43 protein-coding genes and 2 pseudogenes (1 of these 45 running past the window's edge) are annotated in these 54,901 nt (G+C 72.6%); 16 read left to right on the top strand and 29 right to left on the bottom strand.

Annotation, left to right across the window (positions count from 1 at the left end; genetic code table 11):
- Positions 1-209: 209 nt before the first annotated feature.
- Positions 210-614, bottom strand: a complete 405-nt coding sequence (locus M2302_RS22690) for a DUF2267 domain-containing protein (protein ID WP_280839864.1) — start codon at positions 612-614, stop codon at positions 210-212.
- A gap of 280 nt (positions 615-894) precedes the next feature.
- Between M2302_RS22690 and M2302_RS22685 the strand changes: the two genes are divergently transcribed.
- The 4 genes from M2302_RS22685 (at position 895) to M2302_RS22670 (ending at position 4,764) form a co-directional block, all read left to right on the top strand.
- Entirely contained in the window at positions 895-2,754 is a 1,860-nt protein-coding gene (locus tag M2302_RS22685) for a transketolase (protein WP_280839868.1), read from the top strand.
- Between the two features lie 101 nt (positions 2,755-2,855).
- On the top strand, positions 2,856-3,263 hold the full coding sequence (locus M2302_RS22680) for a DUF2267 domain-containing protein (RefSeq protein WP_280839863.1): 408 nt from the start codon (positions 2,856-2,858) through the stop codon (positions 3,261-3,263).
- A gap of 93 nt (positions 3,264-3,356) precedes the next feature.
- A complete protein-coding gene (locus tag M2302_RS22675; RefSeq protein ID WP_280839862.1) occupies positions 3,357-4,025 on the top strand; it encodes a response regulator transcription factor in 669 nt (222 codons plus the stop codon).
- Positions 4,026-4,137: 112 nt separating this feature from the next.
- Entirely contained in the window at positions 4,138-4,764 is a 627-nt protein-coding gene (locus M2302_RS22670; RefSeq protein WP_280839861.1) for a response regulator transcription factor, read from the top strand.
- On the opposite strand, the gene M2302_RS22665 is transcribed toward M2302_RS22670, so the two are convergent.
- The 7 genes from M2302_RS22665 to M2302_RS22635 form a co-directional block, all read right to left on the bottom strand.
- Positions 4,694-6,466, bottom strand: coding sequence for an ABC transporter ATP-binding protein (locus M2302_RS22665; RefSeq protein WP_280839860.1), 1,773 nt, complete (start codon positions 6,464-6,466; stop codon positions 4,694-4,696). The genes M2302_RS22670 and M2302_RS22665 overlap by 71 nt on opposite strands.
- A complete protein-coding gene (locus M2302_RS22660) occupies positions 6,463-8,130 on the bottom strand; it encodes an ABC transporter ATP-binding protein (protein ID WP_280839859.1) in 1,668 nt (555 codons plus the stop codon). Before M2302_RS22660 ends, M2302_RS22665 begins: the two co-directional genes overlap by 4 nt.
- A gap of 65 nt (positions 8,131-8,195) precedes the next feature.
- On the bottom strand, positions 8,196-8,315 hold the full coding sequence (locus M2302_RS22655; RefSeq protein WP_091302793.1) for a SapB/AmfS family lanthipeptide: 120 nt from the start codon (positions 8,313-8,315) through the stop codon (positions 8,196-8,198).
- A gap of 70 nt (positions 8,316-8,385) precedes the next feature.
- The gene (locus M2302_RS22650; RefSeq protein ID WP_088647629.1) at positions 8,386-8,505 is read right to left on the bottom strand and encodes a SapB/AmfS family lanthipeptide; all 120 of its coding nucleotides are present in this window, start codon (positions 8,503-8,505) and stop codon (positions 8,386-8,388) included.
- 71 nt (positions 8,506-8,576) lie between these two features.
- On the bottom strand, positions 8,577-11,270 hold the full coding sequence (gene lanKC / locus M2302_RS22645) for a class III lanthionine synthetase LanKC (protein ID WP_280839858.1): 2,694 nt from the start codon (positions 11,268-11,270) through the stop codon (positions 8,577-8,579).
- Positions 11,271-11,517: 247 nt separating this feature from the next.
- On the bottom strand, positions 11,518-13,101 hold the full coding sequence (locus M2302_RS22640; RefSeq protein ID WP_280839857.1) for an MDR family MFS transporter: 1,584 nt from the start codon (positions 13,099-13,101) through the stop codon (positions 11,518-11,520).
- Between the two features lie 72 nt (positions 13,102-13,173).
- A complete protein-coding gene (locus M2302_RS22635; RefSeq protein WP_280839856.1) occupies positions 13,174-13,794 on the bottom strand; it encodes a TetR family transcriptional regulator in 621 nt (206 codons plus the stop codon).
- 138 nt (positions 13,795-13,932) lie between these two features.
- On the opposite strand from M2302_RS22635, the gene M2302_RS22630 reads away from it, so the two are divergent.
- Complete coding sequence (locus tag M2302_RS22630) at positions 13,933-15,525, top strand: FAD-dependent monooxygenase (RefSeq protein ID WP_280839855.1); 1,593 nt, start codon at positions 13,933-13,935, stop codon at positions 15,523-15,525.
- Between the two features lie 57 nt (positions 15,526-15,582).
- On the opposite strand, the gene M2302_RS22625 is transcribed toward M2302_RS22630, so the two are convergent.
- Positions 15,583-16,212 (bottom strand): HAD-IA family hydrolase, encoded by a 630-nt coding sequence (locus M2302_RS22625; protein ID WP_280839867.1) that lies wholly within the window; start codon positions 16,210-16,212, stop codon positions 15,583-15,585.
- A gap of 54 nt (positions 16,213-16,266) precedes the next feature.
- Between M2302_RS22625 and M2302_RS22620 the strand changes: the two genes are divergently transcribed.
- From M2302_RS22620 to M2302_RS22605, 4 genes are all read left to right on the top strand, one after another.
- Positions 16,267-17,502, top strand: coding sequence for an ROK family transcriptional regulator (locus tag M2302_RS22620; protein WP_280839854.1), 1,236 nt, complete (start codon positions 16,267-16,269; stop codon positions 17,500-17,502).
- A 257-nt stretch (positions 17,503-17,759) separates the two neighbouring features.
- Positions 17,760-18,770, top strand: a complete 1,011-nt coding sequence (locus M2302_RS22615; protein WP_280839853.1) for an ATP-binding cassette domain-containing protein — start codon at positions 17,760-17,762, stop codon at positions 18,768-18,770.
- Complete coding sequence (locus tag M2302_RS22610) at positions 18,767-19,624, top strand: ABC transporter permease (RefSeq protein WP_280839852.1); 858 nt, start codon at positions 18,767-18,769, stop codon at positions 19,622-19,624. Before M2302_RS22615 ends, M2302_RS22610 begins: the two co-directional genes overlap by 4 nt.
- 143 nt (positions 19,625-19,767) lie before the next feature.
- Entirely contained in the window at positions 19,768-21,801 is a 2,034-nt protein-coding gene (locus M2302_RS22605; protein ID WP_280839851.1) for an N-acetylmuramoyl-L-alanine amidase, read from the top strand.
- A 78-nt stretch (positions 21,802-21,879) separates the two neighbouring features.
- Here M2302_RS22605 and M2302_RS22600 read toward each other — a convergent pair whose 3' ends face one another.
- The 8 genes from M2302_RS22600 to M2302_RS22565 form a co-directional block, all read right to left on the bottom strand.
- The gene (locus M2302_RS22600) at positions 21,880-22,452 is read right to left on the bottom strand and encodes a gluconokinase (protein WP_280839850.1); all 573 of its coding nucleotides are present in this window, start codon (positions 22,450-22,452) and stop codon (positions 21,880-21,882) included.
- On the bottom strand, positions 22,442-23,671 hold the full coding sequence (gene manD, locus M2302_RS22595; protein WP_280839849.1) for a D-mannonate dehydratase ManD: 1,230 nt from the start codon (positions 23,669-23,671) through the stop codon (positions 22,442-22,444). The genes M2302_RS22600 and manD overlap by 11 nt, the downstream gene beginning before the upstream one ends.
- Positions 23,672-23,694: 23 nt before the next feature.
- Positions 23,695-24,648, bottom strand: a complete 954-nt coding sequence (locus M2302_RS22590) for a sugar kinase (RefSeq protein ID WP_280839848.1) — start codon at positions 24,646-24,648, stop codon at positions 23,695-23,697.
- Complete coding sequence (locus M2302_RS22585) at positions 24,645-25,283, bottom strand: bifunctional 4-hydroxy-2-oxoglutarate aldolase/2-dehydro-3-deoxy-phosphogluconate aldolase (protein WP_280839847.1); 639 nt, start codon at positions 25,281-25,283, stop codon at positions 24,645-24,647. The genes M2302_RS22590 and M2302_RS22585 overlap by 4 nt, the downstream gene beginning before the upstream one ends.
- Before the next feature lie 2 nt (positions 25,284-25,285).
- The gene (gene dgoD, locus M2302_RS22580) at positions 25,286-26,434 is read right to left on the bottom strand and encodes a galactonate dehydratase (protein ID WP_280839846.1); all 1,149 of its coding nucleotides are present in this window, start codon (positions 26,432-26,434) and stop codon (positions 25,286-25,288) included.
- Positions 26,435-26,441: 7 nt separating this feature from the next.
- Positions 26,442-27,257, bottom strand: coding sequence for a carbohydrate ABC transporter permease (locus M2302_RS22575; RefSeq protein WP_210774651.1), 816 nt, complete (start codon positions 27,255-27,257; stop codon positions 26,442-26,444).
- Entirely contained in the window at positions 27,254-28,198 is a 945-nt protein-coding gene (locus tag M2302_RS22570) for a sugar ABC transporter permease (RefSeq protein WP_280839845.1), read from the bottom strand. Before M2302_RS22570 ends, M2302_RS22575 begins: the two co-directional genes overlap by 4 nt.
- A 77-nt stretch (positions 28,199-28,275) precedes the next feature.
- A complete protein-coding gene (locus M2302_RS22565) occupies positions 28,276-29,514 on the bottom strand; it encodes a sugar ABC transporter substrate-binding protein (RefSeq protein WP_280839844.1) in 1,239 nt (412 codons plus the stop codon).
- Positions 29,515-29,701: 187 nt separating this feature from the next.
- Between M2302_RS22565 and M2302_RS22560 the strand changes: the two genes are divergently transcribed.
- Together M2302_RS22560 and M2302_RS22555 are read left to right on the top strand one after the other, a co-directional pair.
- Positions 29,702-30,463 (top strand): FCD domain-containing protein, encoded by a 762-nt coding sequence (locus M2302_RS22560; RefSeq protein ID WP_280839843.1) that lies wholly within the window; start codon positions 29,702-29,704, stop codon positions 30,461-30,463.
- 130 nt (positions 30,464-30,593) lie between these two features.
- On the top strand, positions 30,594-31,388 hold the full coding sequence (locus M2302_RS22555; RefSeq protein WP_280839842.1) for a serine protease: 795 nt from the start codon (positions 30,594-30,596) through the stop codon (positions 31,386-31,388).
- A gap of 122 nt (positions 31,389-31,510) precedes the next feature.
- Here the strand turns inward: M2302_RS22555 and M2302_RS22550 are convergent.
- The 5 genes and pseudogenes from M2302_RS22550 to M2302_RS22530 form a co-directional block, all read right to left on the bottom strand.
- Positions 31,511-31,928: pseudogene (locus tag M2302_RS22550) on the bottom strand (YccF domain-containing protein).
- Between the two features lie 64 nt (positions 31,929-31,992).
- Positions 31,993-33,252: a TIGR02679 family protein gene (locus M2302_RS22545; protein WP_280839841.1), complete on the bottom strand. Its 1,260-nt coding sequence runs from the start codon at positions 33,250-33,252 to the stop codon at positions 31,993-31,995.
- On the bottom strand, positions 33,249-37,334 hold the full coding sequence (locus tag M2302_RS22540) for a TIGR02680 family protein (protein WP_280839840.1): 4,086 nt from the start codon (positions 37,332-37,334) through the stop codon (positions 33,249-33,251). The genes M2302_RS22545 and M2302_RS22540 overlap by 4 nt, the downstream gene beginning before the upstream one ends.
- A 3-nt stretch (positions 37,335-37,337) precedes the next feature.
- Entirely contained in the window at positions 37,338-38,576 is a 1,239-nt protein-coding gene (locus M2302_RS22535) for a TIGR02678 family protein (RefSeq protein WP_280839839.1), read from the bottom strand.
- Positions 38,569-40,080: a TIGR02677 family protein gene (locus M2302_RS22530; protein ID WP_280839838.1), complete on the bottom strand. Its 1,512-nt coding sequence runs from the start codon at positions 40,078-40,080 to the stop codon at positions 38,569-38,571. Before M2302_RS22530 ends, M2302_RS22535 begins: the two co-directional genes overlap by 8 nt.
- Before the next feature lie 375 nt (positions 40,081-40,455).
- On the opposite strand from M2302_RS22530, the pseudogene M2302_RS22525 reads away from it, so the two are divergent.
- From M2302_RS22525 to M2302_RS22505, 5 genes and pseudogenes are all read left to right on the top strand, one after another.
- Positions 40,456-41,142, top strand: a pseudogene (locus M2302_RS22525) (bacterial transcriptional activator domain-containing protein); the annotation flags it as partial.
- A gap of 563 nt (positions 41,143-41,705) precedes the next feature.
- Complete coding sequence (locus M2302_RS22520; RefSeq protein WP_280839837.1) at positions 41,706-43,982, top strand: FAD-dependent oxidoreductase; 2,277 nt, start codon at positions 41,706-41,708, stop codon at positions 43,980-43,982.
- Complete coding sequence (locus M2302_RS22515; RefSeq protein ID WP_088961915.1) at positions 43,979-44,299, top strand: antibiotic biosynthesis monooxygenase; 321 nt, start codon at positions 43,979-43,981, stop codon at positions 44,297-44,299. Before M2302_RS22520 ends, M2302_RS22515 begins: the two co-directional genes overlap by 4 nt.
- Entirely contained in the window at positions 44,296-45,633 is a 1,338-nt protein-coding gene (locus M2302_RS22510) for a cytochrome P450 (protein ID WP_280839836.1), read from the top strand. The genes M2302_RS22515 and M2302_RS22510 overlap by 4 nt, the downstream gene beginning before the upstream one ends.
- A complete protein-coding gene (locus tag M2302_RS22505; RefSeq protein WP_280839835.1) occupies positions 45,633-46,307 on the top strand; it encodes a TcmI family type II polyketide cyclase in 675 nt (224 codons plus the stop codon). Before M2302_RS22510 ends, M2302_RS22505 begins: the two co-directional genes overlap by 1 nt.
- Positions 46,308-46,461: 154 nt before the next feature.
- Here the strand turns inward: M2302_RS22505 and M2302_RS22500 are convergent, their stop codons facing one another.
- The 7 genes in view from M2302_RS22500 to M2302_RS22470 are tightly spaced (at most 58 nt apart) and all read right to left on the bottom strand, a layout consistent with a single transcriptional unit that may run on beyond the window.
- Positions 46,462-48,075, bottom strand: a complete 1,614-nt coding sequence (locus M2302_RS22500) for a glycoside hydrolase family 13 protein (RefSeq protein ID WP_280839834.1) — start codon at positions 48,073-48,075, stop codon at positions 46,462-46,464.
- Positions 48,072-50,099 carry a hypothetical protein gene (locus M2302_RS22495; protein WP_280839833.1) on the bottom strand — a complete coding sequence of 676 codons (2,028 nt, stop codon included), beginning with the start codon at positions 50,097-50,099 and terminating at the stop codon, positions 48,072-48,074. Before M2302_RS22495 ends, M2302_RS22500 begins: the two co-directional genes overlap by 4 nt.
- Positions 50,100-50,113: 14 nt before the next feature.
- Positions 50,114-51,370, bottom strand: a complete 1,257-nt coding sequence (locus M2302_RS22490; protein WP_280839832.1) for a Gfo/Idh/MocA family oxidoreductase — start codon at positions 51,368-51,370, stop codon at positions 50,114-50,116.
- Positions 51,371-51,428: 58 nt separating this feature from the next.
- Positions 51,429-52,499, bottom strand: coding sequence for a hypothetical protein (locus M2302_RS22485; protein ID WP_280839831.1), 1,071 nt, complete (start codon positions 52,497-52,499; stop codon positions 51,429-51,431).
- A 4-nt stretch (positions 52,500-52,503) separates the two neighbouring features.
- Positions 52,504-53,403 (bottom strand): carbohydrate ABC transporter permease, encoded by a 900-nt coding sequence (locus tag M2302_RS22480; protein ID WP_280839830.1) that lies wholly within the window; start codon positions 53,401-53,403, stop codon positions 52,504-52,506.
- Position 53,404: 1 nt separating this feature from the next.
- Positions 53,405-54,331, bottom strand: coding sequence for a sugar ABC transporter permease (locus tag M2302_RS22475; RefSeq protein WP_280839829.1), 927 nt, complete (start codon positions 54,329-54,331; stop codon positions 53,405-53,407).
- On the bottom strand, positions 54,328-54,901 hold the final stretch of the coding sequence (locus M2302_RS22470; protein ID WP_280839828.1) for an extracellular solute-binding protein. 710 nt of this gene lie beyond the right edge of the window; only the last 574 of its 1,284 coding nucleotides appear in the window; the start codon falls outside the window, past its right edge; the stop codon is at positions 54,328-54,330. Before M2302_RS22470 ends, M2302_RS22475 begins: the two co-directional genes overlap by 4 nt.

Below are 54,901 nucleotides of genomic sequence, written 5' to 3'. Positions count from 1 at the left end.
CACACACGCCCACACGTCACCGGCGGAGCGCAGCAGTCCGAAACACCGGCGCCGCTGGCCGGGCGTGACCCGCACAGCGACACGCGCGGTGCGGTGCACGACCCGCTCGGCGGCGGGATCCCGACGGCGAGGCATAAACCGAAGCCAACACCACCCCTACGACATTCTCCCAACCCGACCCAACCCGGCCAACGTTTGTGGACACGGCACTAGCCGCGGGCGCGCCGCCCGTCGAAGGGCGCCACCGGGTCGGCGACCTGGCCGAGTTCCGCCGGGAGCTGGGATACGACGTCGTCGTAGTCGCCGGGTGGGATGGTCTCGCGGAGGGTGTCGAACACCGCCCGCATGCCGATCTCGGCCAGCGCCGGCTCCACCTCGGCGCGTCCACTGACCCGTTGCACGAAGACGTCGAGCCCGAACCGCTCGCCGGTCTCGCTGGAGGCGAACGCGTACGCCTTCAGGTCCTCGGGAAGCTGGGTGGCGAGGTCACGAGCCTCGCCCCCGTCTATCCGTTCCGCCAAGGTCCGCAGCGTGGCCTGGGTGAGAGCGGTCGCTCGCGCCGACGACGTGTTCGCGCGCTTCGCCACCATGCCGATGAAGTCGTTGCTGTCCACGGTCGGAGCCCTCCTCTTGGCCAATGGCGGCATCTACCCGCGCACCACCACGGCAAACGGCGGTGCGCGCCTGGACACCCCCGGCGGGCCCGCGCCGCCCGGTCGCGAGGTGAGCTTCCGGACTCAGGCCGGCATATCGGTGGTTACCGGATGGCGACCCGGTTTCCTGGCTACCGTAGGTGCGGAGCCGGTCAGCGGCGAGCGGCCCGGTCGATCGGCCGGACGGCCCGGCACCGAGGGCTGGCCGAAGGGCCGATCGCTGGAGGCGATACCGGTGACGATGGAAGCAGAGCGGACTCTCGACGAGGAGCAGCTCACCCAACTGGGTGAGCTCGCCGCCCAGCTGCGGGTGGACTCGATCCGGTGCAGCACCAGGGCCGCGTCCGGGCATCCGACGTCGAGCCTCTCCGCCGCCGACCTGCTGGCGGTGCTGATCTCCCGGCATGTGCGCTACGACTGGGCGGAGCCGGGCAACCGCGCCAACGACCACCTGATCTTCTCCAAGGGCCATGCCTCGCCGCTGCTGTACGCGGTCTTCAAGGCGGTGGGTGCGATCAGCGACCAGGAGCTGGTCGACACCTACCGCCGGTTCGGGTCCCGTCTGCAGGGGCATCCCACCCCGGCGTTGCCGTGGGTCGACGTCGCCACCGGTTCGCTCGGTCAGGGACTGCCGGTCGGCGTCGGTATCGCGCTGGCCGGCCGGTACCTCGATCAGCTGCCGTACCACGTGTGGGTGCTCTGCGGCGACAGCGAGACGGCCGAGGGCTCCGTCTGGGAGGCGCTGGACAAGGCCGGCCACTACGGGCTGCGCAACCTCACCGTGCTGGTCGACGTGAACCGGTTGGGGCAGCGGGGGCCGACCGAGCTGGAGTGGGATCTGGACACCTACCGGCGGCGGGTCGAGGCGTTCGGCTGCCAGGCGATCGTCGTCGACGGCCACGACCTGGCCGCGATCGACGACGCGTTCGGCCGGGCCCGGCAGGCGACCGGTCCCACCGTCGTGCTCGCCCGCACGGTCAAGGGCAAGGGCGTACCCGAGATCGAGAACAAGCCGGACTGGCACGGCAAGCCGCTGAAACCCGATCTCGCCGAGCGGGCCGTCGACGCTCTCGGCGGGGTACGCCAGATCCGGGTCACCGGGCCGCAGCCCGAGCCCGCCCCGGCCACCGGCGCCCCCGCAGCTCAGCCGCTCCAGCTGCCGCGGTACGACCGGGGCGCGAAGGTCGCCACCCGCAACGCGTACGGTGATGCGCTGCGCGCGGTGGGCGTCCGGCCGGAGGTGGTCGTCCTCGACGGTGAGGTCAGCGACTCCACCCGCGCCGACCGGTTCACCGACGCCTATCCCGACCGCTACTTTGAGATGTTCATCTCCGAGCAGCAGATGGTTGCCGCGGCGGTCGGGCTGCAGGTGCGCGGGTACCGCCCCTTCGCCTCGACGTTCGCGGCGTTCTTCTCCCGCGCCTACGACTTCGTCCGGATGGCCGGCGTCTCCCGGGCCGACATCGCCCTGTCCGGGTCCCACGCGGGCGTGGAGATCGGGGCGGACGGTCCCTCCCAGATGGGGCTGGAGGACCTGGCCGCCATGCGCGCCGTCCAGGGGTCAACGGTGCTCTATCCCAGCGACGCCGTCTCCTGCGCCGCTCTCGTCGCCCAGATGGTCGACCGCAAGGGCGTCAACTACCTGCGCACCACCCGCGGCGGGCACCCTGTGCTCTACGACAACGACGAACCCTTCCCAGTGGGCGGCAGCAAGCTGCTGCGCGGCGGCGACGACGACCGGGTCGCGCTGATCGGGGCCGGGGTGACCGTGCACAACTGCCTGGCCGCCGCCGACGAGCTGGCCTCCGCCGGGATCAACGCCCGGGTCATCGACCTCTACTCGGTCAAGCCGCTGGACCGGGAGCGGTTGCTCGCCGCCGTCCGGGACACCGGCGGCCGGCTGGTGGTCGTCGAGGACCACTACCCCGAGGGTGGCCTGGGGTCGGCCGTCCTCGAATCGCTGGCCGACCTCGCCGAGCCGTTCCGGCTGACCCACCTGGCGGTACGCGGGCTACCCACCTCCGGGACGCCCACCGAGCTGATGGACCAGGCGGGGATCGGGGTCAGCGCCATCGTCGCGGCGGCGCGCGCCTCGATCTGAGGGGATTCCGGGCCCGCGATGCCGGCCCCGCGCCGGGACCGACCCCGTTTCGGCCATCCGCTCGCGGGTACCCGCACGGTCCGGTGCGAGAGGGGGTCCGAGTGAACCACGCGGAGTTCATCCAGGCGGTGGCATCACGACCTGGGGTGTTGCCGTCGCAGGCCGAGCCCGTCACCCGTGCCACGCTGGAGGCGTTGGCGGAACGGATCAGTGGCGGTCAGGCCCGGGACCTCGCCGCGCAGCTTCCCGAGGAGCTGCGGGTCCACCTGTCCGCAGCCGACGAAGGTTCCGTACCGTTCGGGCTCGCCGAATTCTTCGAGCGGATCCAGGCCCGGGCTGCGGTGAATCTTCAGACGGCGACCGACGGTGCGCGCGCGGTGCTGGACACGCTGCGTGCGGCGGTCAGCGAAAAGGAGTACGGGGACTTCGTCTCCCAACTGCCGAAGGAGTTCTGGCAGCTCACCGGGCCGGCCGCCACCCGGCTCGAACCACGCCGGATCGGCACGTAGGCGCGGGTTCCGCTCAATCGCCTGGGCGAACGTCAGTCTGTCGCGATCCGGACAGGACGCATGGGCCGGCAGGCCCCGGGGCACAGTGACCCGGTGGACGACGTACTGGACGAGACGCTGCCCAGGCCGGCCCGGCCGGCGGACGTCGGGGAGCGGGCGACGGTCCGGGTCGTGGTGGTCGGGGAGCCGGGGCTGCTGCGTACCGCCGTGGCCGCGGTCCTGGCCGGCGCACCCGGTTTCGAGGTGGCGGGGGAGTGCGACCCGGCCGAGGGGGTCGCGGAGGCGGTCGCCGCCCGGCGGCCCGACCTTGCCCTGGTCGACTTCGACGCGGTGCGCGATCCGTCGGCCCTGACCGGACGCCTGCACGCCCGGTTGCCGGAATGTGCGGTGGTCGTGCTGACCACCCGGCGCACCGCGCGGGTGCTGCGCCGGGCGCTCGGTGCCCGGGTGCGCGGGGTCATCGCCAAGGACGTGCCGCCGGAGGAGCTGATCGACCAGCTCCGCGCGATCGCCGACGGGCAGCTAATGATCGATCCGTTGACCGCGCTGGCCGCGCTCGACGCGGCGGTGAACCCGCTCAGCGAGCGGGAACGGGAGGTCGCTGCCGCCGCCGCCCGGGGACTGCGCACGAAGGAGATCGCCGCCCGGCTCCATCTGGCCCCGGGCACCGTCCGGAACCACGTGTCGACCCTGTTGCGCAAGACGGGCGGGCGGAGCCGGTGGGACGCGATCCAGCGCGCCCAGGACGCCGGCTGGATCTGACGACACGCGGACCGGGGTGTCGCGCCGGAGCCGATTTCAATAGGATTCCTGACCGTGCGTCATCGTTCGCGCACGTGACGTCAACAACGGGGGTTGATGACGGGGAGTCTGCATGGTCCGCACTCTGCTCGCGCTCAAGGGTGCACTCGTCCGCGGCGCGCTCGCTCAGCTACTCGACGCCGAGGACGACATCGACGTCGTCGGCGAGGCGGACACGCCGGACGAGCTGCGGTCCGCCCTGCGAGCCGAGCGTCCCGACGTCGCCGTCGTCGACGGCGACCTGGTCACCGCGGACCAGCTCGGCGACCTGGCGTCCGCCGGGCCGGCCGGCGGCCCGGACGGCGGCCCGCCCGGGCGGCTGCTGGTCCTGGTCCAGCAGCGCCGCGCCGCCCGGCTCGGTCCGGTGCTCGCCGAACACTGTCGACGGATCGGCTTCCTCAGCCACGACGTGGCCCCCGGGCGGATCGTCGAGGGCGTCCGGCAGCTCGCCGACGGTCAGGTCGTGCTCGACCCCGACCTGGTGGTCGCGGCGCTGGCGGTCGCCGACAGCCCGCTGACCCCGCGCGAGCGGGAGGTGCTCGACGTGGCGGCCGAGGGCCATCCGGTGCGGGACATCGCGGAGCGCCTTGTCCTGTCCGCCGGGACGGTCCGCAACCACCTGTCCCGGATCATGGCGAAGACCGGCGCGCGTACCCGGCTGGAAGCGGTGCGGATCGCCCGGGAGTCGGGCTGGATCTGAGCAGGTCCGCCTCCCCGTAGCCAACCAGTTCCCGGTACGCGGCCGAGCGGTCCAGCAGGCCCCGGTGGCTGTCGAGCAGCGCGGCCCGCCCGTCGAGCAGCAGCACCCGGCGGGCGCGCAACGCCGAGCTGACCCGGTGCGCGATCACCACCAGCGTGCCGGGCCGGTCGGCGAAGGCCTCCTCCAGCCGCGCCTCGGTCGCCGGGTCCAGGTGGCAGGTCGCCTCGTCGAGGATCATCAGGGGCGCGGGGGAGAGCCAGGCCCGCAGTAGGGCCAGCTGCTGACGTTCCCCGGCGGAGAGGTCCGCCGGGCGCAGCGTCGCGTCGTAGCCGCCGAGCCGGTCCACCAACCCGGTCAGCCCCAGCCGGGTCGCCGCCCGGGTGATCGCGGGATCCGGCAGGTCGGGCCGGAGGTACGTCAGGTTCTCCCGCAGGGTGCCGGTGAAGACGTACGCCTCCTGCGGGATCAGGACACGCCGGTCGGCCAGCTCCGCCGGCGTGGCGCCGGCCACCGGCACCCCACCGACGCGCACTGTGCCGGCCTGCGGCGACAGCACCCCGGCCATCAGCCCGGCCAGGGTCGACTTGCCGATCCCGCTCGCGCCCACGATCACCAGGTGGTCCCCGGCCGGCACGTCGAGGTCGAGTCCGTCGAGCACCGGGTCGGCGTGCGGGCCGTACCGGAAGGTCACCCCGCGCAGGGACAGCGCCGGCGCGGTCTGCCGCGGGACCCGGGCGGTGGCCGGCGCCGGGGTGCGCACCGGGACGTCCGTGCGCAGCAGCCGGTCGAGGGTGACGGCGAAGCGCAGCCCGCCGGCGGCCACGCCCTGGACGAGGGTGTGCAGGGCGGGTTGCACGCCACGCACGACGTAGACCAGGGCGCCGAGTACCGCGCCCGGCCCGAGCCCCTGCCGGACCAGCCACGGGGTGGCCAGGAGCACCACCGGCACCGGCACCCACCCGCCCACGGCCAGGGTCAACCCCCGGGTGGCGGCCATGGTGGCCAACCGTCGCTCCACCCGCGCCTGGTCGTCGACGTACCCGCCGACCCACCGGGTGGTCCGGTCTCGCGCGCCGCTGACCGTGACGTCGCGGTGGCCGGCCACGGCGGTGACCGCGACCCGGCCCAGCCGCTCGTCGGCCAGCACGTACTGCCGCTGCCGGGCGATCATCGCTGGCAGGGCCGCCGCGAACAGCCCCAGGCCGGCCAGCACCGGCACCGTCACCAGCAACGCGACCGGCGCGGCCAGGGAGAACAGGCCGACGACGGCGGCGCCGGCGGCGAACAGGAAGCCGCGCACCACCATCAACAGGCCCGCGTAGGTGTCCCGCACCATCTCCACCTGGTGGGTCAGCCGGGCCACCGCCGCGTCGTCGCCGCGACCACCCGTCGCACCTTCCAGCGCGCCGGCGACCACCCGGCGCAGCAGGTCGTCGCGGAACGGCTCCACCACGTCCCCGAGCAGCGCGTACGCCCGGTTGGTGCCCACCGCGCCGATGAGCACGGCGGCCGCGAGCAGGCCCAACCAGAGCAGCCCGGTCGCCGGGCGCCCGGCCAGGAAGCCGTCGTCGACGGCCCGCGCGGTGAGCAGCCCGGCCAGCCCCGCCGGCAACGCCTCGGCCACCGACCAGCCCGCCAACCAGCACAGCTCGGCGCGGCGCGCCCGCAGCGCCGCCCGGGTCACCTCGCCGACCGCGCTCACGCCCGGAACACCGCCCGGTAGTCGGGGTCGTCCCACAGCACCCGGTGCGGGCCGACCGCGCGGACCCGCCCACCGTCCACCCAGGCCACCAGGTCCGCCCGCGCGGCCATGCCGACCCGGTGGCTGACCACGATCCGGGTACGCCGGTCGCCCGGCCCGGTCAGCGTCCGGGTCACCCGGTACTCGGTGACGGTGTCCAGGCTGGACGTGGCGTCGTCGAGGACCAGCAGCCGTCCGGCGCGCAGCGCGCGGGCCAGCCCGAGCCGCTGTCGTTCCCCGCCCGACATGGCGACCTCGGCGAGCGGCGTGCGGTAGCGCCCGGGCAGCCGCTCGACGAAGTCGTGGATGGCCGCCGCCCTGCTCACCGGCACCGGGTCTGCGCCGCACCCGACCGCCTCGCCGACGGTGTCACCGACCAGCACCGGCCGTTCGAACCCGTAGCCCACCGCCGCGTGCAACGCGGCCTGGGTCAGCTCGGGCAGCGGCACGCCGTCGAGGCGTACCTCGCCGGAGTCCGGGTCCCGCAGTCGTCCGGCGACGGCGGCGAGCAGCGACTTGCCCGCCCCGGACGGCCCGACGACGACGAGCAGCGTCCCGCCGGGGACCCGCAGGTCGACCCGGTCGAGCAGCAGACGCCCGTCGTCGCCCCGCACGCTGACGTCCCGCAGCTCCAGCTCGCCCGGTCCGGGGGGCAGCGTCCGGGTGCCGTACCGGCGGACCGGCTCGCCCAGCACGTCGGCCGCGCGCCGGCAGCCGGCCCGTACCCGGACCGCCTTGTTCAGGGCGCCGACCACGGTGCCCAGGCCGGCGCCGAGCGCCGCGTACTGGAGGGCGGCCAGCAGCTCGCCGGGGGTCATCCGCCCGGCGGCCAGCGACAGCCCGCCGACGGCGACGACGGCCAGTTGCAGCAGCGGGTTGACCACCGCGCCGCGGGTCGCCGCGCCGGCCAGCACGGTCCACGTCCGCGCGCCGTGCGCGCGCAGCGCGGCGACCGGGGTCAGCACCCGCGCGACCTCCCGTTCGGCGGTGCCGGCGGCGGCGATGGTCCGCGCCCCGGCGAGGGCCTCCACCATCCGGCCGGCGAGTTCCCCCTGGGCCTGCTGGTAGCCGGCGACCGCGGTCGAGGCGTCGGCGACGAAGTTGCGCAGCAGCACGCCGAGCAGCAGGAGCCCCACCACGAAGGTGAGGCCGAGCCACGGGTCGATCAGGGTGAGCGCCACCAGACTGCCGAGCGGCGGCAGCAGCACCGTGCCGGCCAGTACGACGGTCGGGGCGGCCTGCCCGGCGTCGGCCACCTGGCCCACCAGCCGGCCCACCAGGTCGCCCACCGGACGGCGGGCCGCGATCCGTGGGTCGAGGGCGAAGATGTGTTCTGCCAGCGTGTGCCGCAGCCCGGCCACCGAACGGGCGGTGGCGGCGCCCGTGCCGTAGTCCCGTACCGCGTCGGTGGCGACCAGCACGGCGATCAGCGCGACCACCGCGGCGAGCCAGTGGCCGGACGAGGCGCCCGGCGCCGTACCGACGGCGGCGTCGACGGCGCGGCCCAGGGTCACGGGCAATGCCAGCTCGGCCGCCACGCCGACCACCGCGACCACGGCCAGCACCGGGGTCCACCAGCCGGCGGACCCGACGGCGCGCAGCAGGAGCCGGTTGGCCGGGGTCATCACACCTCTTTCACGCCGCGGCCCCGGACCGGCGTGAACCGGCCCGGGGCCAGGCGAACTGATCGTCAGTGGCAGGTGGTGACGCTCAGCGAGCTGTCACCGCAGAGCAGCAGGCTGGCCTGGCTGCCGCCACCGGTGCGCTCGGCGGCCGGCAGTTCCATTCCCTGGAGGTCGAGCAGAGCCATGTCGGTTCCTCTTTCTCTCGTGGTGCGGAGTTGGGCTTCTCGGGTGGTCGTCGGGTCGACGACCGCCATCTCAGTTGCAGGTCGTGACGCTCAGCGAGCTGTCGCCGCAGAGCAGCAGGCTGGCGCGGCTGCCGCCACCGGTACGCTCGGCGGCCGGCAGTTCCATCCCCTGGAGGTCGAGCAGAGCCATGTCGTTGCACCTCCTTCCACATGAGTCGGGTCGGTCGGCCCCGGGGTGACCCGGGGAGCTTCGGTGGCCGGTCAGCCGGCCGATCCCGCCGGCGTCGCGGCCGGCAGCGGCCTCAGTGCCGGACGCGGCCCCGCCTCCGACGGCGGATTCGCGTCCGGCGGCGGCATCGCGTCCGACGGCGGCCTCGCCTCCGGCAGCGGCGTCAGGAACGGCAGCCGGGTCGCCGCCGCCGGGCGGGTCGCCGCGAGGGCGGTGAGCACGCCGGCGGTGCCGGTGGCCAGGTCCATGGAGAGCCGCAGCAACTGGTCACCGGGGAAGGCGGTCAGCCCCCGGTACGGCAGGGCGTGCCAGCTCAGCAGTCGGGCCTGCTGCCGTGCCGGGTCGTACTCGCCCCGCCCGGCCAGGTAGGTGACGATCCCCGCCCGGCCGGCGAAGAGGCCGGACTGGGCGTAGAACGGGGAGTCGGCGCAGCCCCGGATCGCCGCCGCCGCGGTCTCGAACCGCTGGTCCGGGCGGTGGCGCAGGTACTGGTCGAGCACGAGGCCGATGCCGACGCTGCCCTCGGCGAGGTACGGCATGGTCCGCCAGCCCTCGTTGACCTCCAGGTGGCCGGCGTCGCGCTGCACGCATCGGCGCAGGTCCTGGCGCAGCGCGGTGGCGGCGTGGTCGAGCAGCACCGGGTCGTGGTCGAGCTCGTACCTGCGCAGCAGCATCAGCGCCACCCCGGCCCCGCCGCGGGTCAGTCCCGCGTACGGGTGCCGGCCGCCGCTGACCTCGGCCACCGACTCGACGTCGCCCAGCCGCTCGACGACCAGGTCGAGCGCCTGCCGGGCGGCGTCGGCGTACCGCCGCTCGCCGGTGACCCCGGCGAAGTGGGTCAGGTTCAGCGCGACGCCCGGGAGGCCGCCCATCAGGTCGTTGCCCAGCTCCGTCCACGGCTGGTCCAGGCAGAGGTCCAGCAGCCGCAGCGCCTCGTCGCGGTGCCCGAGCCGGTCCAGCACGTACGCGATGCCGTGCAGCCCGTCGTAGAAGCCGAGCCGGCTGCCGGAGGCGGGTTCGCGTACCCGGTCGATCAGCCACCGCTCGTGCTCCGGCTCGGTGGGCGCGCCGCTCGTGTGCAACGCCCACAGCACTCCGGCCGCGCCGTGGGCGAGGTTCAGCCCGCCGTCGCTGCCCGCGAACTGCCGGATGTCGCCCGGGAAGAGTCGGTCGTCGCGGTGCGGGGTGGCGCTGGCGACGATCGCGGCGGCGAGGCGGTCGCGTAGTCCCGGCCAGTCGTCCGGGTCGATCCGGACGGCGCCGCTGGTGCCCGCCGGCACCGCGGCCCGTACGTCCGGCGTCCCGGCGTGGCCGTCCGGCGCCTCGGCCCGGCCGCCGATGATCACGGCTACCGTCTCGTCGAGCAGGTCCCGGGGCACGGGGAAGTTCTCGGCCACCACGTCGGCCAGGTGCGCCGCCTTTTCCGGGGCGAGCCGCAGCATGGCCGTCAGCGGCAGGAAGAGCGCCAGCCGCAGGCAGGCCAGGGCGTACCGGTCGACGTCGAAGCCGGTGCGGTCGCGCGGGGCGGCGAAGGCCTGGTTGCGCAGCGCCGGCCGGCCCGCCGCGTCGGCGGGCGCGGCGACCTCGAAGTCGACCAGCGTGGCGGTCCCGTCGTCGCCGACCATGATGTTGAACATGTGCAGGTCGCCGTAGACGATCCCGTGGGCGTGGATGGCGTCCACCGCCTCGGTTACCTGCCGGTGCACGTCCAACGCCCAGCGGGTGTACGCGGCCCGGTCGGCGTCGGGGTGGACCAGCGGGTAGCGCTCCACCACCAGCTGGTTGAGCGGGCGGCCCTCGACGAACGCCAGGGCCAGGAACTCGTGCCCGCCGAAGCTGAACTCGTCGTGCACCCGCGCCAGGTGCGGCACGTCCGCGAGCTGCCGCAGCACCTCGGCCTCCCGCCGCAGCCGGGTCACCGCGTCCGCGCCGGTGGCGTCCAGTCCCGCGTACGGCCGGGCCTCCTTCAACACGACCCGGTTCCCGGTGCGGGTGTCCCGGGCCTCGTACAGGCCGCCGCCGTTGGAGAAGTGGATCACCTTCTCGATCCGGTACGGCAGCGCGGTGGTGCTCGCCGCGTTGCGGGCGGCCAGGTGCGGGGCGAGGAAGTCGGGCAGGGTGACCCACTCGGGCACGTGGAAGACGGGGTCGCGGCGGTCCGGCACCAGGCTGCCGCTCGCGTCCTCGATGGCCGGCACCACCTGCCCGTCTGGGGAGAGGCAGTACCGGGCGGCGAAGCCGCCGTAGCGCAGGTGGACGGGGCCGTCGCCGTAGCGCAGGTCGCTGAGGATGTACGGCCCCTGCTCGCCGTCGAGCAGCGCCGCCAGTTCCTTGGCGGTCAGCTCCAGCTCGGCGTCGTCGCGCGGGTAGACCGTGATGAACTTGCCGCTGGCGGCGCGGCGGGCGTACTTGCTGTTGCGCATGAGCAGCATCCGCGGCCCGCGCAGGTGCTTGAACGGGATGCCGCGCGGCTGGCAGTAGTCCATCACCCGGGTCAGCACCCGTTCGGCGTTGTCCAGCCGGGCCGACACGTGGATCTTCCAACCCTGCTGGGGGAGCGAGCCGTCGACCGGGCCGTGGATCAGCCAGTCGTCCTTGACCTCGCACTCCCAGCCGTCCGGCACCGGGCGGTCCGTCGCGTAGCCGGCGACCACCGTGCTCGCGCTGGCCAACGAGTCGTAGAAGAGCGGATCGACCGCGCAGTACGAGTCGTACCGTTCATCCATGTCGCCTGCCTCCGCCGCCTGATCGGTTGGGGTCCATCCTGCGGACGGCCGAGAGGCGTGCGAAGTGCGATGAGTCATCGATCGGCGGTGAGTTTCCCACCCCGAAGTCGTGACAACGGCGGAGTTTGAACTCGCGAACACCGCGTGACCAGTGCGGAGGCCGGCCGGCACCGATGGGCGGCCGGACCGCCGGCGGACATGGAACGGGGGCGGGCCGACCGGCCCGCCCCCGTCACCGTGGTACCGCTCAGTGCACCGGCACCTGCGCGGCCGCCTCCTCCTGGGCGCGTCGCTCGTCGCCGCTGAGGGTGTGCAGCGGCTTCTCCTTGATGAACAGCACGACGACCAGCGCGAGCGCCGCGACCGGCGCGGCGACCAGGAACAGGTCGGCGGTCGCGATGCCGTACACGTCCTGCACGATGCGCAGCACCGGCTCGGGCAGGGTGGACAGGTCGGGCACCTCCGCGGAGCCGCCGCCGGTCGTCGCGGCCGGGCCGAGCTTCTCGGTCATCAGCGAGGTCACCCGGTTGGCCAGGACGGCGCCGAGCGCGCTGACCCCGATGGCCCCGCCCATGCTGCGGAAGAAGGTCAGCACGGAGGTGGCGGCGCCGAGTTCGTGGGCCGGCACGTCGTTCTGCGCGGCGAGCACGAGGTTCTGCATGAGCATGCCGACGCCGATGCCCAGCACGGCCATGTAGATCGACAGGACGACCACGCTGGTGCGGGCGTCGATGGTGCCCAGGAGCAGCATCCCGACGGTCATCACCGCCGCGCCGGCCACCAGGTAGGCCTTCCACCGGCCGAACTTCGTGATGAGCTGGCCGGCGATCGTCGACGAGATGAGCAGACCGAAGATCATCGGGAGGCTCATCAGGCCCGCGACGGTCGGCGACTTGCCCAGGGAGATCTGGAAGTACTGGGACAGGAAGACGGTGCCGCCGAACATCGCGACGCCGACCAGCACGCTGGCGACGGTGGCCAGCGAGACCGTGCGGTTGCGGAAGATGTTCAGCGGGACGATCGGCTCCGCCGCCCGCGACTCGACGAGCACCGCCAGCGCCAGCAGGACCACACCGCCGGTGACCATCGCGGCCGTCCAGCCCGAGGCCCAGGCGAACTTGTTGCCCGCCAGCGACGACCAGATCAGCAGCGTGGAGACGCCCGAGGTGATCAGCACCGCGCCCAACCAGTCGATCTTCACCCTGCGGCGGACGACCGGCAGGTGCAGGGTGCGCTGCAGCAGGACGATGGACAGGATGGAGAACGGCACCCCGATCAGGAAGCACCACCGCCAGCCCAGCCACGACGTGTCGACGAGCAGGCCGCCGATCAGCGGACCGGCGATGGTGCCGACACCGAAGACCGCGCCGAAGATGCCGGCGTAGCGGCCCAGCTCACGCGGCGGGATCATCGCCGCCATGACGATCGTGGCCAGCGCCGTCATGCCACCGGCGCCGATGCCCTGCACGACCCGGCTGACCAGCAGCACCTCCACGTTCGGCGTGAAGCCCGCGATCAGCGAACCCACCACGAACAGCCCCAGCGAGAGCTGGATCAGCAGCTTCTTGCTGTACAGGTCGGCCATCTTGCCCCACAGCGGCACGGTCGCCGTCATGGCGAGCAGTTCGCTGGTGACGATCCAGGTGTAGACGGTCTGGCTGCCCTGCAGATCGGCGATGATCCGCGGCAGCGCGTTCGCCACCACCGTGGAGGCGAGGATGGACACGAACATGCCCACCATCAGGCCGGAGAGGGCCTGGAGAACCTCCCGACGCGACATGCGCGTGCCGACGACCTCGGCCGGGTCGGCGGGCGGGGCGGTTGTGCTCATTGACGCTCCCTTTCGGGGTGGATCCGGATTGGCTGGCCCCGGAACGGATGCGCCGGGGCGGGGGCTGGTGGGTCAGGAGGTGGGCGACGGATCCGGCAGGCCGGCGACGACCGCGGCGAACGCCTCGTCCACGAAGTCGCGCAGTGGCCGGCCGTCAATGTCGGCGGCCCAGCGCAGCATCGCGGTGCGGAACGCGGCGCCGGCCACCGCGGTGACCAGCGCCGGGTGGCCGTGGTCCGGATCGACACCGAGGCGCGCGGCGATCGCCTGGATCATGGCTCGCTCGGTCTCGATGTTGCCGGCCATCAGGCGGGGCAGCAGCGCGGGATTCTGGGCGATGACCGCCAGGCGCAGCCGCCACAGCTCGCGCTCGGACTCCATCGTGTCGATCGCCTCGTCGAGGGCGATCCGGACAGCCCGCAGCGCCGGCACCTGCGGTGGGGTGGCCTCCAGCCGGGCCACGACGCGGTCGCGGTCGACCGCCAGATCGGCGATGAGCGCGTCGTCCTTGCAGGTGAAGTAGTTGAAGAAGGTACGCGAGGAGACGTCCGCCGCCTCGCTGATCTCCTCCACCGTCACGTGCTCCAGGCCACGTTCGGCGACCAGCCGCAGCGCGGCGGCGGTCAGCGCTGCCCGCGTCAGCCGCTTCTTGCGGTCCCGGCGCCCGCTGGCGGCCTGTTCGGTTACGGTCACTCCGGCGACGCTACGAGGAAACTTGCGGAGCCTGCAAGTTTTTATTCTGTGAAGTGATGTTCCCGACCGGCGCGCTACGCGCCCGAGATCGGAGCGAGGCGTGGCAGTGATCGTCGGCCGCCGACGGGTCGTCGTGCCGTGACCGCCGTCGACGTGCTCGTGGTCGGGGCCGGGCCCACCGGGCTGGCCATGGCGGCGCAGCTGGCCGCCTTCGGGGTGCCGGTCCGCGTGGTCGACCGCGCGGGCGACCGGGCCCATGAGTCGCGGGCGTTGGCGATTCAACCGCGCACCCTGGAGGTCCTCGCCGGCTCGGGGGTGACGGACGAGCTACTGGCCGGCGGCAACCCCGCGGTCCGGCTGTGCCTGCACGCCCACGGCCGGGTGCGGGCGGTGCCGCTGTTCGACCTGGGCCTGGCGGATACGGCGTACCCCCATCTGCTGTTCCTGTCGCAGGCGGAGACCGAGCGCATCCTGGGCGAGCACCTGGCGGCGGGGCTCGGCGTCGAGCGGGGCGTCGAGCTGGTGGGGATGAACCAGGCCGGGGACGGCGTGGCGGCGACCCTGCGGCACGCCGACGGCCGCGAGGAACCGGTGTCGGCACGGTACGTGGTGGGCTGCGACGGCGCGCACAGCACGGTGCGCCACCTCGCCGGGATCGGCTTCGAGGGCGGCGCGTACCCGCAGACGTTCGTCCTGGCCGACCTGGAGGCCGACGGCGTCGCCGGCGGCGCGGCGCACGCGTTCGTGTCCGGCCAGGGGACGTTGTTCCTCTTCCCGCTGCGGCACCCGGCCAGCTGGCGGCTGCTGGTGATGCGTCCACCCGCCGACGCGCCCCCGCCCGAGTCGCCGGTCACCCTCGACGAGGTGCAGGCGCTCGCCGACACGTACACCGGCGCGACGGTGCGGCTGCACGACCCGGTCTGGATGACCAACTTCCGGTTGCACCACCGCGCGGCCACCCGCTACCGCGCCGGGCGGGTGTTCCTGGCCGGCGACGCGGCGCACATCCATAGCCCGGCCGGTGCGCAGGGCATGAACACCGGCATCCAGGACGCGGTCAACCTCGGTTGGAAACTCGCCGACGCACTGCGCGGCGGCGCCGATCCGAGCCTGTTGGACACCTACCAGGCCGAACGGGCGCCGATCGGCCGGATGGTGCTGCGCTTCACCGACCGGGCCTTCACCGCGGCCACCTCCACCAACCCGGTCGTCCGCTTCGTCCGCGGCCGCCTCGCCCCCGCGCTGATCCCCGCCGTGCTCGCCCCCCGGTTCGTGCGGGCCACCGCCTTCCGCACGGTGTCGCAGCTGGGCATCGGCTACCGGCGGAGCCCGCTGTCGACCGACGGCCCTCGCCCGCCGCGCAAGGGCCCCCGGGCCGGGGACCGGTTGCCCGACGCGCCGGTTGCCGGCGCCGACGGTGGCACGCTGCACCGGCTCACGGCGGCGCCCGGGTGGCACCTGCTGCTCTGCGGCCCCCCGGCCGCCTGGCCGGTGGGCGATCCGGCCGGACTGGCGCAGCGGTACCCCGGCCGACTCACCGTGCACCGGCTGACCGAATCCGATACCACCGGGGGAGCGGTCCCCGCCGCCCGCGCGCTGCGCCGGCTCGGCCTCGTCCCCGGTGCCAGCGCTACCTACCTGGTCCGCCCCGACGGCCACCTCGGCTACCGGTCGGGCGGCACGGACCTGGCGGGGTTGACGGCCTACCTGGACCGCTGGCTTCCCTTGTGACGCCGCGGCGACGCCGGTGCCCACTGAAAGGCCTGGCGCAGCCCACCCGCCACGCCACTACGGACGCGGACCCGCCTCGGCCAGCAGCTCCGCCAGCTGGCCCAGGTCATCGAGGCGAAGGTCGCCGTCCAGCCCCTTCAGCGCGGCGGTCATCGCGCCGGCGGCCCGTCCGGCCAGCAGGCCGACGTCGGCATCCTCCACGACCAGGCACCGCGCCGGCGGCACGTCGAGCAGCTCGGCGGCGCGCAGGTAGCCCTGCGGGTCCGGCTTTCCCACCGTGACGTCCTCGACCGTGACCAGCACCGGTGCGTCGATTCCCGCCGCGCCGAGCCGGGCCTTCGCCAGCCGGCTGTCGGCGCTGGTCACCACCGCCCACGGCAGCCCGAGCCTCGCCAGCGTCTCCAGCAGCGCCGGCGCACCACGGGTGGCGGTCACGTCGGACAGGTCGTCGTACTGCAACGCCAGCTGCCAGTCCGCTGCCGCAGCCACCGCGGCCTCGTCCAGGCCCGGCAGCAGTCGCCGCACCGTGCGGTCGGCGGGACTGCCGTGCGCGATCGCCAGCACCGCCTCCGGGTCGACGTCGTACTCTGCCGCCCACACCCGCCACGCCCGCTCCACCGCGGCGTCGGAGTCCACCAGAGTGCCGTCCATGTCCAACAGCACCGCACCGACCGACGACACGTCCATGGTCACCTCCGGTAATATACTCGCATGGCGAGGATAAGGTGGTGAGACCCGCTCATGGCAAGTCCTTCCCGGCACCGCGCCGAGGCGGCGCGCTGGCTCACCGCGTCGCAGGTGCTGGCCACGCTGCACCGGCGTCCGGGCATCACCCGCGCCGCCATGGCCGCCGAGTTGCAGCTGACCAGCGGCTTCGCCACCGAGATCACCGCCCGGCTGCGGGACCTGCGCCTGCTCACCGAGACACCCGCGCCGGCACGGGGGCGGGGCCGGCCGACGACCGTCCTGCGACCGCATCCCGAGGGGCCGGTGGTACTCGCCGTCGACCTGCGGCAGGAGGACTGGCGACACGCCGTCGCGACCATCGACGGGCAGGTGCACGAGGTGCGGCACCGTTCCCACCGCACCCGCGAACCGGCCACCGTGCTGGCCGCCGTACGGCACAGCGTCGAGGCGACCCGCAACCGGTACGGCGCGCGGCTTCGCGCGGTATCGCTGGCGGTCGCCGGCACCATCCATGACGGCCACCTCGTACAGGCCGCCACCCTCGGCTGGCGCTCGGTCGACCTCACCACCATCACCGCCGGCACGGACCTGCCGCTGCTGCTCGGCAACGACGCGACCCTCGCCGGCGTCGCCGAGGCCCGCACCGGCGCCGCCGTCGCGGCCGGCGCCGCCGTCGCGGCCGGCACCGCCCTGCACCTGATCGTGGGGGTCGGCATCGGCGGCACGCTCACCATCGCCGGGGTACCGGTGACGGGCGCGCACGGCGCCGCCGGCGAGTACGGCCACCTGCCCTTCGGCGACCGGGAACAGCGCTGCCCCTGTGGCGCCCGCGGCTGCTGGGACCTCGACGTCGACGGCCGTGGCCTGGCCCGCCACCTCGGCGAATCCCCACCCGCCGACCCGCGGCGCTACGCCGGGCAGGTCCTCGACCGTTGCGCTGTGGACCCGCGCGCCCGGCAGGCGGTCCGGGCCGTCGCGACCTCCCTCGGCATCGGCATCGCGGGTCTGGCCAACATCCACGACCCCGACCTGATCACGCTCGGCGGACTCGGCCCCGCCCTGCGGCACGCCGCCGCCGAAGCCTTCGACACCGCCTACACCGACGGTCTGATGACCCTGCACCGCGCCCGCCCACCGTCCGTTGTGGACGCCGCGCACGGGGACGAGGGTTCGCTGCGCGGCGCCGCCATCGTCGGGCTCGACCACATCACCGGCCAGAGCGCCCTCGCCGAGTGGGTGCGCACCCTCGCCACACCACCCGGGGACGTGGCCCCGACGATTTCCGGCTGATTCCCCGAGTACCACCACACTCTCCCGGCCTCGTTGAAAAGGCGATCCACCAGGCGTATGACGGAGTGGCCGGCCACGCCGGTCGATTTCGTGTCGTACGGCTGTCGTTCAATCGGCCTGCACGCGGTCGGCCGGTTCCGCGGGTCTTCAGCACGGTGACGGTGCCGCACCGCGTCCCGGCGTGCGGCCCTGCTGGTCAGGGCCGCGCGGTGCGACGAGAGGCGCTGTCCGGAATGGGTGAGAGAAGGGTTGAGATCATGAGTAGACGCACCACCGGCCCGGCCGTCGAGGCCGAGGGCCTGACCAAAGCGTTCGGGGAGACCCGGGCGCTCAACGGCATCGACCTCCAGGTCCCCGCCGGTACGGTCTACGGCCTGCTCGGCCCGAACGGTGCCGGCAAGACCACGGCGGTACGGGTGCTGGCGACGCTGCTGCGCCCCGATGGCGGCACGGCGAGGGTCTTCGGTCACGACGTGGTCACCGACGCCGACGCGGTCCGCTCCCGGGTCAGCCTGACCGGCCAGTACGCCTCGGTGGACGAGGATCTGACCGGCACGGAGAACCTCGTGCTGCTCGGCCGCCTGCTGGGCCTGAAGAAGCCGGCGGCCCGCGAACGTGCCGAGAGCCTGCTCGCCGCGTTCGGCCTGACCGAGGCGGGCGACCGTCAGGTGAAGAAGTACTCGGGCGGCATGCGGCGGCGCATCGACATCGCGGCGAGCATCTTGAACACTCCCGACCTGCTGTTCCTGGACGAGCCGACGACCGGGCTGGACCCGCGCAGCCGCAACCAGGTCTGGGAGATCATCCGGGCCGTCGTGGCGCACGGCACGACGGTGCTGCTGACCACCCAGTACCTGGACGAGGCGGACCATCTCGCCGGCCGGATCGCGGTGATCGACCACGGCCGGGTGATCGCGGAGGGCACCCCGGGTGAGCTGAAGTCGTCGGTTGGCTCCGGCACCGTCCACCTGCGGCTGCGCGACCCGGGGCAGCGGCCCGAGGCCGAGAAGGTGCTGCAGGCGGCGCTGGGTGTTCCGGTGCAGCTCGACGCCGACCCGGTCGCGTTGACGGCCCGGGTCGGGGGCGGCAGCGACCTCGACGCGAGCCGGCACGCGGCCCGCGCCCTCGGTGATTTGGCCAGCGCCGGCATCGTCGTGGACGACTTCTCCGTCGGCCAGCCGAGCCTGGACGAGGTCTTCCTGGCCCTGACCGACCATCCCGCCGCCACGGTGGACGAGCAGAACAACGAGCTGGAGGCAGCCCGATGAGCGAGACCGCCACCACCGCGACCGGGCCCGCCCCGGCCGTCTACGTACCGTCCGCCGAGGCGCTGGGCACCGTGCTCGCGCCGGGCGCGCGACCGCCCCGGCCGACGGCGCTGTCGGCGTCGCTCACGTTCGGCTGGCGCGCCATGTTGAAGATCAAGCACGTGCCGGAGCAGCTGTTCGACGTGACGGCGTTCCCGATCATCATGGTGCTGATGTTCACCTACCTGTTCGGCGGTGCCCTCGCCGACAGCCCGCGGGACTACCTGCAGTTCTTCCTGCCCGGGATCATGGTGACCAGCGTCGTGATGATCACCATGTACACCGGCGTCGGCCTCAACACCGACATCGAGAAGGGCGTCTTCGACCGCTTCCGTACGCTGCCCGTCTGGCGGCCGGCCGCGCTGGTCGGCATGATCTTCGGCGACGTGCTGCGCTACGTCCTGGCGGCCCTGGTCATCCTCGGTGTGGGGCTGGCGCTGGGGTTCCGGCCCGGCGGCGGGTTGCTCGGGGTGCTGGCCGGGATCGGCCTGCTGGTGGTCTTCTCGTTCGCGTTCTCCTGGGTGTGGACGTTCTTCGGCCTGATCCTGCGCAGCGAGAAGTCCGTGATGGGAGTCAGCATGATGGTGCTGTTCCCGCTGACGTTCCTGAGCAACGTCTTCGTCGAGCCGGCCACGATGCCGGGCTGGCTTCAGGCGTTCGTCAAGGTCAACCCGGTCACGCAGCTGGTGGCCTCGGTGCGTGCGGCGATGTCGGGCACCTCCGACGCGTCGAGCATGATGTGGACGCTGCTGTGGAGCGCCGGGTTCGTCGTGGTCTTCGGCACCCTGACGATGTACCGGTACAACCGCCGCTGATCCTGACGCGACGACCGGTCCCGCGCCGACCGGCCGGTGAAGGTTTTTTTCATGCATCGTGATTAACAGGAAGGCTATTGACAGCGGCCGTTTCCCGGGGCGAGGGTGTGCGTGCAGTGGCCCCCGCCCCACCTGGAGGTTCGATGCGCCCCATCGCCGTGCCACGCAGACGTGTCCTGCTGGCTGCCGCCGTCGCCGCAGCCACCGCCCTGCTCACCACCGGGCCGGTCACCGCCGATCCGCTCCCCGCGGGGACCTCCGCAGCCGACGACCGGCAGCAGCAGTACGCCGCCGCAGCCGCCGAGTACGGCGTGCCGGAGAGCGTGCTGCTCGCCGTGTCGTACCTGGAGTCCCGGTGGGACACCCACGCCGGGCAGCCGAGCACCAGCGGCGGCTACGGACCGATGCACCTGACCGACGCCGCGCAGGTCGCGTCGACCCCCGCCAGCGGCCACGTCGACGAGGACGAGGACCCCCGGGGCGACGAGTCCCGCCCGCTGGCCGTCGACCCGGCGCTGGGAGCCGCGCCCAGCGGGGACACCCTGCCGGAGGCGTCCCTGCAGACGCTCGACGCGGCGGCCGCCCTCACCGGCGTACCCGAGGAATCGCTGCGCACCGACGCCGCCGCCAACATCCGGGGTGGCGCGGCGCTGCTGGCGTCGTACCAGCAGGAGCTCGGCGGGCCCGACGGTGCCGGCAGCGACCCGGCGGCCTGGTACGGCGCGGTGGCCCGGTACTCCGGTGCGGACACCGCGGACGCGGCGGCGGCCTTCGTCGACGAGGTGTACGACCAGCTCGGGCTCGGCGCCAGCCGGACGACCGACGACGGCCACCGGGTGACCCTCGCCGCCCGGGCGGTGACGCCGGACGAGTCCGGGCTGCACCGGCTCGGGCTGCGCCGCGCCGAGCGGCCGGACGGCCTGGAGTGCCCGGTCCGCCTCGCCTGCGAGTGGCTCCCCGCCCCCTACGAGAAGTACGGCCCGAACCCGGGCGACTACGGCAACCACGACCTCGGTGACCGGCCGGCCCAGCAGAAGATCGAGTACATCGTCATCCACGACACCGAGGGCTACTTCGGCCCGAGCGTGAAGCTGGTCCAGACGAAGACCTACCTGGGCTGGCACTACACGCTGCGTTCGGTGGACGGCTACGTCGCCCAGCACATCAAGGCCGAGAACGTCGGCTGGCACGCGGGCAACTGGTACGTCAACGCCAAGTCCATCGGCGTCGAGCACGAGGGCTTCGCCGGCCACGGCACCTGGTACACCGAGGCGATGTACCGGACGTCGGCGAAGCTGGTCCGGCACCTGGCGCTGCGGTTCGGCATCCCGCTGGACCGCCAGCACATCCTCGGCCACGACAACGTCCCCGGCACCACCGCCGGGACCGTGGCCGGCATGCACTGGGACCCGGGCCCCTACTGGGACTGGTCGCACTACTTCGAGCTGATGAAGGCGCCGTTCCACTCGACCGGCACCCCGCACAGCGGCCTGGTCACCATCGACCCGCAATTCGCCACCAACCAGCCGGCCTTCATCGGCTGCAACCGGCAGCCGCCGGGCGTGCCGACGCCGGTGCCGCCGGCCGTGCCGTGCCCGCTGCGCGGCTCGTCCTCGGTCATCCTGCGCACCGCGCCCAGCCTCGACGCGCCGCTGGTCAACGACCGGGGGCTGCGGCCGAACGGCACGCCCGACACGATGTACATCTCCGACCACGGCGCCCGCGCCTCGGCCGGCCAGACCTACGCCCTCGCCGGCGTCCAGGGCGACTGGACCGCCATCTGGTACCTCGGCCAGAAGGCGTGGTTCCTCAACCCGCCGTCGGCGCCCACGGCGAAGTGGGCGGCGGGCTTCGTGGTGACGCCGAAGCCGGGTAAGGCCACCATCCCGGTGTACGGGCGGGCCTACCCCGAGCGGGCGGCCTACCCGGCCACCATTCCGTACCAGACGATTTCGCCGTTGCAGTACACCTTCTCGGCAGGGCAGCGGTACGCCCTCGGCGGGGTCCTGCCGGGCGAGTACTACCGCGCCGTCTCCTTCGACGGCTCGGCGCCGGGCGATCGGACGGTGGTCCGCGGCGCGAACCGGTACGTGCAGATCCAGTTCGGCCACCGGGTGATGTACGCGAACCTGGACGACGTCCTCGTCCTGCCCGCCGCGGTGGGCGCGTCCGGGTAGCCGTTCCGGCGCACTTCGCGATCAAGGCCGTTACCCGCGCAGACGCGGGTAACGGCCTTGATCTGGTGCGGTACCGACCTACCCGAGCTGCGGGACAGGTGCTCCGGTGCTCGCGAGGCCGAGCCGGGCGACCGCCGCCGTGACGAGCTCGTCCGGAGGCAGCGAGACGTCGAGGACCACGCCGGACTCGTCCGGACGCAGCGGCTCCAGGATCGCCGTCTGGGAATCCAGCAGGCTCGCCGGCATGTAGTGCCCGGCACGCCGGGACATCCGGTCCCGGATCACCTGCGCCGGCCCGTCCAGGTGGACGAAGTCCAGGTCCGGCGGCCCCTGCCGCAGCAGGTCCCGATAGGACCGCTTCAGCGCGGAGCAGGCCAGCACCGTCGACACTCCTTCGGCGTGGCGGGCGGCCATCCACGCGGCGAGGTCGCGGAGCCAGGGCCAGCGGGCCGCGTCGTCCAGCGGTACGCCCGAGCGCATCCGCGCCACGTTGGCCTCGGAGTGGAACTCGTCCGCCTCGGCGAACGTCAGCCCGGTCAGCTCGCTGATTCCCCTGGCCACGGTCGTCTTGCCGGCACCGGACACGCCCATCACGACGACGTGCCGGGTCGGCCGCGGGTTGCCGTGGGCGCGAAGCCCGTCACCAGTCATGGACGGTGCCGTCCTTGAGCCGGTTGAACGGCAGGTACGCCGCCGTGTACGGGAACCGTGCGGCGGCCTGCTCGTCGAGCTCCACGCCGAGACCCGGCTGTTCCCCGGGGTGGAGGTAGCCGTCGGCGAAGGTGAACGACTGCCGGAACACCTCGTTGGTCAGGGGGCCGTGCTGCATGTACTCCTGAATGCCGAAGTTGTGGATGGCGAGGTCGAGGTGGAGCGCGGCCGCCATGCCGACCGGTGAGATGTCCGTCGGACCGTGGATACCGGACTTGATCTGGTACTGCGCGGCGAAGTCGAGGAGCTTGCGCATGGCCGTGATGCCCCCGGTGTGGGTGACGGCGGACCGCACGTAGTCGATGAGCTGTTCCCGGATGAGCGTCTGGTAGTCCCAGACCGTGTTGAAGACCTCGCCGATGGCCAGCGGCGTGACGGTGTGCTGGCGGACCAGCCGCAGCGCCTCCTGGTTCTCCGCCGGCGTGCAGTCCTCCAGCCAGAACAGGTCGTACGGTTCGAGGTCCTTGCCGAGCCGGGCGGCCTGGATCGGGGTCATCCGGTGATGGCCGTCGTGCAGCAGCGGCAGTTCGGGGCCGAACTCGTTGCGTACCGCCTCGAAGACGCCGGGGAGGTGGCGCAGGTAGGACCGGGTGTCCCAGTCCTCCTCGGCCGGCAGCGGGGTGCGCTGCGCCGGTTCGTAGTCGTAGCGCTTGCCGTCGGGGCTGGGCTGCGCGGCGACCCCGTAGACGGCGTTGATCCCCGGCACGGAGGTCTGCACCCGGATCGACCGGTAGCCGAGCTCGAGGTGGTTGCGGATCGAGTCGAACAGCTCGGGGATGTCCCGCCCGGAGGCGTGCCCGTACGCCATGACGCCGGTCCGCGACGCGCCGCCGAGCAACTGGTAGAGGGGCATTCCGGCGGCCTTCGCCTTGATGTCCCAGAGCGCGACGTCGACGGCCGCGATCGCCGCCATGGTCACCGGTCCGCGCCGCCAGTACGCCGAGCGGTACAGGAACTGCCAGGTGTCCTCGATGCGGTGCGGGTCCCGCCCGATCAGCAGCGGGACGACGTGGTCGGCCAGGTACGAGGCGACCGCCAGTTCCCGCCCGTTGAGGGTGCCGTCGCCCAGGCCGGTGAGCCCGTCGGCTGTGGTGATCTTCAGGGTGACGAAGTTGCGGTCGGGGCTGGTGACGATGACGTCCGCTGCGACAATCTTCACGGGGTGCCTTTCTCAGGTGGTGCTCAGCGAAGGGTGTTTCCGGTCTCGTGGCCGTCGAGAAGGGACAGTTCGTCGCGGCGGGGCAGCCCCTCCCAGTCGCCGTGACCGGCGACCGCGAAGGCGCCGAGGGTCACCGCGCGGCGCAGGCGGCCGGCCAGGTCGAGTCCGTCGAGGTGCCCGGAGAGGTAGCCGGCGGTGAACGCGTCGCCTGCGCCGACGGTGTCCACCGCGGTCACGCGCACCGCCGCGACCTGCCGCACGCCGTCGCGGGTGTACGCCCGGGCGCCGTCGGCGCCCAGCTTGACCAGCACGGTCTCCACTCCGCGCGCCAGCAGGCCCGCCACCACCGTGGACTCGTCCGACCCCGGTTCGCCGACGAGGTCCAGCTCGTCGGTGGAGGCGATGACGACCGAAGCGTGGGCGGCCAGCGGGGCCAGCACGGCGCGGGCGGCTTCCCGCGTCCAGAGCCGGCTGCGGTGGTTGACGTCGAGGCTGACGAGCATCCCGGACCGGGAGCCGGTCTCGGCCGCCCACCGGGTGGCCTCGCGGGCGCTGTCGGACAGGGCCGGGGTGATCCCGGTCAGGTGCAGCATCCGGGCGCCGTCGGCGATCGGCTTGCGCAGGTCCGCCACGCGCAGGGCCGATCCGGCCGAGCCCGCCCGGTGGTAGCGCACCCGGGTCAGGTCGGCGGTGCGCCGTTCCAGGAACAGCAGACCGGCGGGCCGGTCGGGATCCCTGGTCACGTCGTCCACGCCGACGCCCTCGGCGCGCAACTGCCGCAGCAGGTACTCGCCCAGCTCGTCGTCGCTGACCCGGCCCACCCAGGCGACCCGGTGCCCGAGCCGGGCCAGACCGATCGCGACGTTGGACTCCGCCCCGGCCAGGTGCATGGTCAGCGCGCCCCCGGCGGCCAGCGGGCCGGGCGCCCGCAGCGACACCAGCGCCTCGCCGAAGGTGAGCAGGTCGACCGCGGTCATGAGGCCGGCGGGCGGGCAGCCGCCGCCAGGTAGGCCCGCGCCCGGTGGCGCAGCCCGTCGAGGTCACCGCCGGAGGCGGCGTCCCCGACCAGCGGGCCGCCGACGCCGACGGCGATCGCCCCGGCGCTCAGATAGGCGGGCATCTCGGCCAGGCCCACCCCGCCGACCGCGACGAAGGGAATGTCCGGGAACGGGTCGCGCAGCGCCTTCAGGTACGTCGGGCCGCCGAGGGCCGCCGGGAAGAGCTTCACGGCGGACGCCCCCATCCGCACGGCCGTGTACGCCTCCGTCGGGGTGAGCGCCCCGGCGGCGACCGGGAGTCCGCGGCGCACCGCCTCGGGGATGGACTCGACGACGGCCGGGGTGACGATGAACTGCGCGCCGGCGGCGAGCACGTCGGCGACGTCGGCGGCGGTCAGCACCGTTCCCGCGCCGACCAGCGCGTCGGCGGGCGCGGCCGAGCGGATGGCCGCGATGGCGTGCAGTGCGCCCGGCGTCGTGAGGGCCACCTCGATGATGCGGACGCCCTCGTGCAGCAGCGCGGTGCCGGTGGCGATCGCGGCGGCGGTGTCGGTGCCGCGGATGATCGCCAGGATGCGGGCCGCGGCGAGTTCGGTGGTCAGGTCGAGGGTCATGGTCACCATTCCGCGTAGGAGCCGTCGGGGTGCCGCCACATGGGGCTGCGCCAGGCGTGGCCGCGCTTGTCGGCCGCGCGTACCGCCTGCTCGTCGATCTCGATGCCCAGCCCCGGCGCGGTGAGCCGCTCGACGTGCCCGTCGACGAAGGTCAGCGGCGTCTTGTCCAGGCAGTAGTCGAGCACCTCGGCGCCGAGGTTGTAGTGGATGCCGATGCTCTGTTCCTGGATCAGGTAGTTGGGCGTGGCGAAGCCGACCTGCAGGCAGGCCGCCAGGGCGATCGGCCCGAGCGGGCAGTGCGGGGCGAGCTGCACGTCGTAGACCTCGGCGAGCGCGGCGATCTTGCGTACCTCGGTGATGCCGCCGGCGTGCGAGAGGTCCGGTTGGGCGACCGCGATGCCGGCCTGGAGGACGGGCAGGAACTCCTGCCGGCTGTAGAGCCGCTCGCCGGTCGACACCGGGGTGGTGGTGGACCGGACGAAGTCGCCGATGAGGTGGGAGTTCTCCGGCACGACCGGCTCCTCGAGGAACAGCGGCCGGTACGGCTCCAGCAGCGGTGCGACGCGGCGGGCGTTGGCGAGGGTGAACCGGCCGTGGAAGTCGACGGCGACGTCGCGCTCGTCGCCGAGCACCTCGCGGGCGGCGGCCACCCGCTGGACCACCGCGTCCAGTTCGGCGACCGACGCGATCGGGCTCATCCGCCCGGAGGCGTTCATCTTGACGGCGGTCAGGCCCGCCGCCACCTGCTCGGCGATGTGGTCGCGGACCTCGTTCGGCTCGTCGCCGCCGACCCAGCCGTAGACCCGGATCCGGTCGCGGACGGGCCCACCGAGCAGTTGGTGCACCGGTGCCCCGTACCGCTTGCCGGCGATGTCCCAGAGGGCCTGGTCGAGGCCGGCCACGGCGCTGGCCAGGATCGGGCCGCCCCGGTAGAACGAGCCCTTGGTCATGACCTGCCAGTGGTCCTCGATCCGCAGCGCGTCCCGGCCGATCAGGAGTTCACCGAGCTGCTCGACGGCGGCCCGGACGGTTTCGGAGCGCCCCTCGCAGGTCGCCTCGCCCCAGCCGACGATCCCGGATTCGGTCTCGACGCGGACGAAGAGCCAGCGGGGGGCGACGAGGAACGTCTCGATGCGGGCGATTGTCGTCATGGTGTCCTCAGCCCTTCGTCGCGCCGGCGGTGAGCCCGGAGACGACGTACTTCTGCACGAACAGGGCGATCAGCATGATCGGCAGGGTGACGACGGTGGCCGCCGCCATCAGGCCGCCCCAGTCGATGCTGGCGTAGCCGACGAAGTCGAAGATCGCGACGGGCAGGGTCTTGGTGTCGGCGCCGGAGAGCACCAGGGCGAACATGAAGTTGTTCCAGGAGAAGATGAAGGACAGGATGCCGGCGGTGGCCACGCCCGGCACCGAGAGCGGCAGCGTGATCCGGCGGAACGCGCCGATGTGGGTCAGCCCGTCCACGAGCGCCGCCTCCTCGAGTTCGAGGGGGAGGCCGTCGAAGTAGCCCATCATGATGTAGACCACCAGCGGCAGCGACACGAACATGTGGCTGAGGACGAGCACGCCGAACCCGCCGACCATCTGCAGGTTGGAGAAGACGTAGTACCAGGGCACCAGGAGCGAGACACCGGGGATGACCCGCGCCATGAGCACCACCAGCGCCGACTTGCGCATGTTGAAGCGGCTCATCGAGTAGGCCGCCGGCACGCCGAGCAGCAGGGAGAGCGCGGTGGCCGCGAAGGCCACCCAGAGGCTGTTGCCGATGAACTGGACGTAGTTCGCCTGCTTCAGGACGTTGGCGTAGTTGTCCACGGTGGGCGAGAAGACGACCGCCTTGCCCGTGTCGTAGATGTCGACGTTGGTCTTGAACGACGCGGCGATCATCCAGAACAGCGGTGCGAGCAGCGCGATCACCACGACGGCGAGCGCCACGAAGCGGAAGATCCGGTAGGCGGAGCGGGCCTTCATCGCTGCGCCTCCTTCCTGCGGGACGTCAGGGCCCACATCGACCCGATGATGATCAGGAAGAAGATGATGAGGACCGTCGATGAGATGCCGTACTCGTTGTAGTCGAAGCTCAGGCCGTAGGCGTACACGTTGAGGGTCTCGACCTCGTGGAACGAGCCGCCGCCGCGGCCCTTGGTGGCGTAGAGGATGTCGAAGGTCTTCAGCGCGTCGATGCCGCGCAGCAGGATCGCGACGATCACGGTGGGCATCACCAGCGGCAGGGTGACGTGCCGGAACCGCTGCCAGCTGCTCGCGCCGTCGATGCGCGCCGCCTCCTGGGGCTCGTCGGAGAGCGAGCTCAGGCCGGCGAGCAGGATCAGCACGACCATCGGCGTCCACTGCCACACGTCGATGAAGATCGTCGTGGGCAGCGCCGAGTGCTGGCCGGCGAGCCACGGCTGGGGTCCGATGCCGAACCAGCCGAGCAGCTGGTTGGCCATACCGATGTTCGGGTCGAAGATGAGCCGCCACATCATGCCGACCGCGACCGGGGTGGCGACCAGCGGCATCAGGATGGCCACGCGGACCCACTTCTGGCCCCGGAACGGACGCCACAGCAGCAGCGCGACGGCCATGCCGAGGACGACCTCGAACAGCAGCGCGACGACGGTGAACGCGGCGGTCCGCCCGACGGCGGGCCAGAACCGCTCGGTGTCCGAGAGCACCTCGACGTAGTTCTGGAAGCCCACGAACTCCGACTCGGCCCGCACCGAACCCTCGGCGTCGGTCAGGCTCAGATAGCCGGTCCAGGCCAGCGGGAAGACGATCAGGGCGGCGACGAACACCATGGCGGGCGCCGCGAAGAGCCACTTGCGATGCTCGTTGGCCCAGCGGGCCCAGCCGGGCGTGTCGGGTGTGACGGAGGCGTCGTGGGGTCTGGTGCGGGTGGTGACTGTTGCCATGAGATCTCCGGGGTGGGCGGGCCGGACGGGGGAGTGGGGGTGGCGGAGCCGGACGGCGCCGCCACCCCGCGCTCGGCTTACTTGGCCTCGTCGTCCAGGAACTTCTGGAACGCCGTGTTGGCGGTCTCGGCCGCGGCCGCCGCGTCCTTGCCGGCGATGGCGTCGACGATCGGCTGGCCGACGATCTCCCGGGCCTGGGCGACCTTGTTGACCAGCGGGCGGTCGTGCCCGATGCCGTCCTTGGTGCTGGCCGCGATGGCCTCGACGAGGTCCTTCGGGTAGGACGCGGTGCCCTCCGGGTTGGCCCAGACCGAGGTACGCGCGCTCGGCACGCCGGCCTTCTGCTGCGCGAGCGTCTGCTCCTTGCCGGTCGCCCACTCGACGAACTTCCAGGCGTTGCTCTGGTTCTTCGAGCCGTCGCTGACGCCCAGCGCCCAGGAGGGGATGTTGTAGGGCTTCGAACCGGCCGGGCCGGCCGGGAACGGCGCGAAGCCGACGGTGTCGGCGACCTTCGACTTGGTCGGGTCGGTGGCGTTCTTGTAGAGCGAGTTGGCCTCGGTGTAGAAGGCGGCCTTGCCCTGGGTGAAGATGGCCATCGCTTCCGGCCAGCTCATGTCGGTGCTGACGTTCGCCGGGCCCTGGTCCTTGATGAGCCCGCCGTAGTACGCGTACGCCTGCTTGGCCTGCTCGGTGTTGACGGTGGCCTTGCCGCTGCTGTCGACGAAGTCACCGCCGAAGCTGTAGAGGAAGCTGGAGAACTGGGTGACCGCCGGCGACTTGCCGGTACGGGCGACGAAGCCGGCGACGCTCGGGTCGGCCGCCTTGATCTTCGTGGCCGCCGCCTTGAGCTCGTCGAGCGTCTTCGGCGGGGCGGTCAGGCCGGCCTTGGCCAGCAGGTCCTTGCGGTAGTACAGGACCTCCTGCTCGGTGATGATCGGAACGCCGACCGGCTTGCCCTCGTACGAGGTGGCCTGCACCGGGCCGGCCTGGAAGTCGCTGAAGTCCCAGTCCTTGTTGGACTTGACCTCGTCGGACAGGTCGGCGAGGTACTTGTTCTTGGCGAACAGCTTCCCCTCCTGCAGGGGGCGGTACATCATCACGTCGATGTCGCTGGAACCGGCGTTCAGCTTGACGTTGTACTGGTCGGAGAGCTGGTCCTCGCCGAGCTGGGTGAGCTCGACCTTGAGCCCGGTCTGCTTCTCGAACTCGGGCAGGGCCTTCTTGATGTTCTCCGTCCACACGTGGTTGGCCAGGGTCACCCGAACCGTCTTGGAATCGCCGCTGTCCTCACCGCCGCCGCACGCGCTCAGGCCCATGGCGGCAACCACGGCCAGAGAAGTTCCGATTATCGATCGACGCCGCACGTCCATCTCTCCTTCTGTATGGTGGCCGCCGCCCGGGGGAGGAGCGCCACATCGTTGTAACGTCCGCTTAACGACCGGATGCTAGGCCCAAAAAGCTGACTTATTCAAGAGGTGATCTCTAACTGATATGCTCCGAACCGTGGATCAGTCCTCCCCAGGGGTCGCACCCGTCCAGCACGCCCCTGCCGAGGCCGGGTTGCACGCCCGCGTTCTCGACCACCTCGGCACCGCCATCTGCGGCGGCGAGGTGGCCGCCGGATCCGTCCTCAACATCGACGACCTCGTTGAGCGGTACGCCGTCTCCCGCTCGGTGATCCGCGAGGTCCTGCGGGTGCTGGCGTCCATGGGATTCGTCGAGACCCGGCGCCGGGTCGGGGTCATGATCCGACCGGCCGGGGCGTGGAACGTCTTCGATCCGCAGGTGATCCGCTGGCGGCTCGCCTCGGCCGGCCGCATGGCGCAGATGCGCTCGATCACCGAACTGCGGACCGCCGTCGAGCCGCACGCCGCGTTGCTGGCCGCCGGCCGCGTCGACCACGACGAGGCGAGCGACCTGGTCGGGCTCGCCGCCAAGATGTGGGCCGCCGGGAAGGCCGGTGACGAGGAGCGCTTCCTCAGCCTGGACATCGAGTTCCACCGGCGGGTGCTGGTCGCCTCCGGCAACGAGATGTTCGTGAAACTCCAGGAACTGGTCGCCGAGGTGCTCACCGGCCGGCACCACTACCACCTGATGCCGCACTACCCCGACGAGCAGGCGCTGCAACTGCACGCCGACGTCGCCCAGGCGATCCAGCGACGCGACGGCGAACGGGCCCGGCAGGCCATGGTGCGGATCATGGAGCAGGCGTTCGACGAGATGAAGTCGATGTGGGAGCAGACCGGCGAGCCCGGTCAGGGCTGACTCCGCGTCCATATCGCCGGGGGTATGACCCAGCGGGTAGGGCGAGCCGATCGATTCACATCAATATGATGTCCGCAATCGTGAACCAGGTGCGCGCACGAGGCGTGCCGGTCGGAATGCGGAGGATCACATGCTTCGTTGGCGCACCCTCACCGGCCTGCTGGCCGCCGCGTTGGCCGCGGTGACCGCGGGCAGCCTCACCCTCGCCGCGCCCGCCGCCGCGGCCGAGCCCACGCCCACCCCGTACGTCGTCGGCGGCACCCGCGCCGCCCAGGGGGAGTTCCCGTTCATGGTGCGACTCTCGATGGGCTGCGGCGGGGCCCTGTACAGCCCGCGACTGGTGCTCACGGCCGCGCACTGCGTGGGCCGCACGGGCACCAACACCAGCATCACCGCGACGTTAGGCGTGGTCGACCTGCCGTCGTCCAGCCGGATCACCGTCCGGTCGAACTACGTCTACCGCGCGCCCGGCTACAACGGCAACGGCAAGGACTGGGCGCTGATCCGGTTGGCCAGCCCGGTCACCGGGCTGAGCACCCTGCCGATCGCCACCACGACCGCCTATGACAACGGCACGTTCACCGTCGCCGGCTGGGGCGCGGCCCGAGAGGGCGGCTCCCAGCAGCGGTACCTGCTCAAGGCGACCGTGCCGTTCGTGAGCGACTCCACCTGCGACGCCAACTACGGCGGCCAGGTCATTGTGGCCGAGGAGATCTGCGCCGGTTACGCCAGCGGCGGCACGGACACCTGCCAGGGCGACTCGGGCGGCCCGATGTTCCGCCGCGACGCCACCAACGCCTGGATCCAGGTCGGCATCGTCAGCTGGGGCAACGGCTGCGCCCGGCCCAACTACCCCGGCGTCTACACCCAGGTGAGCTACTTCTCCTCGTCGATCGCCTCGGCCGCCGCCAGTCTCGGCGGCTGAGGCGTACGACCGATCGCGGCCCGGCTGACCACCAGCCGGGCCGCCCGCTCGTCGTCACCGGCGCCATCGGGCGGGACCGACGATCCGGCCACGTGATGCTGTCCCCGGCACCTGACGGACTCTCAAGCTGGGCGGAGTCGGGTGTCGACGAGCTCGCGCCCGAGGGGCCAGAACGCTGCCGGGACGAGTTTGAAGTTGGCGATGCCGAACGGGGTGCCGATGATCGTGAAACAGAGGGCGATGCCGGCGAGGATGTGGGACAGGGCCAGCCACCAGCCTGCCAACACCACCCACAGGACGTTGGCCAGGCCGGAGGCGACGCCCGCGCCGGGCTTGGCCACGAGGGTGCGGCCGAAGGGCCACAGCGAGTAGACGGCCAGCCGCAGCGATGCGACCGAACGGGATGGTGACGACCAGGACGAAGCAGACCAGCGCGGCGATGCCGTAGCCGATCACGAGGACGAGCCCGCCGCCGAAGATGAGCCACAGCACGTTGAGCAGGAAGCAAGTCCCCTCTCCAGGATGACCGCCGCACGCCACCGACGATCGGCTCCGGGCCTGGTTCGCCGGGGTCCGTGGGGCACGGCCTGTCAATCCCCTGGAGTCATCTGTTCATGAGGTCGTCCAGCAGCGCGGCTACGATGCTCTCCTCGTGCACCACCAGCGCATGCCGCCGCATCGCGGCGGCAAGTGCCGGGTCCCACGGTGTGTCGAGGTTCGGTCCGCTGAGTTCCCGCAGCGGCGTGCCGCGCAGCTGGGCCTCAGCTATCGCTGCCTCGTAGTCGGTGGACCGGAACCGCCATGGAACGGCCCCGGTTCGCCGCATGACACGCTCGGCGATGCCGATACCCGGCCAGTCGAAGTCGCCGTGGTAGGTCAGCTGTACGCGGTCCTGCGCGGCCAGCGCGTCGAGCAGCGCGAGCGTGACGGTGGTGGGATTGCCGGAGGTGCAGACGAGGGCGGCGGGCGCGGCGGCGTCGGCGGCGGCTTCGAGCACGCGGGGGTTCTCGCAGACGTACACCGTGTCCTGGGTGATGAGCAGGTGGCCGAGCCGCCGGACGTCACGCAGGGTCAGGTGGGTTTCGGCGTGTTGGTCGGCTCGTTGCCGGAGGGAACGGGACAACCAGTCGTCGGCGAGTGGGCGCAGCCCGTAGGTGAGGACGGTGGTGGCGACCGTGTCGCCGGCGACACCGGCCGACTCCCACAGTGCCCGCCGGGCGGCGGCGTCGGGCGGCGGCTCGGAGGAGCCGGTCAGGGCCAGGGCGATGCCGCGCAGAACGAGCCGGGCCAGCAGGGTGTCGTCGTCGAGGCCGTGCGCGCTGCCGGTGACCCGTTCTGCCAGCTCGGTGCGGGACCACGGCGTGGACGGTCGGCTGAGGGTGAGGCCCAGTGCCGTGGTGGCCGCGGTGATCAGCCGGCGGGCCTCGTCGGCGGTGAGCCGGGCCAGCACGCCGCCGCGCCACAGGCTGTCCAGCCACCTGGCCGCCCAGTCCTGGTCGGCGATTCCAGCGGCTTCCACGGCGACGCGTCCGTGCTCGCGGAGCTGATCTCGTTGGGTGGCCTCGGCTGCGGCGTCGGCCGGCCGATCGGGTACCGGACCGGTGAGCGCCTCGATCACCTCGATCAGGCCGGCAGCGGCGGCGCTGCCGGCGAGCGTCCGGTCGAGTTCGGCCAGGTCGAGGGTGACCTGTGCGGCGACGGGCCGGCCGATCAGTAGTCCGACCGCCTCCCGCTGTCTGTCGTCGAGGGCACGCAGCGACAGTCGTCCGCGGGCCGCGCGCCCGTTGCGGATCAGTCGCAGGCGCACCGCGGACCACAGGGGAACGAGTTCGGGTGAGCCGAGCCAGGCCAGCGGGGTGTTCACCGTGTCACCAGGTTGCGTCGGGAGCCGTCCCAGCGGAAGTGCAGGGTCGCCACCCCCGGCTGGGTGGGGTCACGCAGGCATTCGTAGATGCCGAGCGACGGCACTTCCGGAAAGCAGCCCCACAACCGTTCGCTGGTGAGCACCGCGTCGAGGTCCAGGTCGACGAGCAGGCCGAGGAGGCGGCCGTGGGTGGGCTCGTCGACCTTCGCGAACGCGTCGTCGAGCAGGATCAGCCGTGGGGCGGGCGGGTGCGCCGCGCCGACAGAGGAGAAGTGCGCGGCGGCCGCAGCGAACAGCACGAGGTACGACACGACCCGCTGCTCGCCCTGGCTCATCGCGGTACGCGACGACAGTGTCCGTTCCCGGTCCGGGTTGGCCTGGTCGGTCACCTTCACCGCGAAGGTGAACCATTGCCGGTAGTCCAGTGCGGTGCGCAGGTGGGCGGCGTACCCGGCGGACGAGTCGGCTCGTCGGGCGTCCTCTACTCGTCGGGCCAGCACCTCCCGGAGCCGGTCGTTCTGCTCTCTGGTCCGCATCGCCAGTGGCGTGCGTAGCAAGTCCACCGCGGCCTTGGTGTCCGCGTCGGAGTCCGCCCGCAGCGTCCACACCAGCCGGGCGCCCAACCCGTGCGAGGTGCGGACCCCGTCCAGGGTGTCGTTCATGGCGGCGACGAGGTGGTGGGCGGCGAGGATCTGCCGGGACAGGGCGTCGCCCAGCTCTCCGAGCAGGAAACGCTCGAACGCCTGCCGCTCGCGGTCGGCGACTGCGGAGCGTTTGTCGTCCAGTTCCGTGCTCAACCTGGCCGCCGCCAGCGCCACCGGGTGCTGCCCGATGTCGTCGGCGATCTCGATCACCTTGACCCCGTCGCGGTCCTCCCAGATTAGGTCGTATCCGCCGGCGAGCCGGCCGCGTACGTCGTTGTACCGGTTGTGCAGGGCGTTTTCTCCGACGTCCTGCGTCTGCGCGCCGATCGTGGAGTGCAGGCGTCTGGCCAGTTCGTCGAGGTGCTGGATCCGTTCGCGGGCCGATTCGCCAGCCGGCCCGGCGTCGGTGAACGGGGGCAGGCCGAGTGCCGGGGAGACGCCGGGGAGGGTGAGGACCCGGGGAAGGGCTGTCCCGGCGGCGAGGGTGGCGTTCTCCTGTTCGGTGAGCCGCTGTCGGGCCTCGTCCCGAAGGTTCTCGGCGCGGACGCGGTGGTCCCGGGCCTGCTGGTAACGGTGCCGGGCAGACGGCAGACTGTCCTGGGCCGCGCGGAGCCGTCGGTCGGCGTCGGCCTCGCGGGCGAGGACGTCGGCGGGGTCGGCGCCGAGGGATTCCTGGAGTACGGCCAGCGCCTGCGCGGCGTCGGCATGACGCCCCGCGGCGGCCGTGGCCTCCTCGTCGGCGGTCTCGCCGCGCTCCACGGCGAGCGCGTGGTCGGTGATCTTCTGCCGGTAGCCGGCAAGCTGCTCGTGCAGGATTTCGGTGCTCCGCCGCTGGCGGGGCAGCTCCTCGCCGAGCATTTTGAGTCGGACCTCGACGCGGCTCAGATCGTCGGGATCGGCGGGCAGCAGGTGGGCCTCGGCGGCGGACGTCGCCTCCCGTTGCCGGACGGTGGCCTCGGTGCGCCGGTCCCGGGCGGTGCGGCGGGCGCGTCCGACGTCGCTGGTGAGCCGAGCCAGCGCCGATGCCGCCTCATCGCGGCGCGCCCAGGCGGCCTGCAGCGGCCCGCCGTCGGGCAGGTCACGCAGAGTGCGGGTCAGCTCGTCGCGGGTCTTATCGGCGATGGTCAGGTCGCCGTCGAGGGAGTCCTTCTCCCGCTGCGCCTGTTCGATCTGGGTGGCCAGCTCGGTCAGGCGGCGGGCGCGTAGCGCCGCCCGGTTCGCCGCGCCGACGTATTCGGCGGTCGATTTGCGCCAGGTGCCGTGGGCGACGCCGAGGCGCCAGCTTCCGTCGTAGCCGACCCAGCTGGCTGCCTCAGCGGGCCCGAGGGCGATACCAGCCAGCAGCGGTGTCACCCGCTCCGCCCCGGGCACGGGCTGCAGCGCCTCGTCGAGGCCGGCGCCGATAACCGGCGGCCCGGGGCGCAGCAGGACCTCTCCGCTGCCGGCCACCACGGACCCGTCGGCGGTCACCCGGCCGTCGAGCAGGCCACTGGCCTCCAGTGCCGCCTCCAGCCCGGCCCGCTCCTCGGCGGTGACGTGCCCGGCGAAGTCGACGAGCCGGTACAGCGCGTCCTCCGCTGGCGTCATGCTGCGGAAACGCGATGCTGGGGGCTGCGGATCGGCTTGTTCGGTCCACCGTCGGTGTGCTGCCCGTAGGTCGGTCATGGTCGCTTTGATCCGGTCGAGGCCGCGCAGCAGGTCGTCGCGACGGGCGTCGGCGGCGCGGCGTACCGGTTCGAGCGCGGCCTCGGCCGCAGACCGCACCGCCGCCGGTGTGTCGGCGGGCAGCGCCGCGTCGCCGTCGGCGGTCACGGCGCGCCGCAGCGCGGCGACGTTCGCGCCGACGACGGCCGGTCGGGCCAGCCACGCCAGAACCTGACCGGCGTACGCGGTGCTGGCCGCGAGGAGTTCCTCGGCCCGCGCCTCCAGGGTGTTCTGTGCCGTCTCCTGCTGGGCGTCCAGCAGCTCGGCGTCGGCCTCGGCCCGGGCCGCGATCCCGGCGGCCGAGGTGGCGCGGCCCAGTAGCCCGCGAAGGTCCGCGGCTGCCTGGCGGCGGCCGGTGACGGCGTGCGTGGCCGCCCGCAACTGCTGCGCGCACCGCCCGATGTCGGCTCTGACGGCGGCGACATCGATTGTGGAAAGCCGGCCGTCGGCGGCCGCCGGAGTGAAGCGGAGCGTGAGCGGCTCGCCGAGGTGGGCCACGTCCACCCCGGCCGCGGTCGCCGCGTCGGCCAGTCGCCGGTGACCGTCGCGCAGCTCCGCCGCCGTCCGGCCGAGTCGTTCGGTTTCCTCCACGAGCCGGGCCGCGGCGTCCGCTGCGGCGCGCCGCTCCGCCGCGGCGGCCCGTTCGGCGGACCGGGCGGCTGCCTGTAACGCCTCGACCGCTTGCCGGCGTTGCCCGAGGTCGCGGACCGCCCGGTACTCGGCGCTGTCCCGCAGCGCGGCGAGTTCCGTTGTTGTGTCCTGCACCTGCGCTTCCCAGCGGCGCGCCGTAGCGTCGGTCGTGGTTTCCGCATCCAGCGCGGCGGCCACGTCGCGTTCACGCTCGCCGGCCTGCCGGCGGCGGGTCCGCAACTCGACCAGCGCGGTCTGCACGGTGGTGACCCTGCGGCGCAGCTCGCCGCGCAGGTATCCCCGGTAAGCGGTCAGCAGGTCGGTGAGGGCGGCGGAGGTGCGTTCCAGCCGGCCGAGGTCCTCGCGTACGGCTTCCAGGTCGTCGAGGTTGTGCGCCACCGTGTCGAGCACGTCGTCGTCCAGCGGCGGCAGCGCCTCGCTCAGCTCCACTGTCAACTGGCCCGCCTCGATCCGGTCGCCGACGGTGGGTCGCCGCAGCCGGTAGAGGAGGTGGACGAGGTTGCGGTAGCGGCCGGCGTCGGTGATGCCGAAAAGCTCCCGGGCCACCCGCACCCGGTAGTCCCGGGCGCTGGAATACACCGCGTCCTCACCGAGCCGGTCCCGCAGCCGGTCGATCGGCAGCGGCTGCCGGTCGGCCACGAGGGTGACGTCGGGGCCGACGCGCAGTGGGGTCACGAAGTACAGCAGCCGCGCCTCCCCGGTGGCCGACGACCACCGCACCACGGCGCCCAGGGTGAGGAAGCTGTCGGTCCCGTCGCCGCTCTGGCGGCGCAGCTCGGCCCAGAGGAAGCCCTGCCGGTTCACCCCGGTGGACCCCTCGCTCATCAGCCAGCGGAACGTCGTCCGTCCCGCTCCGGTGGCATCGAGCCGTTTGGCGTCGCCATCGAGGAGGAATGGCAGCAGCAGCTCCAGCGCCTTGGACTTGCCTGCGCCGTTCTTTCCGCGCAGCAGCAGCCTGCCGTCCTCGAACTGGAAGATCTGCTCGTCGTACTGCCACACGTTGCAGATCCCGGCCCGGTGCAGGCGGAACCGGTCGGGGTTCCCCCGGCCGGTGGTGCCGGGCCGCGCCGTCGCGGTGGTCACGTCTCACATACTCCTTTCGAGTACGGCGTAGCGCGCGGCCGCCGCCAGCAGGACGTAACCGCCCGGCGTCGGGCAGCCGCGCCCCTGCCGGGCGTCCACCGCCCGCGCCGCGGCGACCGCATCGTCGTCCTCCGCGTCCGCGACGGTGGGTGCGGCGGGGGCCATCAGGCGCATCTGGACGAGTAGACCCGTCACCGCCTCGCGGAGCAGGACCGGGTCGTCGACGTAGGCGGCGGCCCAGTGCCGATGGTGCCGCTCGACCAGGTCGGCGAGCAGATCGTCCAACAGGCCCTCCGGTACCGGCACCCCGATCACCGGCGTGGCACCCGACCGGGCTGTCGGGGCGTCCGGGCGGAGTGCCGCCACCAGCGCCTCGACGCAGAGCAGGGCGGCCTGGGCCACCGTGCCGGTGCCGGGGAACCCGATGTCGGACAGGTCGTCGTCGGGGTCCATCAGTGCCGCGCCCTCGGCCCGCAGTTCCGCCTGCAGACCGACGTACTCGGCGAAGGACCGCTCGTCGCGGCGCTGCTCGCGGCGCAGCCAGGCCCGCTCGGCGGCGCTTAGGTCGTCCACATACACCACCGGAGTCTCGACCAGCCGCCGGCGGACGGCGTGCCGGGCGCCACCCGGACCTGCCGCCGAGGCGGACCGGAGGAAGGCCTCCGGTGTGTCCGCCCTGCTCAGTGGCGTCGCCAGCAGATGGGCGGCGATGTCCCGGTCCACGCTCAGCAACGCCTCGGCTCGACCGTCGTCGGCGTACCCGGCGACGCTGCCCTGCTCCTCCACCAGCACCCGCCACGCGACCAGTTGCCGCAGCGCCGCCCCCAGCGCCCGCCGCTCCGCGGGTCGGTCCACGTCGCCGAGGTCGATGCCGGCCTCGACGGCAGCCGCCCGGATGTCCGCGACGAGCTGGGAGAGCAGGATCTGCTCGGCGGAGGTCAACAGGACGGCGACGGCCAGCGTCAGATACGAGTACATCCGCGGGGTGAACGGCGCTCCCGTCGACCGGGTCAGGCCCCGTCCCGCCCCCGGGCCGAGTCCGGCCTTGAACAGCCGGGCGAATCCGGCCTCCACCACCAGCCGGTAGCCGAGGAAGGTGGCGAACCATGTCTTCAACCAGTCGGCATGTCGTCTGACTAGCGGGAACTCGTCGTGCTCCGGAAGCAGCAGAGGCACTGCCAACAGAGCGCGTACGGCCCGCCGACGCTCGGCGGCCAGTGCGATGTCATGCGTATCAGCCATCGCCGGTCGCCTCCACCGGCGCGAGCCTGATGGACAGCCCGTCAGCGCTGAAGTCACCGCTGGCCGACCGCAGGACCAGCGTCGCCCCCGGCTTCCCGACCACCTCACACCGCAGCCCAAGATCCATCGAGAGCGTCGTCGCGGACCCGAACGCCGGATCACCCGCGCCCAAGGCCTGCGCCAGCAACTCTAGAAGCAGGCTCATCGCCGACGCGGACAGGCGGACGGCGGACAGGTCAGCTGCGGCGGAGAGGAGTTCACCGGCGGCGGTGACGCGTGCGCGCTGGGTCGCGGCCGCCTCCGCCAGCAACATCGCCTGCTGCTCGCTGCGGTCTACCACGCCGGTCGGCCGGCCGCGGGGCGCCCGATTGCCCCGTTCCCGCAACGACACTGGCACCGTCACCGCGGGTGCCGGCCACCAGCTCTCCGTCGCCGGAACCACCGCCTCCGGATCTCCCGCGATCCCGACATGCCGCGCCCCGTACAGCCCGAAGGCCGCGGTGAAAAGGTCCGCGGCGGTGTCGGCGTCCGCGCCGTCGAGCCACCCCGCCAGCCGCAGCAGGTCGCGGCGTCGCGACACCCCGTGCCCGGAGGAGCGGATCATTCGCTTCGCGTTCGCCAACAGAGACTGCAACGCCCGCAGTGTCGCGTCGCGGAGCTGACCAACCTCGCTGCGCCGGCCGTCGGTGTCCCGGAACCAGGCGCGCAGCGCCTCCCAGTCGGCCACCTCACGGCCGCGGGTCCGCTGCACCGTGACACCCACCGCCTCAGCGGCTTCGACGAGGCCGTCACCGTCGGCGTCGATCCGGGCGAGCAGTGCGGGCAGCTGCGGCCAGATCCGGTCGAGGTCGCGCTCGATGCGCGGCGCCAGCAGCACTACCTCCTCGGTGATGGACTCGACGTAGTCGAGCAGGAGGTTCTTGAAGCCCGCGTATTCCCCGGCGTCGAGGTCGTAGCGGGCGAGCACCTGACCCAGGTAGGCGTAGAAGTCCCGCACCGAATCGCGGAACTGCCAGAACTGGGCGAAGGCGGTGACCACGACGTCCCGGGTCTGGGCGGGGTCCGGGCCGCCCGGCCGTTCGACCTGCTCCGCGACGCCGGCCAGGCCCGCCGCCACCAGTCCGAGCAGCTCCCGGCTGATCTCGCGCGCCGAGTCGGCGCTCGCCAGCACCTCGTCCACCTGCCGCTGGATCCGTTCGCCCAGAGGTGAGAGCTGGTACCGCGAGCGCGCCCGGTGGTATTCGGCGATGCTCTTCACCCGTACGGCGTGCGAACTCGGCAGCAGATTGCCCCAGCTCACCAGACGTCCCAGGCGATCGGCGGCGGTATCGACGGTCAACTGCTCACCGTTGCCGTTCAGCGCGTCCGCGACCTCTTGCGCCGACAGGTCGGTCATCAGCGAGCCGGCGAACAGGCGCATGATCGCCAGATAGGTGGACCGTTCCGGGACGGTCAGGTAGGTGTACCCGTCGAGCCGGTCCAGCTCCTCGATGCGCGCGCCCACCTATGAAGGGTAGGCCGGATCCCCAGGCCCGCGTACCGGGCCCTTCCTGCGGGCAGGCAGGCCTCGGGTTCGAGAAGTCCACTTGTCCCCAGGTTCCCATCGACGCCGACCCCGCGGCGACGGGTGTCACCGGACTGTCACAGGAGACGCACAGATTCTGGCGCGCGGTGACGCTGGGGTGACGCCGATTTGCGCAGACTTCCAGCTGAGGCGAGCGATCCACGGGCCACCCGAAACCCCCTTCACCGGTCCAGCCGGCGGTCGGTCGACTCCGACAGGGCCTTCGCCGCCCATGGTCCCCGGTGCAGGGAGTCGATCGTGAACTGTGACAAGAGCACACGGTTGTCCACGGCAGGGAGCACCGCACCGCAGCCGGTGTCCGACGCCGAGGCGACGGTCCGCCTCCTGCTGCTCGGCGGCTTCCGGCTGCTGCACGGCAGGCGGCCGGTGGTGGTGCCGCGCGGCCTGCAACGCACCATCGCGCTGATCGGCCTGCGCCCGGGCGCGACCCGCGCCCAACTGGCCGGCCTGCTCTGGCCGGGGGTGCCGGAGGAGCGCGCCCTGTCCTCGTTGCGGACCGCGCTGTGGCGGCTGCGCCGGGACCCGTCCTGCCCGGTGATCGCCGACGGCGACACGGTCCGGCTGCACCCGACGGTCGACGTGGACGTCGACGAGCTGGCCCGGGCCGACGCCCGGGTGAGCCAGGGCGGCGACCCCCGGCCGGCGGCGGCGGTCCTCGCCGCCGGGCGCCACGACCTGCTGCCCGGCTGGTACGACGACTGGGTCCTGCTGGAGCGGGAACGGCTCAGACAGTTGCGGCTGCACCTGCTCGACGAGATGGCCCGGGCGCACCTGCGCGCCGGCGAGCACGGGGAGGCGTTGCAGGCCGCGCTCGAGGCGATGGCGGCCGAACCGCTGCGGGAGACCCCGCACCGGCTGGTGGTCCAGGTGCACCTGGCGGAGGGCAACGCGTGCGAGGCGCTGCACGCCTACTTCGACTACCGCGACCTGCTGCGGCGCGAGTTGCAGCTGGAACCGTCCGCGGCGATGCGCGCGCTGATCAGCGAGGTGCTCGCGTCGCACGACCGGCCGAGGCAGGCCCCGGCCCAGCCGGCGCGCGGTGTCCCGCGACTCGCGCCCGGCCCGGTCGGCGACCGCGCCACCGTGCGCGCCCACCCCGGTCCGGCGAACCGCCTCCCCACGCCCACGGCGGGCCACCCGCCGGCGCGGGCGCCACTGCTCCGCGGGCCCGTCCCCGCCCCGTCAACGCGGCCGGACCCGGCGCCGGTCGCCGGTGACGGCGGGGTGACGCGAGGTCCGGCAAGGTCGCAGGACGACGTCGTCGCGGTCCGGGCGCCGCTGGTCGGGACCTGCCACCCGGCCCAGCCCGGAGTGCCGCCGTTCGGTCCGGGCGACCGTTCGAGGAAGGACGCGCGTCGGCCGTCGTCCCGACCGTGAGGCCGGCGGACCGGCCGAGGAACCACCTCCGCGGGGCCCAGGAAGGAATCCTTGATGATCCGCAGAACGCTCACCGCTCGCGACTCCCGCCCGGCAACGGCCGACGTGCGCCGTCGAAGAAGGTGCCACCGCCGCACCGTCCCGCCCAGGCCGGCGAAGGAGCTTCCATGATCAGGACGATGTGCCGCATCCGCGCGCGGCCGGGCTGCGAGGACGCCGTGGCAGCCGCGTGGCGAGCGGTCGCCGGGCAGGTCGGCGAGCTGCCCGGCAACCTCGAGCAGGCCCTGCTCCTCGATGCCGCCGATCCGCGCTCGTTCGTCGTCGTCACCGAGTGGACCGACGAGCCGGCGCTGCGCGGCTACGAGAACGGGCCGGTCGCCGCGCGGTTCTCCGCCACCGTCCGCCCGCTGCGGGAGCCGGCGTCGGCCGACAGCTACCAGGTGATGCGCGACCCCGGCCGGCCGGGGCGGCGCATCTTCGTGGACGTCGAGGTCACCGTGCCGGCCGCCCGGCTCGCCGAGTTCACCCGCGGCTACGCCGAGGTGAAGGCACGGATGGCGGAAGTGCCCGGCTACCTGCGCGAGGACCTGCTGCGCGAGCCCGACTCGGAGGTCCACCACATCTTCGCCGAATGGCGCAGCGAAGCGGAGTTCTTCCGCTGGATCGGCAACCCCGCACACGCACAGGAGGAGGCCGGGCCGATCGCGCCGTTCCTCCTCGACTTCCGCCGCCGCCTGTTCCACGGCGCGGCTCATTCCGACACCAGGCGAGAACCGAGTACGGGCAAGGAGATCGACGTGCACACGACAACGGACGTACTCATCGTCGGAGCGGGGCCCACCGGGCTGACCGCCGCCGTCGAGCTGGCCCGCCGCGGCATCGAGTGCCGGGTGGTCGAGAAGCGGGCCACCCCGCCGGGGCAGGCCGACAAGGCGATCGGCGTGCACTGCCGGACGATGGAGATCTGGGAGAGCCAGGGCATCGTGCGCGAGGCGATGGACGCCGGGATCTGGCTGACCGGCAACATGGTGTTCGTCAACGGGGTGCAGACCCACCAGATGAGCTGGGAGCTGCCCGAGCTGCCCTACGCGCACCTCGGCCTGCCCCAGTACGAGACCGAGCGCATTCTGACCGAACGGCTGGCCACCCTCGGCGTCCGGCCGCAGCGCGGTGCCGAGCTGGTCGCGTTCACCCAGGACGGCGACGGCGTGCTGGCCACGCTCGCGACCGCCGCCGGCGAGGAGACGGTACGCGCCAAGTACCTCGTCGGCTGCGACGGCGCGCACAGCAAGGTCCGTGAGTTGCTCGGGTTGACGTTCTCCGGCGGGCTGGGCCGGTTCCCGCAGCTGTTCATGCTCTGCGACGTGGACGTGGACTGGGACATGCCGGAGGGCCACCTGCTCCGGTTCATGCACGAGACCGACGGCCAGATGGACGGGATGCTGGTCTGCGTGCCGCTGCGCGGCGAGTCCCGGTACCGGATCGCCACCCTCGCGCCGCCCCGGTTCTTCGCGCAGACCGGCGGGCAGGACGCCCCGCCGGGATTCAGCGAGGAACTCGCCGAACCCACCCTCGCCGACCTCCAGGTCGCGCTGGACCGGCTGGCCCCGCCGGGCACCCGCGCGTCGAACCTGCGCTGGTCGTCGGTGTTCCGGATCAGCCACGGCATCGTCGACCGGTACGGCGACGGCCGGGTGTTCGTGGCCGGCGACGCGGCCCACCTGCACCCGCCCGCGGGCGGTCAGGGCATGAACACCGGCATCCAGGACGCCTGGAACCTGGCGTGGAAACTGGCCCTGGCGGTACGCGGGATCGCCGCCCCCGGGCTGCTGGACAGCTACGAGACCGAACGGCGCCCGGAGGGCGAGGAGATCGTCGGGCGCGCGGTGCGGCTGGCCTTCACCGACGAGCTGGACCGCGACGACCTGAAGCGGCAGTTCCTCCAGGAGATGTCCATGCTGCTCAGCTACGCGGACAGCCCCCTGGTCGGCGAGTCGCTGTCCGCTCCCGACGCCCTGCGCGCCGGCCCCGGACCGGGCGACCGCGCTCCCGACGTCGGCGGCCTGCACCGGCGGGGCGTCGGGCACCCGCTGCGCCTGCACGAGCTGACCCATGGCACCCGGCACACGCTGCTGCTCTACGCCGACAAATCCGCCGACCTGGCGGCGTCGACCGCCCTGGGGAAGCTGTGCGCCGACGTCCGTCGGCAGACCTCCGGGCAGGTCGACATCTACCTGCTGCTCAGCCCGGACGCCCCGGTGCCGGCGCTGCTCGATCCGCCCGTGGTGCACGACGCCGACGGCGGGTTCCGCGCCACCTACGGCGTCGACGGCAGCGGCCTCTACCTGATCCGCCCGGACGGGCACGTCGGGTTCCGCAGCCAGCCGATCGACGCCGACGCGCTCGGCAAGCACCTGCAACTGGTCTTCGGAGGCGCGCGATGACGACGGTACGCACCGTGCTCGCCATGCGTACCAGGGAGGGCTGCGAGGAACGGTTCGAGGCGGAGTGGCGCTCGGCGGCGGAGCAGATCCGCGCGCTGGACGGGTGTCTGAAGCAGGACCTGGTCCGCGACGCCGACGACCCGCGCAGCTACCTGATCATCAGCGACTGGGCGGACCGCGAACGGCTGGACGCCTTCGGCCGCAGCGAGCACCGGGACCGGCTGCTACAGATGATCCGCGAGCTTCGCGAATCCGCGCAGCGGCACACCTACCAGGTTCTGCACAGCGTACGCAGCGAGCCCGAGGAGTCGCGATGACCGAGGATGCCGTACCCGCGTCGGAGCTCTACACCCCCGAGTTCGCCGCCAATCCCTATCCCGCCTTCGCCCGGCTGCGGGCGGAGAAACCGGTGTGCCCGATCAGCTCGCCGCGGTTCGACTCGTACCTGATCACCCGGTTCGACGACGCCAAGGCCGCGCTGATCGACCCCCGGCTGTCCAAGGACCTCTACGGCCCGGGTCAGGAGTACCTGCGGATCTTCGGGCCGAACTCCGAGGCGTTGAACAAGAACATGCTCAACGCGGACCCGCCGGAGCACACCAGGCTGCGCCGGATCGTGTCCCAGGCGTTCGCGCCGCGTCGGGTGGAGGCCCTGCGGCCCCGGGTGGCGGAGATCGTGGACAACCTGCTCGACAAGATCATCCCGCAGGGTCAGGCCGAGCTGATGCACGACTTCGCGATCCCGCTGCCGATGATGGTGATCAGCCACCTGCTCGGCATCCCGGAGACCGACCACGAGCGGGTCCTCGACTGGACCCAGGTGATCAGGACGTCCGGGTCGTCCGGCCGTAGTCCCGCCGAGGACCGGGCGGCCGTGCAGGAGGCCCAGCTGCGGCTGCACCACTATCTTGTCGACCTGATCCAGGCCAAACGCGCGCACCCCGGCGACGACATGATCAGCGCGCTGATCGACGCCTGCGAACACGGCCGACAGCTGTCCGAACCCGAACTGGTCACCACCACGTTCCTGCTGCTGTTCGCCGGGCACCAGACCACCGCGGACTTCCTCGGCAACGCGACCGTGGCGTTGCTGACCAATCCCGACCAGCTCGACCTGCTGCGCGCCAAGCCGGAACTGCTGCCCTCGGCCATCGAGGAGCTGCTGAGGTTCGACGGCCCGCTGCCGGTCGCCAGTCCCCGGATCGCCACCGAGGACGTCGAGTACCAGGGCGTCCGCATCCCGCGCGGGTCGATCGTCGGCGTGGTGATTAACGCGGCGAACCACGACCCGGCCCACTTCGCCGACCCGGACCGGCTGGACCTGCGCCGGGTGCGGGGCGCGCACATCGGCTTCGGCCACGGCGTCCACTACTGCCTCGGCGTCTCGCTGGCCCGGATGGAGGCACAGATCGCCATCGAGGCGCTGCTGCGCCGGCTACCGGACCTGCGGCTCGGGCTGCCGGTCTCCCAGCTGCGCCGGCTGCCGGCGGGGTCGCCGTTCCGTGGCCTGCTGGAGCTTCCGGTCGAGTTCACCGCCGGGGGTGAAGGGGCGCCGTCCCCGATCGGCGGGGGCGCGGGAACGCCGTCCCCGATCGGCCATCAGAGATCACCGTCCACGCAAGCACCCGTCCACACACCCGAGGAGCGGTAATGGTCTTCCGAAACGTGATCGTCTGCCACATGGTCCCCGGCAGCGACGACATCGTCGGCAATGTCTTCGGCTACTACGACAAGTCGACCCGACCGCAGGACCTCGGCGTGATCGGGCGCCGGCTGCTGTCCTTCCACGACCTCTACATCCACGTGATCGAACGCAGGGAGGACCCGCGGATCTCCGGCCAGACCCGGGGACTGCCGGCGTTCCAGAAGATCGCCGAAGCCATCGCCCCGTACGTGACGCCGTACCCGAGATACTGGAAGAACCCCTCCGACTCGGTCGCCAAGGAGTTCTACAGCTGGGTCCCCGACGAGGACTCGGCGCCGGAGTCGGCCGGCCGGGACCTCACCGTCATCATCGGACGGATCAAGCCCGGCGCGGAGCCCGACGTCGCGCGCATCTTCGGTGAGTCCGACGCCGGGTCGCTGCCGGTCCAGCTCGGCGTCACCGGACGCTGGCTGTACTCGATCGACGACGTCTACGTGCACCTGTTGGAACGCACCGACGCGGCGGCCGCCGACGGCGCGGGGCAGGACCACGAGCAGCCGGTTTTCGCCAAGATCATGGCGGAGCTGAGCCCGTTCATCAGCCCGTACAACCCGGAGACCTGGCGTGGGCCGGAGGACTCGGTGGCCAAGGAGTTCTACCGCTGGCAGGCCGAGGACTGACGATCACTGCAGAGCGCTGCGGATCAGCAGGTCACCGGTTCGGATCCCTGCGGACGTGCAACATCACCAGGCGCTCGACCTGCGGGAACGCGGGTCGAGGGCCTGGTGGTGTCCGCCTGCCGCAGACGATGGGTGTCACGGCGTGGTCGACCACCTACGACGGGACGAACCAGACTGCGGCGTCCGGCGGCAGCAGGAGGATCCGGTCGGCCGCCTCAAGCGGTGCACTCGCCAGCAGTACCCGGCCGACGCCGGTCAGCGGCGCCGCCTGGTCGCCGACGTTGATCGCGCAGCCGAACCCGTCACCGCGTCGAAGAGCCACCACGTCCGGCCCGGTGTCCCACCAGGTCAGCTCGTCGACGGCGGCAACACCGTTGCCCAGCTCGCGGCGTAGCCGGATCGCCGTGCGGTAGAGCGCCAGGGTGGAGTCCGGTTCCGCCGTCTGCCGCTGCACGCTCCAAGCGCCCCAGCCGCCGGGCTGCGGCAGCCACGGCGGGTCGGCTCCCTCGGGCGAGAAGCCGTACGTTGCGCCGTCCACCGTCCACGGGATCGGCACCCGGGACCCGTCCCGCCCGCGCACGGTCCGCCCGGAACGTTCCCAGAGCGGGTCACGGAGCGCCTCGTCGGGCAGGTCCACCTGAGGCAACCCCAGCTCCTCCCCCTGGTAGACGTAGGCCGCGCCGGGCAGCGCCAACATCAGCAGGGCGGCGGCCCGCGCCCGGCGCAGCCCCCGCTCTCCGCCGCCGTAGCGGGTGCCGGTCCGGACCGCGTCGTGGCTGTTCAGCACCCACGCCGGCAGGGCACCCACCCGGCGGTACGCCTCAAGCGTGCGCCCGATGGTGTCCCGCAGCGCCGGGGCGGACCAGGCGCACTCCAGCAGCTCGAAGGTGAACGCCTGGTGCAACTCGTCCGGCCGGACGTAGCGGGCCTGCCGGTCGGCGTCGAAGAGGCACACCTCCCCGATCAGCGCCCGTTCCCTCGGCGCCGCGTCGACCATGGTCCGCCACTGCCGGTACAGAGCGTGCAGCGGCGCCTGGTCGAAGAAGGGCATCAGGTGGTTGCGGCGGAACTCGGTGTGCTGTCCGGGGCCGGCGTCGACCAGGTCGGGGTGCTTGAACAGGGCGTGCGCCATGTCGATGCGCAACCCGTCCACGCCCCGGTCGAGCCACCACCGGATGATCTCCCCGTACTCCGCCGGCACCTGCGGGTTGTCCCAGTTCAGGTCGGGTTGCTCGGGGCTGAACAGGTGCAGGTACCACTCGTCGGGCCCGTCGTCCGGGCTCGGCACCCGCCGCCAGGCGCTCCCGCCGAACGCCGACCGCCAGTCGTTGGGTGGCCGGTCCGGGTGGTCCTCGTCGAGCGGACGGAAGACGTACCGGCGGTGGGCGGCGCTGCCCGGCGGTGCGGCGAGCGCCGCCCGGAACCAGGGGTGCCGGTCCGAGGTGTGGTTGGGCACCAGGTCACAGACGACCCGCAGGCCGAGCCGGTGCGCCTCGGCGACGAGCGCGTCGACGTCGGCGAGGGTGCCGAAGAGCGGGTCGACGTCGCGATGATCCACGATGTCGTATCCGCCGTCGATCATCGGTGACGGGTAGAACGGGGTCAGCCAGACGGCGTCCACACCGAGGGAGACCAGGTGGGGCAGGCGGGCGGTCACGCCGGGCAGGTCACCGGTCCCGTCTCCGTCGGAGTCGGCGAAGCTGCGGACGTACACCTGGTAGCAGACGGCGCCGCGCCACCACGGCTGGCCCGGCGCGGACTCGGTCAACGGCGGACCAGGGTGAAGCCGCCGGGCAGCACGGTGACCCGCAGCTGGGTGGCGGTGCTGGTGTGCCGGGAGTGGAGCGCGCCCGCCGCGTCGTACACCTCGACGGTGGCCGGTCCGGTGCCGCCGGCGGTGACCTGCGCGGTCTGGCTGGCCCGGGCGGCACTGCGCAGCAGCGTCGTGCGGTGTCCGTCGCCGGCCAGGGTGAGCCGGGAGACCAGCGGTTCCAGCATGACCGCGTCGACGGTGGCCCGGTTGCCGGCCGCCGCCTGAGCGGTCAGTTCGGTGGCGTGGGCGGCGAGTTCGCGGGGCAGGGTGACCGGGAGCAGCGCACCCGGAGCCGGGGAGTTGCCTTGGGCGCCGACCCGGGCGTGGTCGACCTCGCCGAGCGGTCCGGCGTCGCTGTGCCAGACGGTCCGGGCCGGTACGCCGGGGCGCAGGTCCACCACCGGCAGCACCAGCCGGGGCTGGTCGGCCGGTGGGAGCTGCCAGCGCAGCCCGGCCCCGGCGGGCAGGTCGACGTAGCTTCCGCTGATCAGCGATTCGCCGGTCCACGCCGACGGCGGGGTGACCACGGTCGCGCCGCCCTGAGGGGAGCCGTCCTCGGCTTCCAGGGTCACCGTGCCGACCCGTTCGACGATTTCGGTGTGGTGGGCGAGTGCGGCCAGTCCCGGCCGGGCGTCCAGGGCGAGCATGCTGAGCAGAGTGTGGATGGTGGACTCGGCGCCGGAGTTCCGGTTGACCTGCCCGTCGCCGTTGATGCCGTCGATGGCCCGGCCGGTGTGCGGGTCGTAGCCGGGTGTCCGGGCCGGGTTGGCGCCGAAGTACCAGGCGGCGGTGAGGGCGGCGAGCTGCGCGAATCCGGACCGTCCGGTGGCGTCGGCGACGGCGAGCAGGGATTGCACGCGGGAGTCGACGCCGTAGGCGATCTGGGTCCGGTCGGTGCGGGTGGGCAGCCGACCGTTGTCCGGGCCGCCGGAGGTGAGCAGCCAGGGGGTGAAGACGGCGGAGTCGGTGACGGCGGGGCCGAGCAGGGTCCGGTCGTCGAGTGCCTGCGCGGCCCGGGCGAGCGCGGCCGGCATCTGGGCGCCCCAGCCATGCCAGACGGAGCGGGACAGCGCCCAGGGCCGTACCGAGCCGAACGGCCATTCCCGCACGCCGCCGTCGGCGAGGGCGGCGATGCCCTCGGCGAGTTGGCGCAGCGCCCGGCGGGCGGTGGCGCCGCCGCCGGCTTCGACGTAGGCGGCGAGTCCGAGGACCGCTTCGGCGGTGGCGTCCGCGCCGTCGACGATCAGCCAGGCCGGGGTACGGTCCCCGTCGATGATCTGCCACTGGCCGTGGCGGACGAGCACCTGACGCTGCACGGCGGCGATCGCCAGGTCGAGGCGGTCGCGCAGGAAGCCGGCGAAGTCCGGGTCGGTGTCGCGGAACGCCGCGTACCCTTCGCCGAGCGCCCAGATGGTTCGGGCCAGCCAGTACGACGCGTCGCTGTCGGACGGGTCGGGCAGTTCCTTCGGCTCGGCGCTCGGGTTGAGCGTGCCGTCCGGCTGCATCCACAGCACCACGTTGCCGGCGTACGGGCCGTCGGCGGTCTGCAGGTAGGTCAACCCGCGCAGGAGCTGGTAGGCGGCGTTCCGGCTGGTGGCGGCCCCGGTCTGCCGCCAGTGCCGCAGGTAGACCACCGCGGCTCGGGAGATGTCGTCGGCGTTGTAGGCGCCCTGCCCCCAGGTGTCGGTGTCCGGGTCGTACGCGCCGCCGCCGACGCGGCGGAACGCGCCGTCCGGCCCGGGTTCGGCGTAGGTCCAGAGCACCCCGACGTCCGGGGTGTCGGCGAGCCGGTAGGTGGTGTGCCCTTGCTGGTCCGGCGGCGTGACGTCCTGCCGGAGGAAGTCCAGGTGGTCGAGGTTGGTCAGCGGCCCCTCAGGCGTGGCCGTACTCCGTCGGGTGTCGGCGGCTTCGGCCGGCGTGGGGGTCAATAGCGGAGCGGTGACGGCGAGGCCGCCCAGCAGTAGCGATCGGCGTTTCACGGGGGTCTCCTCGGTCAGGACGGGCAGGCGGTGGGGTGTTGCGGGGACCGTTGTCCGAGGTGAACGGTGCGGTCCTCGCGGGCGGAGCGGGCGGCCGCGGCGGCGACGGTCACCGCGGTGGCGCCCTCGGTGATTCCGGCGACGGGTCGGTCGCCGGTGCGGACGCAGCGCACCAGGTCGTGCATGGCGGCGCGGACGCTCTCGGCGTAGACGTGTGGTTTGGCGGCCTCGCCGCCGAGGTCGAGAGTGATCCGGCAACGGTGTGGCAGCCGCCGCCCGTGGCCCCGTTCCCGGGCGTGTTCCGGGCCGGCGTGCCGGTGTACCGCCACCGTGACGGCGGCCGGGTCGGGCAGCCGGTGGCCGTCGACGGCGAGCAGTTCCCCGGACCGGGCCGGCAGGTCCTCGACCAGCGCCGCTCCGGCGTCATCGGTGAAGAGGTCGACGATGGCGTGCACCGGGATCCAACCGGTCACCCGGGCCTCGGCGGTGCCGAAGTCGATCCGCATCAGTTGCCGCTCGCAGCGGTGGGCGTGGCTGAAGCCGTGCGCGAAGGTCGCCACCGCGCCGTCCGGATAGCGGGTGGTGGCGACCGCCAGGTCGACGAGGTTGCTGCCGGGGCGGTGGCCGAGCATGCCCTGCACCGATTCGGGGATCGCGCCGACGAGGGCGTCGGCCGCGTCGAAGAAGTGCACGCCGTGCTCGACGAAGATCCCGCCGCTGACCCGCTCGTCCCAGAACCAGTGCCCCGGGCCGAGGTCCTCGTCGCTGGCGTCATTCTCGAAGGCGAGCCGCCGGACCGGACCGAGCAGCGGGTCGGACGGGGAACCGGGCGGCGCGGCGAACCGTGGGTCGCGCAGCCGGGCCAGCGCCCGTACCACGGGGTTGTAGCGCAGCACGTGGTCGACCACCAGGACGCGACCGGTGGCCGCGACCGCGTCCCGGATGGCGATGGCCTCGTCCTCGGTGACGGCCAGGGGTTTCTCGGCGAAGACATGCCGGCCGGCGCGCAGCGCCGCGAGGGTGGTCTCCGCGTGCCCGGCCGGCGGGGTGGCCACCACCACCACGTCCACGTCGTCGGCCGTGACCAGCGCCCGCCAGTCTGGCACCGGCCGGGCGGCCAGGATCCCGGCCAGCCGCCCGGCCCGGTCGGTGTCCGGGTCCGCGACCACGGTCACTGTCACGTCCGGCAGGTCACGCAGGGCGCCAGTGAGGAAGGTGGCGAAGCCGCCGGCCCCGACGATGCCGAGGCGCAGCGCGGCGTGGCCGGCCACCGGATCCGCCCCGTCGGTGCGGCCCGCCCGGTCGCGATGGCCGGCCGGGCCGCACGGCTCACCGGACAAGGTCGAGCCGGGCGACGCCGATCTTGGCGTCGGCCATTCCGTAGAAGACGTACCGGACGCCGTCCACCTCCTCGATCGCGGTCGGGAAGACCACGTTCGGGACAGTGCCGGAGCGCTCGTCCTCAGTCTCGGGCACCAGGACCGGCTCGGCGGTGCGGGCCAGCACCCGACCCGGGTCGGCCGGGTCGAGCAGCATCGCCCCGGCCGCGTACTCGACCTGCTGTGTGCTGGGGTCGAAGGTGTCGGGGATGTGGCCGGTCACCCCGTGGTGGATGAGCAGCCAGCCCTCCGGCACCCGGACCGGCGGCGGGCCGGCACCGATCTTCAGCTCCTCGTAGGGGAACTCGGACAGGGCGACGCAGCGGTGGTCGCGGAGCCGGACCAGGGCGGTGATGTCGGCGTGCACCTCCTCGGCCGCGACGTAGGAGATCCAGATGCCGGGCCGCTCGTCGGTGATCCCGGCCGGCAGGTGCACCCCCTCGCCGGGACGGAACCAGCCCAGGTCCCACATCGGTCGGTGCAGCATCGCGTAACAGGGGCGACCGTCCGGTCCGGGCACCGGCTCGGGGAAGAAGACCGCATCCTTGTTCGGAAAGAGGTTCAGGTCCGTGTCCAGGTCCGGTTGATACGCGAACTGCACCGGACCGAGCCGGCGCCAGGTGCGTAGGTCGGTGGAGACGGCCAGGGCCAGACGTGGGCCCAACGGACCATAGGCGACGTACGTCATCAGGTGGCTGCCGAGGCCCGGCACCCAGGTGGTGCGCGGATCCTCGACCCCGGCGTTGTTCAACCCGCGCTCCCACCCCTCGTCGGGGGCGAGGACCACGCCGCGCCGGGCCACCCCGGCCGGCACCCCGTCGTGGAACTCGACCTCGGCGAGCCCGACCCGGGAGACGTTCCCCTCGGCGACCAGCCGCGGCAGCAGGTGCAGCTTCCCGTCCGGGGTACGGCCGCTGGCCGGGTTCAACACCCCCTCTGCTTCCAGCGGCTCGCCCGGTGCGGGTGCCATGACGACGCCCAGTCGGGTGAGGGTGTACGGGACGGCAGTGGAGACAGTCAACGGTTCAACCCTTTACGCCAGATCCGATGTTGTTCGAGATGAAGTGCTTCTGGAAGGCGACGAAGAGCGCCACGGCCGGGGCGGCGAGGACGCAGGCGCCGGCGAGGACCGCCCCGTACGGGTTGGCGGCCCGCGCGGCGACGTTGCTCAGATAGTTGGCGAGCGAGACCGCCAGCGGCTGCATGTCGGTCTGCTTGGTGATCAGGAACGGCCAGAGGAACTCGTTCCACGGGCCGATGAAGGTCAGCAGCACCACGGTCAGCAGTGCCGGACGGACCAGGGGCAGCGCGACCGACCAGAGGATGCGCAGTTCGCTCGCGCCGTCCACCCGGGCGGCGGCGAACAGGTCGGCCGGCAGTTGCAGGAAGAACTGCCGGAAGATGAAGACCGCCGTGGTGTTGATCGCGAACGGCAGGATCATGCCGAGGTAGGAGTCGGCCAACCCGTAGCCGCGCACGATCAGCACGTACAGCGGGATCAGCAGGAGCTGGAACGGGACCACCTGGACCAGCAGGACCAGGCTGAACAGCGCGCCGCGGCCCCTGAAGCTGAGCTGTGCCAGCGCGTAGCCGGCGAGCAGGCCGAACACGACCGTGCCGAGGATGACCCCGCCGGTGAAGATGCCGGAGTTGACCAGCGACCGCAGCAGGTTGATCTCGGTGTTGATCTCCCGGTAGTTGTCCAGGGTGAGGCCGCTGGTGGGGAACGCACCGGCCGGGGAGGTGTCCGGTTCGGCCTGCAACGACCCGATGAACATGTAGTAGAAGGGGAAGAGGAAGGCCAGCGCGAAGGCGATCAGCGCCGCGGCCCGCAGCACCCGCCCGAGGGTGCCGGGGCGGCGGACTGCGGGCGTGGGCGTGACGGTGGGCGCGGTTCCGGCTGCGCCGAGGGTCCGGGTCGACATGTCAGGACCTTTCCAGCAGTCGACGGTTGATCATCGATACGGCGACGACGCCGACGACGAGCAGCACCCCGATCGCCGCCGCCACGTCCGGGTTGCCCTGCTCGATGCCGCGCTGGTACATCAGCAGCACCGGGGAGGTGGAGGCACCGTTCGGGCCGCCGCCCCCGGTCAGCAGGTAGGGCTCGGTGAAGAGGTTCGCGCCGGTGATGGTCGCCACGATCACCACCAGGGTGGTGGCCGGGCGGACCGCCGGTACGGTCACCGAACGGAACCGCTGCCAGGCACTCGCCCCGTCCACCGCTGCCGACTCGTACAGCTCCGTCGGGACGTTCTGCAACGCGGCGAGGTAGAGCAGGATGAAGAAGCCGAGCTGCTTCCAGGCCACGAAGACCGCGATGAGCGGCATCGCGAGCGTCTCGTTGACCAGCCAGGACGGGTCCGGGGCGAGCGGGCCGAGGACCGCGTTGACCAGGCCGTCCGAGCTGAACAGGAAGAGCCACACCCCGACCACGGCAACGCTCGCCGTCACATAGGGCACGTAGTAGGCGACCCGCAGGAAGGTGCGCCCCCGGATGGCCCGGTTGAGCGCCACGGCGAGGGTGAGCGCCAACACCGCGGTGAGCGGGACGTTGATCAGCAGGAAGACCAGGATGTTGCCGAACGCCTTCCGGACCCCCGGGTCGCCGATCACCGTGCGGTAGTTCTCCAGCCCGACGAAGGGACGCTCGACCTGGGCTCCCGGCGCGGCGAAGAAGTAGTCGTGGAAGCTCATCCAGACGGCGAACCCGAACGGATACGCGAAGACCAGCACGAGGTACGCCGCGTACGGCGCGATCAGGGCCAGCCCGACCGGGTGACGGCCGATCAGAGCCGTCACCCGTCGGCGGCCGGGGCGCGGGTGCGCGCCCCGGGTGAGGTGGACGGTCATCGCTGGCCGGCTAGCCCGTCGACCTTCTTCGCGGCGTCGCCGAACGCGTCGGCCACCGGCCGCTTACCGAAGATCACCGACTCCGAGTACGCGTCCCGGAACGTCTGCCAGATGGTGATGGAGTTCGGCACGTTCGAGACCTCGACGGTGCGCCCGGCCTGGTCGGCGAAGTCACGGTAGGCGGGCTTCTCGGCGAAGAAGTCCGGGTAGGTGGCGGTCAGGTTGGCGCGCAGCGGCATCTGGCCGGTCGCCTTCAGCAGCGCGCCGTCCTGCTCCTGGCTGGTGGCGAACTTCAGCACCTCCCAGGCGGTGCCCCGGTTCTGGCAGGAGGAGTACATCGCGACGTTCTTGGCGTCGCTGAAGGTCTTGATCTCGGCGGCGGGCTTGCCGGCGGAGGTGGGGACCGGCTTCAGTCCCCACTTGATCTTGTCGCCGTAGACGGAGATCGCCCACGGGCCGACGATGGCCATGGCGGACTTGCCCTCGCCGAAGGCGTCACCGTTGTACTGCTCCTTCGGGACCAGCCCCTCGGCGTAGAGCGTCTTCCAGAAGTCGGCGACCCGCTGCCCC

It is taken from the genome of Micromonospora sp. A200 (genome assembly GCF_029893845.1).
GTDB classification, from domain to species: domain Bacteria; phylum Actinomycetota; class Actinomycetes; order Mycobacteriales; family Micromonosporaceae; genus Micromonospora; species Micromonospora purpureochromogenes.
This window is presented reverse-complemented; position numbering and strand designations above follow the sequence as displayed.

Excerpts from the sequence above, each read along its gene's own strand:
- M2302_RS22685 (WP_280839868.1), top strand. The coding sequence starts at position 895 with ATGGAAGCAGAGCGGACTCTCGACGAGGAGCAGCTCACCCAACTGGGT.
- M2302_RS22670 (WP_280839861.1), top strand. The coding sequence starts at position 4,138 with ATGGTCCGCACTCTGCTCGCGCTCAAGGGTGCACTCGTCCGCGGCGCG.
- M2302_RS22660 (WP_280839859.1), bottom strand. The coding sequence starts at position 8,130 with ATGACCCCGGCCAACCGGCTCCTGCTGCGCGCCGTCGGGTCCGCCGGC.
- M2302_RS22655 (WP_091302793.1), bottom strand. The coding sequence starts at position 8,315 with ATGGCTCTGCTCGACCTCCAGGGAATGGAACTGCCGGCCGCCGAGCGC.
- M2302_RS22650 (WP_088647629.1), bottom strand. The coding sequence starts at position 8,505 with ATGGCTCTGCTCGACCTCCAGGGGATGGAACTGCCGGCCGCCGAGCGT.
- lanKC (WP_280839858.1), bottom strand. The coding sequence starts at position 11,270 with ATGGATGAACGGTACGACTCGTACTGCGCGGTCGATCCGCTCTTCTAC.
- M2302_RS22640 (WP_280839857.1), bottom strand. The coding sequence starts at position 13,101 with ATGAGCACAACCGCCCCGCCCGCCGACCCGGCCGAGGTCGTCGGCACG.
- M2302_RS22625 (WP_280839867.1), bottom strand. The coding sequence starts at position 16,212 with ATGGACGTGTCGTCGGTCGGTGCGGTGCTGTTGGACATGGACGGCACT.
- M2302_RS22620 (WP_280839854.1), top strand. The coding sequence starts at position 16,267 with ATGGCAAGTCCTTCCCGGCACCGCGCCGAGGCGGCGCGCTGGCTCACC.
- M2302_RS22615 (WP_280839853.1), top strand. The coding sequence starts at position 17,760 with ATGAGTAGACGCACCACCGGCCCGGCCGTCGAGGCCGAGGGCCTGACC.
- M2302_RS22610 (WP_280839852.1), top strand. The coding sequence starts at position 18,767 with ATGAGCGAGACCGCCACCACCGCGACCGGGCCCGCCCCGGCCGTCTAC.
- M2302_RS22605 (WP_280839851.1), top strand. The coding sequence starts at position 19,768 with ATGCGCCCCATCGCCGTGCCACGCAGACGTGTCCTGCTGGCTGCCGCC.
- M2302_RS22600 (WP_280839850.1), bottom strand. The coding sequence starts at position 22,452 with ATGACTGGTGACGGGCTTCGCGCCCACGGCAACCCGCGGCCGACCCGG.
- M2302_RS22590 (WP_280839848.1), bottom strand. The coding sequence starts at position 24,648 with ATGACCGCGGTCGACCTGCTCACCTTCGGCGAGGCGCTGGTGTCGCTG.
- M2302_RS22585 (WP_280839847.1), bottom strand. The coding sequence starts at position 25,283 with ATGACCCTCGACCTGACCACCGAACTCGCCGCGGCCCGCATCCTGGCG.
- dgoD (WP_280839846.1), bottom strand. The coding sequence starts at position 26,434 with ATGACGACAATCGCCCGCATCGAGACGTTCCTCGTCGCCCCCCGCTGG.
- M2302_RS22575 (WP_210774651.1), bottom strand. The coding sequence starts at position 27,257 with ATGAAGGCCCGCTCCGCCTACCGGATCTTCCGCTTCGTGGCGCTCGCC.
- M2302_RS22570 (WP_280839845.1), bottom strand. The coding sequence starts at position 28,198 with ATGGCAACAGTCACCACCCGCACCAGACCCCACGACGCCTCCGTCACA.
- M2302_RS22565 (WP_280839844.1), bottom strand. The coding sequence starts at position 29,514 with ATGGGCCTGAGCGCGTGCGGCGGCGGTGAGGACAGCGGCGATTCCAAG.
- M2302_RS22555 (WP_280839842.1), top strand. The coding sequence starts at position 30,594 with ATGCTTCGTTGGCGCACCCTCACCGGCCTGCTGGCCGCCGCGTTGGCC.
- M2302_RS22535 (WP_280839839.1), bottom strand. The coding sequence starts at position 38,576 with ATGGCTGATACGCATGACATCGCACTGGCCGCCGAGCGTCGGCGGGCC.
- M2302_RS22520 (WP_280839837.1), top strand. The coding sequence starts at position 41,706 with ATGATCAGGACGATGTGCCGCATCCGCGCGCGGCCGGGCTGCGAGGAC.
- M2302_RS22515 (WP_088961915.1), top strand. The coding sequence starts at position 43,979 with ATGACGACGGTACGCACCGTGCTCGCCATGCGTACCAGGGAGGGCTGC.
- M2302_RS22510 (WP_280839836.1), top strand. The coding sequence starts at position 44,296 with ATGACCGAGGATGCCGTACCCGCGTCGGAGCTCTACACCCCCGAGTTC.
- M2302_RS22505 (WP_280839835.1), top strand. The coding sequence starts at position 45,633 with ATGGTCTTCCGAAACGTGATCGTCTGCCACATGGTCCCCGGCAGCGAC.
- M2302_RS22480 (WP_280839830.1), bottom strand. The coding sequence starts at position 53,403 with ATGTCGACCCGGACCCTCGGCGCAGCCGGAACCGCGCCCACCGTCACG.
- M2302_RS22475 (WP_280839829.1), bottom strand. The coding sequence starts at position 54,331 with ATGACCGTCCACCTCACCCGGGGCGCGCACCCGCGCCCCGGCCGCCGA.